This window comes from Streptomyces sp. NPDC043908, from assembly GCF_056435525.1.
Map to the genome: position 1 here is coordinate 229,346 of NZ_JBWKEI010000008.1, position 54,979 is coordinate 284,324.

The 54,979-nt window shown below is 71.2% G+C and carries 56 protein-coding genes, 2 tRNA genes and 1 riboswitch (1 of these 59 only partly in view); of the genes, 23 read left to right on the forward strand and 35 right to left on the reverse strand.

From position 1 onward, the window contains the following. Window positions 1-238: 238 nt before the first annotated feature. Window positions 239-1,747 carry an MFS transporter gene (locus AC069K_RS19580; protein ID WP_478617836.1) on the forward strand — a complete coding sequence of 503 codons (1,509 nt, stop codon included), beginning with the start codon at window positions 239-241 and terminating at the stop codon, window positions 1,745-1,747. A 199-nt stretch (window positions 1,748-1,946) separates the two neighbouring features. Here AC069K_RS19580 and AC069K_RS19585 read toward each other — a convergent pair whose 3' ends face one another. From AC069K_RS19585 to AC069K_RS19595, 3 genes are all read right to left on the reverse strand, one after another. Continuing rightward, window positions 1,947-2,543, reverse strand: coding sequence for a lytic polysaccharide monooxygenase auxiliary activity family 9 protein (locus tag AC069K_RS19585; RefSeq protein WP_365111761.1), 597 nt, complete (start codon window positions 2,541-2,543; stop codon window positions 1,947-1,949). Between the two features lie 144 nt (window positions 2,544-2,687). Then, window positions 2,688-3,854, reverse strand: coding sequence for an SPFH domain-containing protein (locus AC069K_RS19590; protein WP_478617839.1), 1,167 nt, complete (start codon window positions 3,852-3,854; stop codon window positions 2,688-2,690). 11 nt (window positions 3,855-3,865) lie between these two features. Beyond that, window positions 3,866-5,341, reverse strand: a complete 1,476-nt coding sequence (locus AC069K_RS19595) for a peptidoglycan-binding protein (RefSeq protein ID WP_478617842.1) — start codon at window positions 5,339-5,341, stop codon at window positions 3,866-3,868. A gap of 193 nt (window positions 5,342-5,534) precedes the next feature. Between AC069K_RS19595 and AC069K_RS19600 the strand changes: the two genes are divergently transcribed. The 3 genes from AC069K_RS19600 to glxA all read left to right on the forward strand — a co-directional run bounded on the left by AC069K_RS19600 (window position 5,535) and on the right by glxA (window position 10,003). Beyond that, a tRNA-Lys gene (locus AC069K_RS19600) sits at window positions 5,535-5,608 on the forward strand. 502 nt (window positions 5,609-6,110) lie between these two features. Continuing rightward, window positions 6,111-8,063, forward strand: a complete 1,953-nt coding sequence (locus AC069K_RS19605) for a glycosyltransferase family 2 protein (RefSeq protein ID WP_365111752.1) — start codon at window positions 6,111-6,113, stop codon at window positions 8,061-8,063. Further along, window positions 8,060-10,003 carry a radical copper oxidase GlxA gene (gene glxA / locus AC069K_RS19610; RefSeq protein WP_478617845.1) on the forward strand — a complete coding sequence of 648 codons (1,944 nt, stop codon included), beginning with the start codon at window positions 8,060-8,062 and terminating at the stop codon, window positions 10,001-10,003. Before AC069K_RS19605 ends, glxA begins: the two co-directional genes overlap by 4 nt. Window positions 10,004-10,637: 634 nt before the next feature. Here glxA and AC069K_RS19615 read toward each other — a convergent pair. From AC069K_RS19615 to AC069K_RS19640, 6 genes are all read right to left on the reverse strand, one after another. Continuing rightward, complete coding sequence (locus AC069K_RS19615; RefSeq protein WP_365109074.1) at window positions 10,638-11,657, reverse strand: glycoside hydrolase family 6 protein; 1,020 nt, start codon at window positions 11,655-11,657, stop codon at window positions 10,638-10,640. A gap of 362 nt (window positions 11,658-12,019) precedes the next feature. Next, a complete protein-coding gene (locus tag AC069K_RS19620; protein ID WP_365109077.1) occupies window positions 12,020-12,703 on the reverse strand; it encodes a class F sortase in 684 nt (227 codons plus the stop codon). Between the two features lie 13 nt (window positions 12,704-12,716). Next, window positions 12,717-13,346, reverse strand: coding sequence for a hypothetical protein (locus AC069K_RS19625; RefSeq protein ID WP_365109080.1), 630 nt, complete (start codon window positions 13,344-13,346; stop codon window positions 12,717-12,719). Window positions 13,347-13,448: 102 nt separating this feature from the next. Further along, complete coding sequence (locus tag AC069K_RS19630) at window positions 13,449-14,228, reverse strand: HAD-IIA family hydrolase (RefSeq protein WP_365109083.1); 780 nt, start codon at window positions 14,226-14,228, stop codon at window positions 13,449-13,451. 180 nt (window positions 14,229-14,408) lie between these two features. Beyond that, window positions 14,409-15,152 (reverse strand): hypothetical protein, encoded by a 744-nt coding sequence (locus AC069K_RS19635; RefSeq protein ID WP_478617852.1) that lies wholly within the window; start codon window positions 15,150-15,152, stop codon window positions 14,409-14,411. 279 nt (window positions 15,153-15,431) lie between these two features. Beyond that, window positions 15,432-16,559 carry an ROK family transcriptional regulator gene (locus tag AC069K_RS19640; RefSeq protein WP_478617855.1) on the reverse strand — a complete coding sequence of 376 codons (1,128 nt, stop codon included), beginning with the start codon at window positions 16,557-16,559 and terminating at the stop codon, window positions 15,432-15,434. A gap of 56 nt (window positions 16,560-16,615) precedes the next feature. Here AC069K_RS19640 and AC069K_RS19645 point away from each other — a divergent pair, with 56 nt between their 5' ends. Continuing rightward, window positions 16,616-17,728: a Gfo/Idh/MocA family oxidoreductase gene (locus AC069K_RS19645; RefSeq protein ID WP_478617858.1), complete on the forward strand. Its 1,113-nt coding sequence runs from the start codon at window positions 16,616-16,618 to the stop codon at window positions 17,726-17,728. Then, window positions 17,725-18,231 (forward strand): heme-degrading domain-containing protein, encoded by a 507-nt coding sequence (locus AC069K_RS19650; RefSeq protein ID WP_478617861.1) that lies wholly within the window; start codon window positions 17,725-17,727, stop codon window positions 18,229-18,231. The genes AC069K_RS19645 and AC069K_RS19650 overlap by 4 nt, the downstream gene beginning before the upstream one ends. A 118-nt stretch (window positions 18,232-18,349) precedes the next feature. Here AC069K_RS19650 and AC069K_RS19655 read toward each other — a convergent pair whose 3' ends face one another. The 4 genes from AC069K_RS19655 to AC069K_RS19670 form a co-directional block, all read right to left on the reverse strand. Further along, window positions 18,350-19,207 carry a fumarylacetoacetate hydrolase family protein gene (locus tag AC069K_RS19655; RefSeq protein WP_365109099.1) on the reverse strand — a complete coding sequence of 286 codons (858 nt, stop codon included), beginning with the start codon at window positions 19,205-19,207 and terminating at the stop codon, window positions 18,350-18,352. Window positions 19,208-19,362: 155 nt separating this feature from the next. Next, a complete protein-coding gene (locus AC069K_RS19660; protein ID WP_478618129.1) occupies window positions 19,363-20,163 on the reverse strand; it encodes a YidC/Oxa1 family membrane protein insertase in 801 nt (266 codons plus the stop codon). Between the two features lie 178 nt (window positions 20,164-20,341). Continuing rightward, the gene (locus tag AC069K_RS19665) at window positions 20,342-20,659 is read right to left on the reverse strand and encodes a DUF6412 domain-containing protein (RefSeq protein ID WP_478617864.1); all 318 of its coding nucleotides are present in this window, start codon (window positions 20,657-20,659) and stop codon (window positions 20,342-20,344) included. A 143-nt stretch (window positions 20,660-20,802) separates the two neighbouring features. Then, window positions 20,803-21,585, reverse strand: coding sequence for a class E sortase (locus AC069K_RS19670; protein WP_478618132.1), 783 nt, complete (start codon window positions 21,583-21,585; stop codon window positions 20,803-20,805). A gap of 200 nt (window positions 21,586-21,785) precedes the next feature. On the opposite strand from AC069K_RS19670, the gene AC069K_RS19675 reads away from it, so the two are divergent. The 4 genes from AC069K_RS19675 to AC069K_RS19690 all read left to right on the forward strand — a co-directional run bounded on the left by AC069K_RS19675 (window position 21,786) and on the right by AC069K_RS19690 (window position 25,191). Further along, the gene (locus tag AC069K_RS19675) at window positions 21,786-22,808 is read left to right on the forward strand and encodes an SEC-C metal-binding domain-containing protein (protein ID WP_478617867.1); all 1,023 of its coding nucleotides are present in this window, start codon (window positions 21,786-21,788) and stop codon (window positions 22,806-22,808) included. Window positions 22,809-22,874: 66 nt separating this feature from the next. After that, entirely contained in the window at window positions 22,875-23,852 is a 978-nt protein-coding gene (locus AC069K_RS19680; protein WP_478617870.1) for a NaeI family type II restriction endonuclease, read from the forward strand. Beyond that, window positions 23,849-24,739 carry an HNH endonuclease gene (locus tag AC069K_RS19685; RefSeq protein ID WP_478617873.1) on the forward strand — a complete coding sequence of 297 codons (891 nt, stop codon included), beginning with the start codon at window positions 23,849-23,851 and terminating at the stop codon, window positions 24,737-24,739. Before AC069K_RS19680 ends, AC069K_RS19685 begins: the two co-directional genes overlap by 4 nt. Window positions 24,740-24,798: 59 nt before the next feature. Continuing rightward, a complete protein-coding gene (locus AC069K_RS19690; protein ID WP_478617876.1) occupies window positions 24,799-25,191 on the forward strand; it encodes a very short patch repair endonuclease in 393 nt (130 codons plus the stop codon). Here the strand turns inward: AC069K_RS19690 and AC069K_RS19695 are convergent. Continuing rightward, entirely contained in the window at window positions 25,188-26,240 is a 1,053-nt protein-coding gene (locus AC069K_RS19695; RefSeq protein ID WP_478617879.1) for a DNA cytosine methyltransferase, read from the reverse strand. The two genes, AC069K_RS19690 and AC069K_RS19695, sit on opposite strands and share 4 nt — an antisense overlap. Before the next feature lie 164 nt (window positions 26,241-26,404). Here AC069K_RS19695 and AC069K_RS19700 point away from each other — a divergent pair, with 164 nt between their 5' ends. Then, window positions 26,405-27,160 carry an HNH endonuclease gene (locus tag AC069K_RS19700; protein WP_478617882.1) on the forward strand — a complete coding sequence of 252 codons (756 nt, stop codon included), beginning with the start codon at window positions 26,405-26,407 and terminating at the stop codon, window positions 27,158-27,160. 22 nt (window positions 27,161-27,182) lie between these two features. Here AC069K_RS19700 and AC069K_RS19705 read toward each other — a convergent pair whose 3' ends face one another. Next, the gene (locus AC069K_RS19705) at window positions 27,183-27,635 is read right to left on the reverse strand and encodes an ATP-binding protein (protein WP_478617885.1); all 453 of its coding nucleotides are present in this window, start codon (window positions 27,633-27,635) and stop codon (window positions 27,183-27,185) included. 266 nt (window positions 27,636-27,901) lie between these two features. On the opposite strand from AC069K_RS19705, the gene AC069K_RS19710 reads away from it, so the two are divergent. Genes AC069K_RS19710 through AC069K_RS19720 form a run of 3 tightly spaced genes read left to right on the forward strand, consistent with a single transcriptional unit; the run spans window position 27,902 to window position 29,279 of the window. Next, window positions 27,902-28,708 carry a helix-turn-helix domain-containing protein gene (locus AC069K_RS19710; protein WP_478617888.1) on the forward strand — a complete coding sequence of 269 codons (807 nt, stop codon included), beginning with the start codon at window positions 27,902-27,904 and terminating at the stop codon, window positions 28,706-28,708. Continuing rightward, on the forward strand, window positions 28,705-28,923 hold the full coding sequence (locus tag AC069K_RS19715; protein ID WP_478617891.1) for a DUF397 domain-containing protein: 219 nt from the start codon (window positions 28,705-28,707) through the stop codon (window positions 28,921-28,923). The genes AC069K_RS19710 and AC069K_RS19715 overlap by 4 nt, the downstream gene beginning before the upstream one ends. A gap of 53 nt (window positions 28,924-28,976) precedes the next feature. Next, a complete protein-coding gene (locus AC069K_RS19720) occupies window positions 28,977-29,279 on the forward strand; it encodes a hypothetical protein (RefSeq protein ID WP_358834053.1) in 303 nt (100 codons plus the stop codon). 272 nt (window positions 29,280-29,551) lie between these two features. Here AC069K_RS19720 and AC069K_RS19725 read toward each other — a convergent pair whose 3' ends face one another. From AC069K_RS19725 to AC069K_RS19745, 5 genes are all read right to left on the reverse strand, one after another. Then, complete coding sequence (locus AC069K_RS19725) at window positions 29,552-30,895, reverse strand: DUF445 domain-containing protein (RefSeq protein WP_478617894.1); 1,344 nt, start codon at window positions 30,893-30,895, stop codon at window positions 29,552-29,554. A 232-nt stretch (window positions 30,896-31,127) separates the two neighbouring features. Beyond that, window positions 31,128-31,763, reverse strand: a complete 636-nt coding sequence (locus tag AC069K_RS19730; protein ID WP_478618135.1) for a DUF1707 SHOCT-like domain-containing protein — start codon at window positions 31,761-31,763, stop codon at window positions 31,128-31,130. Between the two features lie 45 nt (window positions 31,764-31,808). Further along, window positions 31,809-32,774: an ABC transporter ATP-binding protein gene (locus AC069K_RS19735; RefSeq protein WP_478617897.1), complete on the reverse strand. Its 966-nt coding sequence runs from the start codon at window positions 32,772-32,774 to the stop codon at window positions 31,809-31,811. 18 nt (window positions 32,775-32,792) lie between these two features. Then, complete coding sequence (locus tag AC069K_RS19740; RefSeq protein WP_478617900.1) at window positions 32,793-33,680, reverse strand: ABC transporter permease; 888 nt, start codon at window positions 33,678-33,680, stop codon at window positions 32,793-32,795. Further along, window positions 33,673-34,473, reverse strand: coding sequence for an ABC transporter permease (locus AC069K_RS19745; RefSeq protein ID WP_478618138.1), 801 nt, complete (start codon window positions 34,471-34,473; stop codon window positions 33,673-33,675). Before AC069K_RS19745 ends, AC069K_RS19740 begins: the two co-directional genes overlap by 8 nt. A gap of 194 nt (window positions 34,474-34,667) precedes the next feature. Here AC069K_RS19745 and AC069K_RS19750 point away from each other — a divergent pair, with 194 nt between their 5' ends. Continuing rightward, complete coding sequence (locus AC069K_RS19750; protein ID WP_478617904.1) at window positions 34,668-37,223, forward strand: transglycosylase domain-containing protein; 2,556 nt, start codon at window positions 34,668-34,670, stop codon at window positions 37,221-37,223. A 15-nt stretch (window positions 37,224-37,238) separates the two neighbouring features. Here the strand turns inward: AC069K_RS19750 and AC069K_RS19755 are convergent, their stop codons facing one another. From AC069K_RS19755 to AC069K_RS19765, 3 genes are all read right to left on the reverse strand, one after another. After that, the gene (locus tag AC069K_RS19755) at window positions 37,239-37,559 is read right to left on the reverse strand and encodes a DMT family transporter (RefSeq protein ID WP_358834057.1); all 321 of its coding nucleotides are present in this window, start codon (window positions 37,557-37,559) and stop codon (window positions 37,239-37,241) included. A gap of 49 nt (window positions 37,560-37,608) precedes the next feature. Further along, window positions 37,609-37,673: riboswitch (guanidine-III (ykkC-III) riboswitch) on the reverse strand. Between the two features lie 141 nt (window positions 37,674-37,814). Beyond that, window positions 37,815-38,150, reverse strand: coding sequence for a GroES family chaperonin (locus AC069K_RS19760; RefSeq protein ID WP_358834058.1), 336 nt, complete (start codon window positions 38,148-38,150; stop codon window positions 37,815-37,817). 128 nt (window positions 38,151-38,278) lie between these two features. Continuing rightward, window positions 38,279-38,602, reverse strand: a complete 324-nt coding sequence (locus AC069K_RS19765) for a DUF3618 domain-containing protein (RefSeq protein WP_358834059.1) — start codon at window positions 38,600-38,602, stop codon at window positions 38,279-38,281. 164 nt (window positions 38,603-38,766) lie between these two features. On the opposite strand from AC069K_RS19765, the gene bcp reads away from it, so the two are divergent. From bcp to AC069K_RS19785, 4 genes are all read left to right on the forward strand, one after another. Continuing rightward, window positions 38,767-39,234 carry a thioredoxin-dependent thiol peroxidase gene (bcp, locus tag AC069K_RS19770; RefSeq protein ID WP_358834060.1) on the forward strand — a complete coding sequence of 156 codons (468 nt, stop codon included), beginning with the start codon at window positions 38,767-38,769 and terminating at the stop codon, window positions 39,232-39,234. Between the two features lie 135 nt (window positions 39,235-39,369). Next, on the forward strand, window positions 39,370-39,996 hold the full coding sequence (locus AC069K_RS19775; protein ID WP_478617909.1) for an HNH endonuclease: 627 nt from the start codon (window positions 39,370-39,372) through the stop codon (window positions 39,994-39,996). Beyond that, window positions 39,993-40,850 carry an HNH endonuclease gene (locus AC069K_RS19780; protein WP_478617911.1) on the forward strand — a complete coding sequence of 286 codons (858 nt, stop codon included), beginning with the start codon at window positions 39,993-39,995 and terminating at the stop codon, window positions 40,848-40,850. Before AC069K_RS19775 ends, AC069K_RS19780 begins: the two co-directional genes overlap by 4 nt. 7 nt (window positions 40,851-40,857) lie before the next feature. Continuing rightward, window positions 40,858-40,932 (forward strand) — tRNA-Leu (locus AC069K_RS19785). 54 nt (window positions 40,933-40,986) lie between these two features. On the opposite strand, the gene rdgB is transcribed toward AC069K_RS19785, so the two are convergent. From rdgB to AC069K_RS19805, 4 genes are all read right to left on the reverse strand, one after another. Further along, entirely contained in the window at window positions 40,987-41,589 is a 603-nt protein-coding gene (rdgB, locus tag AC069K_RS19790; RefSeq protein WP_358834062.1) for an RdgB/HAM1 family non-canonical purine NTP pyrophosphatase, read from the reverse strand. 37 nt (window positions 41,590-41,626) lie between these two features. Beyond that, window positions 41,627-42,016 (reverse strand): hypothetical protein, encoded by a 390-nt coding sequence (locus AC069K_RS19795; protein WP_478617915.1) that lies wholly within the window; start codon window positions 42,014-42,016, stop codon window positions 41,627-41,629. Window positions 42,017-42,257: 241 nt separating this feature from the next. Beyond that, window positions 42,258-42,995, reverse strand: coding sequence for a ribonuclease PH (rph, locus tag AC069K_RS19800; protein WP_358834064.1), 738 nt, complete (start codon window positions 42,993-42,995; stop codon window positions 42,258-42,260). Window positions 42,996-43,377: 382 nt separating this feature from the next. Further along, window positions 43,378-43,611, reverse strand: a complete 234-nt coding sequence (locus tag AC069K_RS19805) for a PTS sugar transporter subunit IIB (RefSeq protein ID WP_018517946.1) — start codon at window positions 43,609-43,611, stop codon at window positions 43,378-43,380. Between the two features lie 258 nt (window positions 43,612-43,869). Here AC069K_RS19805 and AC069K_RS19810 point away from each other — a divergent pair, with 258 nt between their 5' ends. Next, window positions 43,870-45,192 carry a PTS transporter subunit EIIC gene (locus tag AC069K_RS19810; protein WP_478617920.1) on the forward strand — a complete coding sequence of 441 codons (1,323 nt, stop codon included), beginning with the start codon at window positions 43,870-43,872 and terminating at the stop codon, window positions 45,190-45,192. A 259-nt stretch (window positions 45,193-45,451) separates the two neighbouring features. Beyond that, window positions 45,452-46,714, forward strand: coding sequence for a PTS transporter subunit EIIC (locus tag AC069K_RS19815; RefSeq protein WP_365109148.1), 1,263 nt, complete (start codon window positions 45,452-45,454; stop codon window positions 46,712-46,714). 71 nt (window positions 46,715-46,785) lie between these two features. On the opposite strand, the gene AC069K_RS19820 is transcribed toward AC069K_RS19815, so the two are convergent. Beyond that, window positions 46,786-47,538 carry an MBL fold metallo-hydrolase gene (locus AC069K_RS19820; RefSeq protein WP_478617922.1) on the reverse strand — a complete coding sequence of 251 codons (753 nt, stop codon included), beginning with the start codon at window positions 47,536-47,538 and terminating at the stop codon, window positions 46,786-46,788. A 201-nt stretch (window positions 47,539-47,739) separates the two neighbouring features. On the opposite strand from AC069K_RS19820, the gene AC069K_RS19825 reads away from it, so the two are divergent. After that, window positions 47,740-48,207 carry a type II toxin-antitoxin system PemK/MazF family toxin gene (locus tag AC069K_RS19825; protein ID WP_358837882.1) on the forward strand — a complete coding sequence of 156 codons (468 nt, stop codon included), beginning with the start codon at window positions 47,740-47,742 and terminating at the stop codon, window positions 48,205-48,207. A gap of 573 nt (window positions 48,208-48,780) precedes the next feature. Here AC069K_RS19825 and AC069K_RS19830 read toward each other — a convergent pair. The 7 genes from AC069K_RS19830 to clpS form a co-directional block, all read right to left on the reverse strand. Continuing rightward, window positions 48,781-49,731, reverse strand: coding sequence for a PLP-dependent cysteine synthase family protein (locus AC069K_RS19830; RefSeq protein ID WP_478617927.1), 951 nt, complete (start codon window positions 49,729-49,731; stop codon window positions 48,781-48,783). A gap of 14 nt (window positions 49,732-49,745) precedes the next feature. Then, a complete protein-coding gene (locus tag AC069K_RS19835; RefSeq protein WP_365109159.1) occupies window positions 49,746-50,033 on the reverse strand; it encodes a MoaD/ThiS family protein in 288 nt (95 codons plus the stop codon). A 172-nt stretch (window positions 50,034-50,205) separates the two neighbouring features. Next, window positions 50,206-50,322, reverse strand: a complete 117-nt coding sequence (locus AC069K_RS19840; RefSeq protein ID WP_324616203.1) for a putative leader peptide — start codon at window positions 50,320-50,322, stop codon at window positions 50,206-50,208. 122 nt (window positions 50,323-50,444) lie between these two features. Then, entirely contained in the window at window positions 50,445-50,867 is a 423-nt protein-coding gene (locus AC069K_RS19845; protein ID WP_358835863.1) for a M67 family metallopeptidase, read from the reverse strand. Window positions 50,868-50,954: 87 nt separating this feature from the next. Beyond that, a complete protein-coding gene (locus tag AC069K_RS19850; protein ID WP_478617932.1) occupies window positions 50,955-52,409 on the reverse strand; it encodes an amino acid permease in 1,455 nt (484 codons plus the stop codon). A gap of 350 nt (window positions 52,410-52,759) precedes the next feature. After that, window positions 52,760-53,341, reverse strand: coding sequence for a DUF2017 domain-containing protein (locus AC069K_RS19855; RefSeq protein ID WP_365109165.1), 582 nt, complete (start codon window positions 53,339-53,341; stop codon window positions 52,760-52,762). Then, a complete protein-coding gene (gene clpS / locus AC069K_RS19860; RefSeq protein ID WP_067159503.1) occupies window positions 53,341-53,646 on the reverse strand; it encodes an ATP-dependent Clp protease adapter ClpS in 306 nt (101 codons plus the stop codon). Before clpS ends, AC069K_RS19855 begins: the two co-directional genes overlap by 1 nt. A gap of 171 nt (window positions 53,647-53,817) precedes the next feature. Here clpS and AC069K_RS19865 point away from each other — a divergent pair, with 171 nt between their 5' ends. Next, window positions 53,818-54,979, forward strand: the 5' portion of a protein-coding gene (locus AC069K_RS19865; protein WP_478617936.1) for a nicotinate phosphoribosyltransferase. It continues 167 nt past the right edge of the window; only the first 1,162 of its 1,329 coding nucleotides appear in the window; it begins with the start codon at window positions 53,818-53,820; its stop codon lies off the right edge, out of view.

A 54,979-nucleotide genomic window follows, 5' to 3' on the forward strand; every position in this document is an offset into this window, starting at 1 on the left:
CCCCGCGCCCCTCACGGCAGAACGCCCGGCCCGGTACCGCGATGACCGCGCGTACCGGGCCGGACCCACAGGGGCGCGGGGAACCGCGCGAACGAGCAAGCCCCACCGGCCCGCCGACGAACCACCCGCCCCTCGCGACGGCATGCGCACGGCCCCTCCGGACCCTCCGGAGGGGCCGTACGCATGTCCTATACATTCGTTCTAGACAGCCGTATTAAACGGCCGTACAGTTCCTGTCATGACCCACACACCGAGCACCAACCTCCGCGCGGGCCGCAAGGAATGGACCGCCTTCGTCGTCCTGCTGCTGCCGCTCCTGCTGGTCTCGATGGACGTCTCCGTCCTCTACTTCGCGATCCCCTCCCTCACCCGGGAGCTGGACCCGAGCGCCACGCAGCAGCTGTGGATCTTCGACATCTACGCCTTCGCGCTCGCCGGGCTGCTGATCACGATGGGCTCGCTCGGTGACCGGATCGGCCGCCGCAAGCTGCTGCTGATCGGCGCGGCGGCCTTCGGCGTCGCCTCGGTGGCGGCGGCGTACGCGACCAGCGCCGAGATGCTGATCGCCGCCCGCGCCCTGCTCGGCGTCGGCGGCGCCACCCTGATGCCGTCCACCATGGGGCTGGTCCGCACCCTGTTCCGCGACGACCGCCAGCGCGGCCAGGCGATCGGCATCTGGTCCGGTGCCATGGCGGGCGGGATCGCGCTCGGCTCGGTGATGAGCGGCGTGATGCTGGAGCACTTCTGGTGGGGCTCGGTGTTCCTGATCAACGTGCCCGCGATGCTGCTCCTGCTGGTCCTCGTCCCGGTCCTGGTCCCCGAGTCCAAGGACCCGGCGCCGGGGAGGTTCGACCTGCTGAGCGTGCCCCTGTCGATGGGTGCGGTGCTGCCGGTGGTCTACGGGCTGAAGGAGTTCGCCGCCGAGGGCTTCAGCACCGGGCGGCTGCTGTCGGTGGCCGTGGGCCTGCTGATCGGCTGGGCCTTCGTCCGCCGCCAGCGCACCCGGCGGGACGCGATGATCAGCCGTGAGCTCTTCCGCGACCGGGTCTTCGGGGCCGGGATATCCCTCAACGCCGTCGCCGCCTTCGCGATGATGGGCTCGGCGTACTTCACCACCCAGTACCTCCAGTCGGTGCTCGGCATGGGCACCATGGAGGCCGCCCTGTGGTCGATGGCCCCCTCGCTCGCGGTGGGCGTCGCCGCCCCGACGGCCACGGCGATCGCCGCCAGGGCGGGCAAGGCCCCGGTCATGACGGCCGGGTTCGTGATCGGCGCCGCCGGCTACGGCATCCTCGCCCTCACCGGCACCGACTCCCTGTGGCTGCTGCTGACCGGCGCCGCGGTCCTCGCCAGCGGCATCGTCGCGGTGATGGCGCTCGTCTCCGACATGGCGCTGGCCTCGGCCCCGGCCGAGAAGGCCAGTTCGGCGGCCTCGCTCCTGGAGACCGGCCAGGAGTTCGGCGGGGCGATGGGCATGGCGGTCCTGGGCTCGATCGGCACCGCGGTCTACCGCTCGGACATGCCCGGCTCGGCCCCGGCGACGGCCCGCGAGACCCTGGGCGCGGCGGTCGCGAGCACCGACCACACCCTGGTGGCGACGGCCCGCGAGGCCTTCGTCCACGGGATGCAGTACGCGGCGGTCGGCGGGACGGTACTGCTGCTGGTGGCGGCCGGGGTGACGGCGGCGCTGCTGCGGAACACCAGCGCCGGGGCGCCGGTGGCGCCGGAGAACGAACTGGTGGCGTAACCCCGTATGCGTACGACCGCCGGGCGGGCTCCCTTCGAGCCCGCCCGGCGGTCGTCGCTGTCTCGTCCGGGGGCCGGCGGGGTGCGGCTGATCCGATCCCGCCGGGGGCGGCCGACCCCCGAGGGGCGCGGGGAACGGCGCGAGCCACCCACCACCACCCGCGGACGAACCCCGGGCTCGCCAGAACTGCACGGCCTCGCTAGAACTGCACGTCCGAGCACGCGTAGAACGCGTTGCCCGTGTCCGCGATCGTCCACACCGCGAGGATCATGTGGTGACCGGTCCTGCCCGTGGGGACGGTCCCCTCGTGGGAGAGCGTGGGCGGCGGCTGCTTCCCGTAGAAGGGGACGGTCAGGAACGGCTGGGGATCGAGGGCCGCCCGGGTCAGCTTCTGGGCCGGGTTCCAGCCCTGCCTGGTGAGGTAGTACCGGAAGTCGGTGGTGGCGTGCCGGGCGGTGAACTGCCAGCGGAACGTGTACGACTGACCTGCCGTCAGCCTCGTCGTGGGCCAGCCCGTGCCGCCGCGCGGATCGTCCAGCTCGGCGAACCGGCTGTTGCCGCCCGCGCAGAGCGTGCCGTCGGCGGGACCCCCGGCCGGGAAGCCCTTGGGGCCCTCGACCGACTGGGGCTCCCACTGGATGTCGCCGCAGTTGGACACCGTGCGGTTGGCGCAGAGCTTCTGGCGGCTGAGCGGCTGGTCGGTGTAGCCGTGACTGCCGGCGCTGGAGGTGGCGAACAGGGAGACACCCGCGGCCGCGAGCGCGACCACGGCCGCGCCCAGCTTCTTCTTGCGCATGCTGACGCTCCTGGAGAACGTGGGGGAGTTCTGGGGTCGTGGCACGCGTGCAATCTGGTCTGGACCAACTCACAGGCTATTCCCGCCAGTTGAGCATGTCCAGACCAATCGCACGGCGGCTTCGGCCCCGCCGCTCCCCCGCGCTCAGCCGTCCAGCGCGGCGCCCCCGCCCGTGCAGAACGCCACCGTCAGGTCCTTGACCAGCACCCGGCGCTCGTAGTCGTCCAGCTCGACGAGACCGCGTGAGGTGAGCCGGGCGACCGTGTCGTCGACCGCGTCCACCACCGAACTCAGCACGGCGTCCCGGTGCCGGGCGTCGAGTGCCGCCACCCGCCGGCGCCGCATCGCCGCCGCCACCTCCGGCGCGTACTCGATCCGGACCGGCTGGGCCGCGTACACCTCGATCCCCACCGGCTCCGCCTCCGCCTTCAGCAGCCGGGTGAGCGCGTCCCCGACGGCCTCCGCGTCGCGCAGGGTCGGGGCGTCCTCGTGGAAGGCGTCGGCCGGGAGCCGGGAGAGCACCCGGGCCGTCGCCGCCTCCACCTGGTCGCGCAGGTAGACCACGTGGTCCTTGACGGCCAGCGCCGCCCGCGCGGTGTCCCTGACCCGCCACACCACGAGCACCACGGCCAGGAGCGCGGTGCCGTCCGCGTCGACCGCGGGCATCGGTTCGCTGCGCCAGTGCCGCAGCCGTACGTCGACCCGTCGGCGCAGCAGCATCGGGTTCATCCACACCAGCCCCGTGCGCCGCACGCTCCCCCGGTAGTCGCCGCAGAGCGAGAGCACCCAGGCGGATCCGACCCGGCCGCGTCCGAGCCCGCCGAAGCAGACGGCCGCGAACGCCGCGCCCAGCACCAGGAGCGCCCAGTGCGCCGGGTCCATGGCGGCGTGGCCGCCTCCGTGCGCGGACGGGGGAAGCCGCAGCGCCCGGGTCAGGGCCGCCGGGAGCAGCCCGGCCGACCAGACCAGCGCCGCGCATCCCGCCAGCGCGGCCAGCCCCGCGACGACCGCCACCGCCCCCGGCACCACGGGCCCGGCCCCTTCGACGAGGTCCGGGTCGCCGGGCGGGGCGGGCCGCGAGGGCGGCGGCAGGGGCCGCGCCGCGCGCCGGGCCGCGGGCGCCACCGGCTTCGGCCCCGGCTTCTGCCCCGGCTGCGGCACCACGGGGGTGGGCACGGTGTCGTCCCGGAACAGCAGGTGCACCGGGATCTCGGCCGTGGACCCGCCCCGGATCACCGCGACCCGGCGGGCGCCGGGGCCGGGCCCGGGGGCGCCCTCCCCGGGGGTGGGGGTGTCCGTCGTCTTGCGCATCGATGCCTCCGTCATGCGAACAGCCGCCGCCAGGTCTCGGGGCCGGGGTAGCCGTCGGCCGCGCCGCCGCGCCAGCCCTGGGCGCGCTGGAAGGCCTCGACGTTGCGCCGGTCGGCCTCGCTCCAGCGCGGGCCGGGGCCCGAGGTGTAGTACCGCCCGAACCCCTTGCGCAGCAGTTGCCGCCCGAGCTCGGTCACGTACGGGCTGGTCCGGCCCGGCCGGAAGTGCGCCCGGCCGGGGAAGGCGGGCACCCGCGTCCAGCCCGCCTGGACCGCGCCGGTCGGCGCGGCGGGAGCGCCCGCGGCGGGCGGCGGGGCGGGGGGCGTCTGGGCGGCGGGCGTCTGGGCCGGCGGCTCGGGCTGGGGGGTCGTGGTGGCCGCCGTCTGGGCGTCGGCGGTGCCGCTGGTGCCGGTCGCGGGCGGGATGTCCTTGCCCTCGCCCCGTACCAGCAGGCTCCAGGTCCGGGGGCCGGGCAGCCCGTCGGCGCCGCTGCCGGTCCAGCCCTGGGCGCGCTGGAACGCCTGGGTCGCCAGGCGGTCGGCCGGGCCCCAGACGGGACCGGGGCCCCGGGTGTAGAAGCGCTTGCCGCCGCGCGCGACCAGCATCTCGCCGAGACGGGTGACATGGGCGTTGTCGGCGCCCGGCCCGAACGCCGCCGCCCCGGGGTAGTCCGTCGCGAGCAACGCGGGAACGGGCTGCTCGGCGACGATGGCCCCGCTGTTGCCGGTGCTGATCCCCTTGTACCGGTAGGGCACGTAGCGGGAGGAGTTGGTCGAGTACGCGTACGGGGTGGGCTGTCTGCGGGCGAGCGGGGGCGTCTGCTCGTACGCGACGTAGGAGGTGTGCGTGTAGTCCGTCCAGCCGCCGAAGATCACCACGTGCGAACCCTTGGTGGGGTTCTGCGGGTTGTGGAAGAGCAGGATGTCGCCGGGCTGGAGCTCCTCCTTGGCGATGCGCACCGAGAACTTGCCCAGGCTGCCGGTCCACTCGTTGGTGCCGAGGTTCCAGGCCATCGAGACGAACCCGGAGCAGTCCTGCCGGTACCCGTCCGTCCAGTACTTCTCCATGCTGTACGGGACCTGCGCCGCCACCCACTTCTTGGCGCGGTTGATGATGTCGGCCCGGGTGATCGGCTGGAGCCGGTGCGGTGCCGCCGCCTCGGGCCGCGCGGCGGCGCTCCCGTGCAGGGCGCCCGCCACCCCCTGCTCGGTCACGGGGCCGGTGTCGAGGTCGGCGGCGTCGCCGTCCGAGACGGCCCGGTCGTGACCGGCGCCCGGGACCGGCGGCCCCACGGGGGCGGCGGCCGCGGTCTGGGCGCCGAGGACCACCCCCGCCGCGGTCGCGAGGACCAGCGCGCGGCGGGCGCCGTGGGCGGCCGGGTGGCCTCCCGCGCGCAGCGGCAGCGCGGCCGACCGCCGCCGGTCCGCGCACCCGGGGCAGCCGCACTCGCCCGCCGGCTCGTACTCCTCGAACACCGGCACCGTCATGGGCGTCACCTGCCGCTCTCGGCGATCTCGTGGTCGTTGGCGATCTTCTCTGCGCTTCTGCACGGGCGACAGCTTTCCCACCGTCCGCCTGAACCGCACTATGACGGATCAAAACGGATGAAACGAACATCTCACCGCGTGGCGCCGGTCAGAACCACCCGTCCGAGTCCGGTAGAGTTCTCGGTGTCAGCAGGCGCCGCTAGCTCAGTTGGTTAGAGCAGCTGACTCTTAATCAGCGGGTCCGGGGTTCGAGTCCCTGGCGGCGCACAGACAGCCACAGCCCCCTCACCATCGGTGAGGGGGCTGTGGTCGTTCCGGAGTGCGCCCGCGCCTCCCGCGCCACGCGGCGCATGACGCTCCCACGGGCGCTCCACCCGAAATCCGCACGCCCTGCACAAGCGCCCCGTAAAGCCCGTGTTTGACCGGTAAACACCTCGTTTCACCCTTGCGATCAAGCCGCCGACCGTAGAAACCTGGCTGGGGGCCATCGGTTCCCAAGGGGGTGCGCGCCTCCACGACTTGGAGGCCGCGCGAGGGTTTCGGAGGGGAATGTCCCGGTTGCACCGGCTGCGGGGCGGGGGCCCCGTTCAGGAAGCGGTGCCGATGAAGGCATCATGCAACCGGAAGGGCCTCCTCCTCTATCTTGGATCAAGGGATGCGACCCGCCCCTTGACCGACCATCACCACGTCCGCGGGGTCGAGGGGGACCGACGCGGACGACGGAACAACGACACACGCAACCTGACCCTTGCGTGCGGGGGGATGACTCATGACGTCGACGCCGACCGGCGCCCGGCACCACGACGACCCGTCCCAGACCACTCAGCTCCGGCTTCCGCCGCATCTGCGGCCCGGGGCCGGGCAGCGCCTGAAGAAGTCGCTGCCCCGCTACGACTACGAGCACTACAGCAGACTGGCCGGCCCGCTCACCGAGCCCGACCCGTCCAAGCCGTACCGCGTGCGCTACCGCTCGCTGCTCTCGCAGGAGCCGCACCGGATACGCGCGGCCCTGCTCCTCGGCGCCGCCCCGCTGGTCTCGCTCGGCCTGTTCGCCTGGCTGATGCAGCCCCGGCACTGGACCGAGCGCGACCACGCCTCGCGGTCCCTGCTGGTGCTGGACATCGTCATGCTGGTCTCGATCGGCCTGATCGAGCTGTTCCGGACGATGAACGTGCTCTCCAACGCGCACGCCACGCTGGTCGCACGCGACCCGGTCCCCGTGGTGCCCGAGACCGGCACCAAGGTCGCCTTCCTCACCTCCTTCGTGCCCGGCAAGGAGCCGCTGGAGATGGTGACCAGGACCCTGGAGGCGGCGGTCCGCATCCGCCACCGCGGCCTGATGCACGTCTGGCTCCTCGACGAGGGCGACGACCCGGCGGTCAAGGAAGTCTGCGCGCGCCTGGGCGTGCACCACTTCTCCCGCAAGGGCGTCGCCCGCTGGAACCAGCCCAAGGGCCCGCACCGCGCCAGGACCAAGCACGGCAACTACAACGCCTGGCTGGAGGCGCACGGCGGCGACTACGACTTCTTCGCCTCCGTCGACACCGACCACGTGCCGCTGCCCAACTACCTGGAGCGGATGCTCGGCTACTTCCGCGACCCCGACGTCGGCTTCGTCATCGGCCCGCAGGTCTACGGCAACTACGACACCTTCGTCACCAAGGCCGCCGAGTCCCAGCAGTTCCTCTTCCACGCGCTGATCCAGCGGGCCGGCAACAAGTACGGCGCGCCCATGTTCGTCGGCACCAGCAACGCCGTGCGCATCAGCGCGCTGAAGCAGATCGGCGGGCTGTACGACTCGATCACCGAGGACATGGCGACCGGCTTCGAGATGCACCGCGCCACCAACCCGGCCACCGGCAAGAAGTGGCGCTCGGTCTACACCCCGGACGTGCTGGCCGTCGGCGAGGGCCCCAGCGCCTGGACCGACTTCTTCACCCAGCAGCTGCGCTGGTCCAGAGGGACGTACGAGACGATCCTCAAGCAGTACTGGAAGGGCTTCGGCACCCTGCCGGCCGGCAAGCTCTTCAACTACACCATGATGATCATCTTCTACCCGATGTCGGCCCTGAACTGGATCCTGGCGGCCCTCAGTTGCGCCCTGTTCCTCGGGCTCGGCGCCTCGGGCGTGCAGATCGACCCGGTCATCTGGATGATGCTGTACGGCAACGCCTCGGCGCTCCAGATCGGCCTCTACATCTGGAACCGCCGCCACAACGTCTCGCCGCACGAGCCGGAGGGCTCCGGCGGGATCGCCGGCATGGTGATGTCCGCGCTCTCCGCGCCCATCTACGCCCGCTCGCTGATGGACGCCGTGCTGCGCCGCAAGAGCTCCTTCGTGGTGACCCCCAAGGGCGACTCGTCCAGCCCGGACACCCTCTTCGGCACCTTCCGCATCCACCTCTTCTTCATCGCCCTGTTCGGCGGCTCGCTCATATCCTCGTTCTTCAACGGGCACAGCCACCCCGCGATGATCACCTGGGCCACCCTGGCCATGCTGATCACGGCCGCGCCGATCATCGGCTGGCGCTGGACCGTACGGGCGGAGAAGAAGAAGCGCGGCAGGCGCCGCCGCTCCGGCCCGCCGGCCGCCCCGCACCCGCAGGAACGCCCGCAGTGGGCCCCGGGGACAGCCGCCGCGCCCGGCGCGCCGGGCGCGCACGCGACACCGCCGCCCGCCGACCAGACCGAGCAGATCGCCCTTGGGGGACGTAAGCCATGAGATTCCGTCCGACCCGCCGCGCCCGCCGCTGGGCCATCGGTACGACGGTGGTCCTCGCGCTCGCGGGCGCCAACGGGCCCTGGCTCTACCGATTCTCCTCGGACCAGTACCACGACTACAAGATCAACCAGGCGGGGTACAAGGCGGAGAACGGCCACTGGGACCTGGTCGAGATACCCAAGGAGTTCCGCCTCAACACGATCCACGCGGCGCTGCTGCACACCGGAAAGGTCCTGCTCGTCGCGGGTTCCGGCAACAACGCCAAGAACTTCGACGCGAAGAAGTTCGACACGGTGCTGTGGGACCCCGACAAGAACACCTTCAAGAAGATCCCCACGCCCAACGACCTGTTCTGCACCGGCCACACCCAGCTGGCCGACGGCCGCCTGCTGATCGCGGGCGGCACCAAGCGGTACGAGAAGCTCCAGGGCGACGTCACCAAGGCCGGCGGCCTGATGATCGTCCACAACGAGGACCCGGACAAGCCGATCACGCTGCCGGCCGGCAGCCGGTTCACCGGCAAGACCAACGGCAAGACGTTCGTCTCCAAGGATCCCGTCCTCGTCCAGCGCGCCAAGAAGGTCTTCGACAAGAAGACCGGGAAGTTCCTGCGCACCGAGGCCGGGCTCGGCCGGATCTACGTGGAGGCCGAGGAGTCCGGCACGGAGCACGAGACCGGCACCGAGGACAACTACCGCGTCCAGGGCCTCAAGGGCTCCGACACCCGCAACGTCTACGGCATCGCGCAGAAGCTCGCCCTGGACAAGAAGGACTTCCAGGGGATCAGGGACGCGTACGAGTTCGACCCGGTGGCCGAGCGGTACATCACCGTCGACCCGATGAACGAGGCGCGCTGGTACCCCACGCTGACGACGCTCTCCGACGGCAAGGTGCTGGCCCTGTCGGGCCTGGACGACATCGGGCAGCTGGTGCCGGGCAAGAACGAGGTGTACGACCCGAAGACGAAGAAGTGGACGTACACCAAGGGGATCCGGCAGTTTCCGACCTACCCGGCGGTGTTCCTGCTCCAGAGCGGCAAGCTGTTCTACTCGGGATCCAACGCGGGGTACGGACCGGACGACGTGGGCCGCGACCCCGGCATCTGGGACTTCAGGAGCAACAAGTTCACCAAGATCCCCGGGCTGAGCGACCCACTGGAGATGGAGACGTCCGGGACGGTGCTGTTGCCGCCGGCGCAGGACGAGAAGTACATGGTGATCGGCGGGGGCGGGGTCGGGGAGTCGGCCAAGGCGTCGAAGAAGACCCGCGTCGTGGACCTCAAGGACCCCCACCCGTCCTTCAAGGACGGCCCCTCCCTCTCCGACGGCACCCGCTACCCCGAGGCGTCGGTGCTGCCCGACGACACGATGCTCATCAGCGGCGGCTCCCGGGACTACCGGGGCCGGGGCGGTTCCAACCTCCACCAGGCGCGGATCTACGACGCGAAGACGGGCACGATGCGGCGGGTCGCGGACCCCGAGGTCGGCCGCAACTACCACTCCGGCTCGCTCCTGCTGCCGGACGGCCGCGTCGTCACCTTCGGCGGGGACTCGCTCTTCGCGGACAAGGACGACACGAAGCCGGGGGTGTTCGAGCAGCGGATCGAGATCTACACGCCGCCGTACCTGTACAAGGGCGGCGATTCCGCCCGGCCCGCACTCGGGCCCGGCCCCACGTCCCTGACGCTGGGCGGGAGCGGGGTCTTCCCCACGAAGGACGCGGCCTCGGTGAAGACGGCCCGCCTGATCCGCCCGAGCGCGACGACCCACGTCACGGACATCGACCAGCGGTCGGTGGCGCTGGACGTGGCGAAGACGGGGGACGGGGTACGCGTGACGATCCCGAAGAACCGGAACCTGGTGCCCGCGGGCTGGTACATGCTTTTCGTCACGAACGGGGACGGGGTGCCGTCGCGGGGGGTGTGGGTGGAGGTGCGGTAGGGGGCGGTGCGGGGGTTGCCCGGGCTTTGTCTGCGGGACGGTGGTGGGTTGCCCTCAAGGGGCGGGGGCGGTGCCCGGGCTTTGTCTGCGACCCGGTGGTGGGTTGCTCGCGCAGTTCCCCGCGCCCCTTCAAGGCCGGGGCTTTGTCTGCGGGACGGTGGTGGGTTGCTCGCGCAGTTCCCCGCGCCCCTTCAAGGCCCGGACTTCGACTACCGGCCGGTGGTCGGTTGCTCGCGCAGTTCCCCGCGCCCCTTGAAAGCCCGGTGGTCGGCTGCGGGTTGTGCGTGGCTCGGCGCGCAGTTCCCCGCGCCCCTGGGTGGTCGGTGGCCGGGGACAGCATTCCGGGTGCGGCGGAGTACCTAAGGGGCGCGGGGAACTGCGCGAGCAACCCAGCACGGTCCGCAGACGAAAGAGGGGTTCGGGGCGCAGCCCCGCAGGAGTTCGGGGCGCAGCCCCGGAGGAGGTGGGGGCGCAGCCCCGCAGGAGTTCGGGGCGCAGCCCCGCAGGGGTTCCGGGGCGCAGGGCCCGTACAGGGGCCGGGGCGCAGGGCCCGTACAGGGGCCGGGGCGCAGCCCCCAGGGTTCGGGGCGCAGGCCCGTGCAGGGGGCCGGGGGCTCCCGGGGAGGGGCCTGGGCTACTTCGTGTTGCGGGCCAGGGTCAGGGCGTACTCCGGCCACCACTCCCCCGCCTTGGGCCCCCCCTTGCAGTCCCCGTCCGACTCCCCCGGCCGCTTCGCCCACACATACGCGTCCACCAGCGCGTCCCCCGTCCGCGTCGTGGGCCGCTCGCCCAGGGCCCGGCCGGGCGGGTTGCACCAGGTCTGCTTGGGGTCGCCGCCCCCGTACGGCCCGTTCCCGTTGCGGCTCGTGTCGATCACGAAGTGCTTGCCGGACAGCTTCGCGGACAGCTGGCGGCCGAAGTCCCGGCTCGCCGCCGTCGTCTGGAAGTTGGAGACGTTGACGGCGAAGCCGTCCGCCGCCGCCACCCCCGCCCGCCGCAGCGGCTCGTCCAGCGCGTCCGGCCGCTGCCACCCCGCGTTGCCCGCGTCCACGTACACCTTCACGCCCGGCTGCCGCTTCAGCCGCTCGACCGCCTTCTTCAGCAGGTCGTACCGCTCCTCCGCGAACCGCGCGGGCGTGCAGCCGTCCACCAGGTGCAGCACCGCGTCCGGCTCCAGGACCACCGTGGCGGGCCGGTCCCCGATCCCCGCCGCCACCTTGTCCACCCACGCCCGGTAGGCGTCCCCGTCCGCCGCCCCGCCCTTGGAGAACTGGCCGCAGTCGCGGTGCGGGATGTTGTAGAGGACCAGCAGCGCCGTACGGTCGGCCTTCGCCGCCGCCTCGGTGAAGCCCCGCGCCTCCGACTCGGGGTTCTCCGGGCCGATCCACTCCCCGACCGGCTGCTCCGCGATCTTCGCGATCAGCGCGGCCTTGTCGTCGTCCCCGCTCTCGCGGTACGCGGCGGCCTGCTTCGCCGCGTTGCCGTCCGGATTGACCCAGAACGGATCGGTCGCCTTGGGCTGCTGCGCCACCTCGGGCTTCCCGCTGCCGTCCGGGGACGACGAGGACGACGAGCAGGACGTCAGCAGCAGGGCCGCGCCCACCGCCGCCACCGCCACCCCGGCCGCGCCGGTCCGCGCACCACTGAGCACCATCCACTCCCCCTTGACGTACTTTTCCGGACGCTTCCCCCGATCCATCGTGGCACACCGCCGAGTACGCTCACGAGCCCGATCCCACCGAGCGCGCACGGAAGGCGACTTGGCGTTATCCGGCCCTAGGCCGAAAGCGCACACCGGTTCTACAGTGGTCGTATCGGCCCGTTCCCGGCCCCAGGTCGACGCCGGTCCCACCGCACCTCCCGTGGAGGTGCCGGGCTTCTCCCGCAGCCCGCGCGCCCGCGGTCGAGGACCGGCCCGGCCGGCGGCTCCGGGGGGAGCGAACCGTCGGCCGGGCCAGGTACGGAACGCACGCCGCCCGCTCAGGACTTGGGAACGGCTCAGGCAGAGGCTCAGGCTCAGGACTTGGGGGACGGCGCCGGCGCGCGTACGTCCGTCAGATAGGCCGACACCACCACGTTCGCCGTGTACGTCCGCGCCTTGCGGTCGTAGGTGCCCCCGCAGGTGATCAGCCGCAGCTCCGCGCGTCCCGCCCGGCGCGGCCCGTACACCTTGTGCGCGTCGAACCGGGCCCGCCCGAAGACCTGTACGTCGTCGATGGTGAACTCGGCGACCGACCCGTCGGTCCTGGTCACCTTGACCTTCTGGCCGGGGCGGGTGGCGCTCAGGCCGTAGAAGACTGCGGGTTTGCGCTCGGTGTCGACATGGCCGACGAGCAGCGCCGCGCCGGGCCCGCCGGGCTGGACCCCGGCACCGAACCAGCCGACCGTGCCCGGCCGGTCGTACGGCGGCGGGTCGACCGCGCCCGAGGTGTCGAGGCCGCGCGGCACGACGGGCGCGGTCACCCCTATGGAGGGGATCTCGACGCGCTGCGGCGGCGCCGCGGTGACCGGGTCGTGCGCGGGCGGCAGGGGTACGCCCAGCGGGCGCCCCACGGCGGCCACGTCACCGGTGGTCGGCGCCGAGCTGCCGCCCGGGCCGTCGGTCACCTCGCGGCCCCACAGCCACAGGGCGACCAGCAGGACCGCCCACGCCACGCCGGTCAGCAGCCGCCCGGAGCCGGACGTGTGCTCGCGGGACATGGCCGTGCCCGCCTCAGCCGCCGCCGCGCCGGCGGCGCGTGCTGCGGCCCGCCACGGCGACCGCCGCCACGGCCGCGAGGGCCAGGCCGACCACCGCGTGCAGGGTGCCGGGACCCTGCTCGGTGGCCTGGCTCTGCGCGAGCCGCGCGGTGCCGCCGCCGCCCGCGTGGACGGGGGCGTGCGGGGTGGCGTGGTGGTCGGGGCGCTGGTCCGGGTGGTGGTTGCCGTCGTGACGGCCGTCGTGGTTGCCCTCGTGACGGCCTTCGTGGTTGCCGTCGTGGTGTCCGGAGCCGCCGTGGACCACGGTGACGCGGCCGGTGGCCTGCCCCGAACCGTCCTTGCAGTTCACCCAGATGTCGTAGGAGCGCGCCTGCGCGTCCGTGCGGATACGGGCCTGGGCGACGAGGCCCCCGTCCGCCGCCGGCCTGAAGCGCGCCTGCGAGACGAAGGCCTCCGAGGTCCCGATGGCCTGCCCGTCCTTGCACACGCCGACCCGCAGGTCCACCTCGGCGCCCGGGGCGCTCGTGGACGGTGTCACCGTCAGCGAGCCGTGCGGCGCGGAATCCGCCGCCGCGGCGGACACGGGCATCAGGGCGGTGGCGGCCACCACGGCCGCACAGAGCGTGACCTGTCGAAAACGCATCGTGAACCTCCTGTACGAAGATTCACCCGCCACGCCGCGTTTCGCATCCCGGGCGCACCCGAACGGCTCCGCGCCGCCCGTGGAACAGGGCCCGACCGGCGCCTAGATCAGCTCCACCAGGTCCGCGATCGAGTCCACGGTGGTGGACGGCCGGAACGGGAAGTTCTCCACGTCCTGCGGCCGGGTGAGCCCGGTCAGCACGAGGAACGTCTGCATCCCCGCCTCCAGCCCCGCCAGGACGTCCGTGTCCATCCGGTCGCCGATCATCGCGCTGGTCTCCGAGTGCGCCCCGATCGCGTTCAGCCCGGTCCGCATCATCAGCGGGTTGGGCTTGCCCGCGAAGTACGGCTTCTTGCCGGTCGCCTTCGTGATCAGCGCGGCCACCGCGCCCGTCGCGGGCAGCGGGCCCTCGGCGGACGGACCGGTCTCGTCGGGGTTGGTGCAGATGAACCGCGCCCCGCCGTTGATCAGCCGGATCGCCTTGGTGAGCGCCTCGAAGCTGTACGTACGGGTCTCGCCCAGCACCACGTAGTCCGGCTCGTGGTCGGTCAGGACGTAACCGATGTCGTGCAGCGCGGTGGTGAGCCCGGCCTCGCCGATCACGTACGCCGTGCCACCCGGCCGCTGGTCGTCCAGGAACTTCGCGGTGGCCAGCGCCGAGGTCCAGATGTTCTCCACCGGCACATGCAGGCCCATGCGGGCGAGCCGGGCCTGGAGGTCTCGGGGGGTGTAGATGGAGTTGTTGGTCAGGACCAGGAAGGGCTTGCCGGACTCCTTGAGCGCCTTCAGGAAGGCGTCCGCACCCGGGATCGGGATGCCCTCGTGGATGAGGACTCCGTCCATGTCGGTGAGCCAGGATTCGATCGGCTTGCGCTCGGCCATGGGGCGGACTCTCCTGCGGTGTGCGATGGGGTGAGCTGGGCGGGGCCGGGTGCACCGCGCTGTGCCGTCCGACAGCGCCCAGCCTAGTCAGGAACCGGCGGGTTTCACCTGGCCGATCACCGGCAACCCCGCCCGCCCGCCGCGCCGGGCGGCCGGCCGCGGGGCAGGACCGTCCCCGCGTCAGCGCCGCCGCAGCCGCCACGCCCCCGCGGCCAGCGCCCCGCCCCCGAGCAGCAGAGCGGCGGCCGCGCCCCCGGAGGGGAGCCGGAACCCCGTACGCGCCAGCTCCGGCGGCCCCGCGAGCAGCGGCATCTCCGGCTCCACCGGTCCGATGCCGAACCGGTAGCCCCCGGACTCCCCGACCCACTCCCCGTCGTCCCCGCGCCGCTGCACCACCGCCGCGTTCGCGGTGACCTCGTTGGGCCGGGTGTCGGCGGTGAACCCGAGCCGGACCTTCACGGTCACGGTCTCCCCCGCGCCGATCGCGAACCCGGGGAACCCGTCGTCGAACACCCCGATGTGCTCGTCCGCGTCCGTCCGCTCGAAGGGGACGGGGTGCGCGCGGCCCGCCGACGTGTCGAAGAACTCCAGCTTGGCCTGGGAGTCCTTGAGCGTCCGGTCCCGGTCGACGAGGACGACCACCGGGTGGATGTTGCGGCAGGTGTGCGCGGTGGTGTTGGTGAGGTCCACGTACCAGAGCTGGGCGCCCCCGCCGGGGACGTACTCCGCCGGCCCTCCGTGGATCCGGGTGTCCACGGGGAAGTCGGCCCCGGCCCGGTCCCCGCAGACGGGCTGGTTGGCGGCGGAGAGCGAGGCGTGCCCCTGCCGCCCCCGCGGTTCGCGCTCCTCGGCCGCCGCGACCGAGGGCGCGGACAGCGCCGTGGCCGCGGTGACGGAGAGGGCGAGGGCGTTGCGCAGTCGCATGGGGGACCTCTGCTGCTCGCGGGCGTACGTGCTCAGGGACCCTGCCACGGGTCCGCGGCGGCCCGGACCAGCCACGCCCGCCGACCCCGCGAAACCGACCCGATCAGCCCAATATCGGACTGTACGATCAGCGGCGCTGTTGACGATCAGCAGCCCTGTTGACGGCGTGGTCCCGGGCGCTTGCCCCGTGCTCCCTGACCGGCGACGGCGACGGCGACGGCGACGGCGACGGCGACGGCGACGGCCGGGAACGCCCGGTACCGCCGCACCGTTGCGGTACTAGGGCTGGTCGGGCCGTTCCCCGCGCCCCTTCACGGACACGGGCGTCTCCGCCCCGTGCCCGAACACCGGCCCCAGGATCAGCCGCGCCGCGCCCTCCGCCACCGCGTGGGGGCCTCCGGGGGCCACCGACACCGGGACCGCGCGCGCGTCGCCGCCCCGGCGGGCCCGCTCCTCCAGGACCGCCTTCACCCCCCGGACGAAGCCGTCCCGCGCGCCCATGACCGTACGCCCGCCGAGCAGGACGCGGTCAATGTCCAGCAGGCCGACGAGGTTGGCCGCGCCGACGCCCAGGAAGCGGGCGGCGGCGGCGATGTCGCCGCGGGCCACCGACGACAGGCACAGCGCCTCGATGCAGCCGCGCGCGCCGCAGTCGCAGGCGGGGCCGCCGAGCAGGATCGTCTGGTGGCCGAACTCGCCCGCGCCGGTCCGTGCGCCACGCAGCAGCGTGCCACCGAGGACGAGGCCCGCGCCCAGGCCCGTACCGAGGTGGAGGTAGGCGAAGGAGTCGGCGGGGCCGCGCAGGGCGAGGCCGAGGGCGGCGGCGTTGGTGTCCTTGTCGAGGACGACCGGCAGGCCCAGGCGCGCGGCGAGCGCGTCGCGCAGCGGGAAGCCGTTCCACTGGGGGAAGCCGGTGACGCGGTGGAGCACCCCGGTGTGGTGGTCGAGGGGGCCGGGGCTGGCCACGCCGACGCCGAGTATCGGGCGGCCCCCGATCAGCGCGGCGGCCTCGTCCGCCGCGGCCCCGACCACGGTGTCGTGGCCCGCGCCGAGGTCGAGCGGCACGGTCCGCACGCCCACCAGCGTGCCGGCCAGGTCGACCAGGACCGCGGTGAGTTCGTCGCGGTCGAGGTGCAGCCCTATCGCGTGCCCGGCGGAGGGCACCAGCTTGAGCACCGTGCGCGGCTTGCCGCCGGTGGAGGCGCGGCGGCCCGCCTCGGTCGCCGTCCCCTCCGCCCGCAGCCGCGCGGTGATCTTGCTGACGGCCTGCGGGGTGAGGCCGGTCCGCTCGGCGAGCTCCAGTCTGCTGATGCCGGCCTCCCCGGCCGTACGCAGCAGATCGAGCACCAGCGCGGCGTTGTGGCTGCGCAGGGCCGGCAGGTTGGCTCCCGAGTTGCTCCTGTTCACGCCTCCATTGTCTCCTGCGCTTGCACTTTGGCAACAGCGTTGCTTAAGTGGGTGCCATGAACGCTCGTACGGACACTGACCTCCGCGTCGGACTCGTCGGCTACGGCCTGGCGGGCTCCGTCTTCCACGCCCCGCTGATCGCCGCGACCGAGGGGCTGACCCTCGACACGGTCGTCACGTCCAGCCCGGAGCGCCGGGCGCAGGCCCGCGCCGAACACGGCGACGGGCTGCGGTTCGCGGCCTCCCCGGACGAGCTGCTCGACGCCGGTCTCGATCTGATCGTGATCGCCTCCCCCAACAAGACGCACGTGCCGATCGCCACCGCCGCCCTCAAGGCCGGCATCCCGGTCGTCGTCGACAAGCCCCTCGCGGGCACGGCCGCCGAGGCGCGGGAACTCGCGGCGCTCGCCCAGGAGCGCGGCCTGCTGCTCTCGGTCTTCCAGAACCGCCGCTGGGACAACGACTTCCTGACCCTGCGCTCCCTGCTCGCCGCCGGTGAACTCGGCGAGGTCCAGCGCTTCGAGTCCCGCTTCGAGCGCTGGCGCCCGCAGCCCAAGGGCGGCTGGCGCGAGTCGGGCGACCCGGCGGAGATCGGCGGCCTGCTGTACGACCTGGGCAGCCACCTCGTCGACCAGGCCCTGGTCCTGTTCGGCCCGGCGCTGCGGGTGTACGCCGAGGCCGACGTCCGCCGTCCGGGCGCCCAGGCCGACGACGACACCTTCATCGCGATCACCCACGCGGGCGGGGTGCGCTCGCACCTCTATGTGAGCGCCACGACCGCCCAGCTCGGCCCCCGCTTCCGGGTGCTCGGCTCCGCCGCGGGGTACGTCAAGTACGGCCTCGACCCCCAGGAGTCGGCCCTGCGCGAGGGCCTGCGGCCCGGCACCGGCGAGCCGTGGGGCCTGGAGCCCGAGGAGATGTGGGGCCGCGTCGGCTCCGGGGTCCCCGCCCGGGCTTTCGGCGCCGAGTCCCGGCGGGGCCGGGACGGCGAGCGCCCCGTCCCGACCCTGCCGGGCGACTACCCCGCGTACTACACGGCGATCGCCAACGCTCTGCGCGAGGGCGGCGAACCGCCGGTCACCGCGCAGGAGGCCGCGGCGGCCCTGGACGTCCTGGAGGCGGCGCGCCGGTCGGCGCGCGAGGGCGTGACGGTGGAGGTGGCGCTGTGACGGCCCCGGCGACCTCCCCGTCCTTCACGCCGTCCTTCACGGTCCCCGAACTGGAGGCGCAGGAGGCCGAGCTGGAGCTCCCGCGGTTCACGTACGAGGACGCGTGGGCGCTCGGCTCGCTGCTGCGGGAGCTGGCGGTGGCCCGCCGCGCTCCGGTGACGATCGACATCCACCGGGGCGCCCAGCAGCTCTTCCGCTGCGCCCTGCCGGGCTCGACCCCGGACAACGACGCCTGGGTCGACCGCAAGCGCCGCGTCACCGAGCGGTACGCGGCCGCCTCGTACCTGGTCGGCGCCCGCTTCCGCGCCAAGGACACGACGTTCGAGGCGTCCTCGCGCCTGGACCCCGACACGTACGCGGCCCACGGCGGCTCGTTCCCGCTGCGGGTCACGGGCGCGGGCGTCATCGGCACGGTGACGGTCTCGGGCCTGCCGCAGGTGGAGGACCATGCGCTGGTGGTGGAGGGGTTGCGGCGGTTCAAGGACGAGCGGGGTCGGGGCTGACCGGGGGGGTGCGGGGACCTGGCACCGAGCGAGCGGGCACGGTCCGCCGCCGTGAGCGGCGGGGGCCCCACCGGGCCCCGCCGCCCTCCCGGCCGCGGGCCGTGTCCGCGGGCCGCGCCTACGCGTCCTTCAGCTCCTGGCGCTGCCGCCCCAGCCCCTCGACTTCCAGTTCCACGACGTCCCCCGCCCGCAGATACGGCTTGGGCTCCGGCTGCCCCATGGCGACGCCCGCCGGGGTCCCGGTGTTGATGATGTCGCCGGGGTACAGGGTCATGAACCGGCTCACGTACCGGACGACCTCCGCGACCGGGAAGATCTGGTCCGCCGTGGAGCCGTTCTGCCTGAGCTCGCCGTTGACCCACAGCCGCAGCGACAGCGCCTGCGGGTCCGGCACCTCGTCCCGGGTGACCAGCCAGGGCCCCAGCGGGTTGAACGTCTCGCAGTTCTTGCCCTTGTCCCAGGTGCCGCCGCGCTCGATCTGGAACTCGCGCTCGGACACGTCGTGCGACACCGCGTACCCCGCGACGTACGCCAGCGGGTCCTCGTCGTCGGCCACATAGCGGGCCGTGCGCCCGATGACGATCGCGAGCTCGACCTCCCAGTCGGTCTTCACCGAGCGGCGCGGCACCAGGACCGTGTCGTACGCCCCGACCACCGTGTCCGCCGCCTTGAGGAAGACGACCGGCTCGGCCGGGATCGCCGCCCCGGTCTCGGCCGCGTGGTCGTGGTAGTTCAGCCCGATGCACACGACCTTGCCGATCCGGGCGACCGGCGGGCCGACGCGCTGCCCGGCCGCGTCGAGCGCGGGCAGCACACCGGTGTCGGCCGCGGCCCGTATTCGGTCCAGGGCGAACTCGTCGGCGAGCAGGTCGCCGTCGATGTCCGCCACGAGCCCGGACAGGTCCCGCAGCGTCCCGTCGGCGGCGAGCAGCGCGGGGCGCTCACTGCCCGACGTCCCTACGCGCAGCAGCTTCATGGTCTGTCTCCCTAGGTCGAGCCTGGCCCGGCCGATGGGTGGCGGCCATCGGAAGGATCGTTCGATCCTCCAAGGTCGAGGTCCACTCGGCAAGACCCCGTTCACACACTGGACCGTTACGCGCCGGTAACCGCAGGATGCTCCTCCGGGGCGGGCTAGGAGGCTTCTGATGCCTCGGGCGTCTTCGGCGCCTTCGCTGCCTTCGGTGCCTTCGGCGCCTTCGGTGCCGTCAGTGCCTTCGCCGTATCCCGGTACAGATACGCCCGCTCGAGCGCCGACCACGTCGTGCTGGTCACCACGTACAGCGCGGCGGCCAGCGGCACGACCGCCACCGTGATCAGCGTGCCGAACGACATCAGCGGCATGAGCTTCGTCATCACTCCCAGCCCCGGCAGGCCCTCCTGCTGGTCGGCCGGGACCAGCGGCTGGGTGGCGAGCTGCCGCTTCGTACGGCTGTAGGTGAAGGTGGCGACCCCCGCGACGAAGACGAACAGGCCGAGGTAGACGAGCCCCTGGCCGCCCACGGGCCCGCCGTGCCCGAGGGCGTCCGCCCAGTGGCCGCGCAGCGGGGCGGACAGCAGGGTGTGGTCGAGCAGCGCGGTGTGGCCGGAGTGGGAGAAGAGCTGGTAGAGGAGGAAGAACGCGGGCAGTTGGAGCAGGCTCGGCAGACACCCGGAGAACGGCGACACCTTCTCCGCCGCGTGCAGCTCCGCGACCGCCTTGCGCAGCCGCTCGGGGTCCTTGCCATGCTTCTTGCGCAGCTCGGCCAGGCGCGGCTGGAGCTTGGCGCGGGCCTGCTGCCCCCGGGCGGCCTGCCGGGACAGGGGATGCACGGCGAGCCGGACGAGCAGGGTGAACAGCACGATCGCGGCGGCGGCCGCGGAGCCGTGGAAGACCGGCTGGACGAGGTCGGCGAGGCGCTCGACCAGACTGGCGAATACGTCGAACACGGACATGCCGAACATGGACATGGGGAAAGCCTCCGGAGTCACGTCTGGGGGCGCGCGGACGCGAGGAGTGCGTAGGCGCGCGGGACAAGACGGCGTGACGGCCGGGCGGAGGGCGGAAGGAAAGCAGGAGCGCACCCCGAGGAACCCCGGAAAGGGAAGGGGACAGGGGGGAAGGAGCGCAGCCCTACGCGGCGGCCGTCAGGGCGAGGCCGCCGGGAGCCCGGGGCCGAGGCCGCCCGGAGGCGTCCGGATCGCGCTGCGGCAGGAAGGCGGTGCGCCGCTCCCGGTCCCGTATCGCGGTACGTATACGCGTACGCGGCACGGTGGGCACGGCTTGGGAGGCGAGCAGCGCGCAGACGGCGAGGGCGGAGCCGGCCGCGGCGGTGGCGGCGAGGGCGACGGCGCCCGAGAGCATGGCGCCGTTGGCGAGGAGCAGCTCGGCGAGGAGGAAGAGAAGCAGGGCGAGGGCGCAGCGCACGGACGCCATGCGGTTGCCGCTCATGCTTCCCCCCACCCGTACACACACGCGTACACGCGCTCGCACGCACGCATCCCCACGCATCCGAATGCCAGAACGCGCCCTCACACCAGGAACGCCTGTCCGACTCCTGACTCTTCTCACGTTATACACGACGGCTCGGACAATCAGCGCGGTCGCGTGGAGGCGAGCTTGCCCCACACGACGAGCCGGTACCGGGAGGTGAACTCCGGGGTGCAGGTGGTGAGGGTGACGTAGTACCCGCGCTCGCCGTACCCGTAGGCGGTACGGACGGCACTGCGCGGCACGGGCGCGATCACTCCGCCGTCCCGTGCGGAGGTCTCGGGGAGGATCTTGTCCACCAGGTAGGTGAAGACGGCCTCCCGGGTCTCGACGACGATCCGGTCCCCGGCCCGCAGCCGCTCGAGGTGGCGGAAGGGTTCGCCATGGGTGTTGCGGTGCCCGGCGAGCGCGAGGTTCCCGGCCCGGCCGGGCTGCGCGGTCCCGGCGTAGTGCCCGACGTACCCCTTGTCGAGGACGCCGTGCTTGCTGATCCCCTCGGCGATGGGGGCGGTGACGCGGAGGGAGGGGAGGCGGAGGACGGCGTAGGGGCGGTCGGGGCGGGGGCGGGCCGAGGGGCCGAGCCCGGGGGCGGGGGCGGAAGGCTCCGAGGAGCCCGGGGCCGGAGGAGCGGCGGACGCGACGACCCCGAGGGGCGCGGCCCCGACGCGCGCCCCCTCCCCCGCCCCGGGGTCCGGCCCCTTCCACTCCTGTTCCAGGGACCGCACGGTCTGCCGGGCCTCGTGCCGGGCCGCGCGATTGGTCCACCACAGCTGGTAAGCGACGAGCAGGAGGAGGACGAGCCCGAGCGTGACGACGGCTTCGGCACCGCCCCAGAGGACGCGCCCGAGGGGGCGGAGGCGGGACGGGGTACGGGTACGAACACGGATGCGCGTACGAGTATGGGGGGAGGACGCTCGCACACGGCGTACGAACCGGCGGGTGGCGCGCACGGGGGCGGCCCGCCACCGCGAGCGCCCCTGAACGACCACGGGTATCCGCACGCGCGCACCATAAGGGCTGCCCCGTCAACTCACCAGGGCCGGAACACCCCTCCGCTTGGACCCCGCACAGCAGTACGGTGTCCCTCATGCGCCCCGACACTCCTGCCGATCACACGGATCACACCGCCGAAGCCGAGCGTCTGCTGCGCACCGCAGCGCAGTACCCCGAGGACCACGAGCCCCTCCTGCTCCAGGCAGCAGCCCATCTGGAGCTGTCCGGCGACCGCGAGCGGGCCACGACGCTCTACGACCGCCTACTGGCCGCCGACCCCGAGCAACCGGCGTTGATCAAGGCCTTCAAGGCGGCGAACCTCTGGGAGTACGGCCACGAGGCCGAGGCGCGGGCGATCATCGAGGGCGTGCGCGGCTCGGCGCCCCGGGACCCGGCCGCGTGGGAGATCGTGGCGGGGACGCTGGAGACGCACGACGAGCTGGACGCGGCGCACGCGACCCTGACGACGGCGCTCACGCTCCTGCTCCCCGCCGACGACCCGACGGCGGACATCCCGTACCCCACCCAGTCCCTGCTGACGGCCCGCCACCGCGTACGCCGGCTGCTCGCCCTGGACCACGACGCCTGGGACGAGCTGGCGGACCGCCTGCACCGCGCCGAGATCACCCTGGACGAACTCCACGACCCCAAGCGCCTGTGGTCGCTGGGCTCGGACGACCCGGCGGAGCTGAAGGCGGAACTGGCCCGGCTGCGTACGGAGTTGGGCACGGCCCGGGCGGCCCTGTCGCGCCCGTTCCCGGTGGCGGTCCTGCACTGGCCGGCCCCCGAGCTGGACGAACTGCTGGCGGCCTATCCCGACTTGGCGACGGAATATCCGACGTACGACGCCCACCTCCTGGACATCGAGGCGTCCCTGCGCGAACTGTCGGCGACGGGCACGGCGAACCTGGGCATCGTCAAGGGCACAGTCCCGTCCTACGAGGCCTTCGCGGCATCAGAATCCTCCTCCCCTTCCAACGCGGACCTCCTCCCCCAGTACGCCACAACCCTGGCGGCCCGAGGCCGAGCGGCGGAGTGGCCGCCGCGGCGGGGGGAGGGTTGCTGGTGCGGGTCCGGGCGGGGGTATGGGGAGTGTCATGGGGCCGCCGAGGTGTGACCAGCCGATTACAGGCGCGCTGTAGTCTCGCCGGACTGACGCCAATTCCCGAAAGGGGACAGCTCTTTGCTTCCCTTCGACGTGAGCGCTGCTACCAAGATCCCCTCACAGGTCGTGTTGCAGGGAGATCCGGAACTGGCCGCGGTCTACGACAGCCTGCGTCGGGCAGATCCCGCAGGACAGCGCTTTGCGACTGTCCTGCGGGACACCATCGACCAGTTGCTCAATGGTGAAGTAACGGGACGGTACGACTGGAAGACGCTCTTCAAGACCGAGAAGACGCATGCCGGCACGGTCGTTGAGATCAACCTCCAGCGAGAGTTCACCTTCCGTGACGGCGTCGAGATGGACTACCGGATCGCGGGAACTGACGTTGACTGCAAGTACTCACAGGCTTTCGGCGGTTGGATGATCCCGCCTGAGGCCATGGGCCATCTGTGTCTTCTGGTCTGGGCGGACGACTACAAGAGCCGCTGGAGCGCTGGCCTTCTCCGGATAGCCCCGGAGTGGCTGAACAAGGGCAACAACCGGGATTTGAAGCTGACTGTGAAGGCCGAACACCGCAACAAGATCCTTTGGTTGTGGCATGAGGCAGAGCTCCCGGAGAATGTACTTCTGCACCTCGCCCCTGCTGTCCGGGACGCGATCCTCTCGTCCCGCTCCGGCCAGCAGTGCGTCAACGAGCTTTTCCGACGGGTCCTGAACCGGAGGATCGGACGCGGAGTCGTACGGACCGTCGCCCAGCAGAGCGACTACATGGCGCGGGTGCGGGAAGCGAAGGGGCGCGCCCGTACGGTCCTCAGAGAGGAAGGCATTCTCATCCCTGGCCACTACAGCAGCCACCAGGCCATCGCCAGGGCTCTGGGGGCCCAGGTCCCGCAGCGAGGGGAACTGGTGAGCTTTCGCGTGGCTTCAGCCCGGCCGCACCACGAGGGCCGGCCCTCAGTGACGCTCGGCGGCCGCGCATGGGTGCTGGCCGATGACGATGACCCCGTCGAGACCGCCCCATTGCTGCCGAAGCATACGATTACCGAACAGTCTTGACGCTGAGCATACGCCGCCGTCCGAACCAGCCGTCCGAACCAGATGAACACCCAGAGCTGATCATGTCCGTGAATACCGAACGCCCGCTCCCCGAACCAGACTCACCGGAAATCTTCGCGCTACTCCCCCTGGAGAGCGTCCGGAGGCTGTACGGGTTCCTCTATGCACGACGGGACTCACCGCCGACCACCGAAGAGATCCACTCCTTCATCGCCGGCCAGTTCGGCGAGTCACAGTCGGAAGCCATGCGACGGCTCCGCTCACTCCGGGACTGCTTTATCGTCCACCGCTACCGTGACGGAAGACTGCACCGTTACGAGCTGAAGGGATGGAAGCCCGTCCCCGCCGACGGGATCCGCCAGAGTATAAAGGGGCCTGTCAGGGCTCGGGTTCTCGCACCCCAGCGATGCGCTCAGTGCGGAGCCACCCCTCTGGACGACGGCGTGAAGCTGGTCGTGGATCACAAAATCCCGGTGGCCTGGGGCGGTGGCAATGAGCTGGAGAACCTGCAACCGCTGTGCGAACAGTGCAACGCAGAGAAGAGGGACTTCTACGCAACATACGATCCGTACGCCGAGCAAATCCGTGTGGCGGTTCAGCACGATGAACCTCATGGCAGGATCGGCGAGCTCCTGAAGGCACTGGACGGACACTGGGTGCCTGCCGAGCTCATTGGTGTAGTGGCGTCGATGAGTCAGCACCAGGACGACTGGCAGCGCCGGCTCCGGGAATTGCGGAACCTTGGCTGGGCATACGAGAACCGCGTCCTCCGCCCCAAAGGAGGTCGCTCCATTTCCGAGTACCGCCTGATCCACTGGGAACCGTGGCCTGAAGGCCCGATCGCCGCGGCCGCCAAACATAAGCAGAGTAAGCACCAGCCGGAATGAGTGAGGACTGGACTCCCCCCGAAGGGTCATGGGCATCCTCTGCGGCCCGTCGCCGCAATATGCAGGCCATCCGCAGCCGCGACACCAAGCCGGAACGGCTGATCCGCAGCCTTCTGCATGCCAGGGGGCTGCGCTACCGGGTAGCGGCCAAGCCGCTACCCGGTCTCCGCCGAACCGCGGACGTCGTCTTCCGCCCAGCGAAACTGGCCGTGTTCGTCGACGGCTGCTACTGGCACGGGTGCCCCGAACACTATGTGCCCCCGAAGACCAACCCGGGCTACTGGTCGGACAAGGTAGCCCGGAACATGGCGCGTGACCGGGATACCGACCGACAGCTCAAGGAAGCAGGCTGGACCGTCCTTCGGTTCTGGGAGCACGAATCAGCAGAGGACTGTGCACTCAGGATTGCCGCGACGGTGAGCCGTCTCAAGGCGGAAGGCAAATCCGCCTAAATGCCGTTCATCTCCGCAGCTTCAAACGCTGCGTAGATCTGCTCCCCCACCGCCTGCGCTACTGGCGGAGGAAACGCATTTCCGACCTGGCGGTAAGCGGCCGTCTTCTTGCCAGTGAACTTCCAGTCGGCGGGAAACCCCTGGATGAGGGCGGCCTGCGTCACGGTGAGCTTGGGGCCCGCCTTGGCAAAGAGGTCCCGCTCCTTGTCCTTGAGGTCTTCGGGGTCATTCGCAACGCCCAGGCCACATACGCCCAAGTCGGCCCAGGCTCGCTTTGCGCGCGTAGGGCCGAGATCAGCACCGCCGTGCTTCTTGGAGCCGCCCACGAGGGTCGGCGCAACACCCTCCTGCGCCTTCTCGTACCAGTTCTTGAACGCATTCTCGGCTCTGGGGTCGTCAGCTACCGCGTCGAACCGGGCTCGCATGGTGTCGTGCAGTGCCTCCCCTACCGAAAGCTCCGGGCGGGGCTCGGGCTTCGTGTGCTCGAAGTACCGGGCGTACTCCGGCTTCATCGCCACGAGGATGGCCCGGGGACGCAGCTGGGGGACGCCGTACTTCTTGGCCTCCAGCACCTCCCAGTAGCACTGTTCGTAGCCCAGGGACTCCAGTTGCTTGATGATCTCGTCGCGATAGCTGGCGAACTTCTGGTCTACCAGGCCACGTACGTTTTCGATCATCACGGCTTTGGGGGCGAGCTGCTCGACCAGGTCAAGCATCGTCGGGAAGAGATCACGCTCGTCATCCCGGCCGAGCTGCTTGCCCGCTGCCGAGAAAGGAGGGCACGGGACGCCGCCGGCCAGCAGGTCAAGCTCTCCGGGCTCCAGACCGAGCTCACTGGGGTCAAACTTTTTCAGATCCTGGTGGATGACCTTGCAGCCGGCCCACTCGGGGTCTTCGCTGGTGTTGGCCTTCAGCGTGCTGCACGCGTCCTTGTCGATCTCGATCAGAGCGACGTGCTTGAAGCCTGCATGATGTAGACCAACGGCCTGACCTCCGGCGCCTGCACAGATCTCCACGGACTTGTACTTGAGATCGTTGGTGCGGATCATGCCCCCTCCTTCCGATCAAACGACGGCGACGACCACTCTGCGTGGTGCACCATCACAGAGGGTGACAGAACCCACTGACAACGGGACTCCACCAATTTTGCAGCACGCCACTCCGTTCTCTGCACACGCCCCCTACCCCACCGAACACTCATACGATATGGCTCATGCTTCGTAGCCCTGCGTGGACCCGGGATGAGCTGGTACTGGCCTGCGCGCTCGTCGTGAAGAACGGCTGGCGCGAACTCCGGGAAGGAGACCCCGCCGTACAGGAGCTGTCGGACCTCCTGCGCTCCCTTCCTCTGCATCAGGGGGTGGCCAAGGAGCTTCCCGAGTACCGCTCGGTGGGCAGTGTGAGCCGTAAGACGACCGACCTGGCCACCAATCACCCTGAGTACACAGGCAAGCGCACGAAGGGCGGGAGACTCGACAAAGAGATCATCCGAGCCTTCATCGAGCACGAGGCAGACATGCTCGAAGCGGCTCAGGGCATCGAAGAAGGCATCGGCTCCGGTGCGCTGGTCCGCATCCCAGAGCAGCCGGGCGAGGTCGCCGAGGATGGCACTACGGCCGCCGAAGGCCGTCTCCTGGCTCGCTGGGCCATCTACCGGGAGCGGAGCCCCAAGCTCCGTCAGCGCAAGATCGCCCAGGCCCAGCGGCTCGGCCAGCCCTTGCAGTGCGAAATCTGCGGCTTCCACTTCGAGCGGGCGTACGGGGCGCTCGGCAAGGGCTACATCGAAGTGCACCACACCCTGCCTCTCCACATCTCGGGACCTCGCGAGACACGTCTAGAGGATCTGGCGTTCCTGTGTTCCAACTGCCACCGCATGTGCCACACGAGCCATCGCGGCGCATCATGGCGCACCCCCGATGCCGTACGGGCGGAAATCGCGAAAGCAGCGGGACAGGAGAGCACCGAGTAGCCTTCCGCCGGCTGTGCAGACATCAGGCCGCCTCGGCCTCGAAATGCATCTGCGCGCGGTCCAGGAAGTCGTCGGGATCCCGCCCCTGTGCGGTCAGCCAGTGCAGCACGTCCGTGATGAGGTCAGTCGCCGCTTCCTCAAGCGCGGCCCCGCTGCGGGCCGCCGGTCGCCGGTACTGCTCCAGCAGGGCCACAGCTCTCTGGACCCGGCGGCAGTGGGGCGCGAGGTCCAGTGCGAGTTCACACCAGACCGACTTACCGGCGGCCGAGAGGACTGTCCCCCAGTCCACAGCCATCGAAGCCAGCAGGTGCAGTCCGCGACCGCACTCAGCATCACAGGCTGCCGACGTCTGCGCCGGCACTGCATGGCTCTTGTCGTGGAGCTCGATTCGCAGCCGGTCACCCGCCGCCTCAAGGACGAGCGCCGCGGGGGAACCTTCGCCTACGTGCTTGACGACATTGGTGGCCAGCTCCAAACCACGAGCTGGACCTCATCGAGTAAGGCAGCGAGCCCCCACAGCCGGAGCTGAGTCCGCACCACTCTCCCGAATACACACAGTTCCGACGAGCCGGCCTCAACCGGCAGGACACAGCGGAGCGAGAAGTGGTCACCGTCGTTGGCGGAATGGCGAGACTCCCTCCCGCGCCAGAGCAGCATTCCGCCTGCCGCATCCGTACGGCTGCGCTGCGTGGCGTTCCGGTTACTAGACGGGCCGCTACACGCCGACGCCAGCTCGCAGCGATGCTGCGCAAGCTACGGTCCCGCAAGGGGCTGACGCTAGAGGAGTCCGGCAGGCTGGTCGGGGTCTCCAGGGCGACCGTCAGCCGGTACGAGACGCAGTCCGGCCCGGTGAGGTGGATTGTCGTCGATGCCCTGTGCCGCGCGTACGGCGCAAGTGAAGCGGAGCATGCCGCCGTCGTCAGCCTGGCCAAGGACGCCAAACAGCAGGGCTGGTGGAGCTCGTTCGCGGACTCGATCCCCGAGACCATGAACCTTCTGCTCACGCTTGAGGATGAAGCCGTCCGGGAGGATCACTTCTCCTGCGTGTACGTGCCCGGGCTCCTCCAGACCCGCGCCTACACCAGTGCGATCCAGCAGGCCAACGAACTGTGCCGCGCACCCGAAGACATCGAACGGCTCGTGGATATCAGGATGAGGCACCAGGAGATCCTGAGCCGGCCGGAGCCGCCTCATCTGTGGGCCATCCTCGATGAGTCCGTCATCCGGCGCGTTGTCGGCTCTCCCCGCGTCATGCGTGAGCAGCTGAGCCACCTGCTTGAAGCGGACTCCTCCCGTCACATCACCCTCCAGGTGCTGCCGTTCGCCAAGGGTGCACACACGGCAGCACTCGGCAGCTTTGTCATCATCGGGGGCCAGGAACCCTCCCTGGACGTCGTCTACGTAGACCTCCACGTCGGCTCGCTGATCATGGAAAAGGACGCGGAACTAGCGCGCTACAGACTTGTGTTCGACTATCTCCGGGCACAAGCGTTGGACATGGCCGCCTCATCGGCCTTGATCGAGCGTGTACGCGAGGAGTTGCAGTGACAGCGGAGACCGCCCCCGCCCCTGTTCAACACATCTGGTTCAAGTCGTCGTACAGCGGCGGCAACGAGAGCGAGTGCGTGGAGGCAGCCTTCATGGCATCCGGCACAGGGATACGTGACTCCAAAAGCCCTGCGGGTCCACACCTCCGGTTCGCCGCCCCCGCCTGGCACGCCTTCACCACCGCCCTCCGGCAGGACCGGCTGCCCCGGGCCTGAAGCCCCCCGTTAGCCTCGGAGGGGACAGACCACAGAGGCGCAGGAGGCACAACATGGCCAAGGTTCCGGCAGCAGTGATCGCCGCGGGTGGGCTTGTGGGTGGGTATGCCACCGCTCGGTTCACCAAGAAGCGGCCCCTCGGTGGGGTGGCGCTCGCCGCCGCGGGGGCCCTCGCCGCGCGGGAGTGGAAGCAGGCCGCCGGGACCAAGGCCGCCGTCGGGCTCACCACGGCCTACGTCGCCGCGTTCGCCGGGTCGCACCCGCTCGCCAAGAAGGTCGGCGCCTGGCCGTCCGTGTTCGCGGTGGCCGGTGGGGTTGCTGCCGCCTCCTGGGCCGTGACCCGCAAGGCCGGATAGCGCCGCCCGGGAAATTGTCCCGCCGCATCCGGGAACCGTATGAACGCCCCGGACGACTCGTACGTACGTAAAGGTGCACACTGCGACTCCCCGCAGGATGAACCCCTCGGGCGCGTGGCCACGCAGAGCAGGGACAGGACTGCGGTCACGCGCCCGGCAGGGGAGCCCCCCGCCGGTGGAGCCGGACCGTGCCGGACAGGGCGCCGGATTCCCAGGTGTCGGATTCCGGGGTCGCCCGGGCACCCGCCCCGCGCCCCGCGCCCCGAAAACCCCTACCCCCCGACCCCCCGCGCCACCGCAAAGATCACCACTCCCGCCAGCGCCCCCACCACCGTCCCGTTGATCCGGATGAACTGGAGGTCGCGGCCGATGTGGGCCTCGATCTTCTTCGAGGTGTCCGCCGCGTCCCAGGAGCGGACCGTGTCCGTGATCAGGGACGTGATCTCCGTGCGGTACGTGGAGACCACGTACGCCGCCGCGTCCTGGACCCAGCCGTCCACCTTCGCCTGGAGGCGGGTGTCCGTGGAGAGGCGGGCGCCCAGGGACAGCAGGGACGCCCTCGCCCGCAGGCGCAGCTCGCTGCGTTCGTCCTCCGCCGCCGCGATGATCATCGAGCGGACCGATGACCACGCCGAGGCGATCACGTCCTGGACCTCGGGGCGGGCCAGGACGTCGGACTTCAGGCGCTCCACCTTCGCGCGCGTGTCCGTGTCCGACTGGAGGTCGGAGGCGAAGTCCGCCAGGAAGCGGTCCAGGGCCCCGCGCGCCGGGTGGCCCGGCATGTCGCGCATCTCGGTGACGAAGCGGAGCAGCTCCTTGTAGACGCGCTCGCCGACCTTCTTGTCCACGAAGCGGGGGGTCCAGCCGGGGGCGCCGCCCTGGACCGCCTCCATCACCGAGTCCCCGTGCAGCACCAGCCAGTCGTGCGCCCGCGCGCACACCAGGTCCACCACCCGGCGGTGCCCCCCGTCCGCGACCACCTTCTCCAGGGTCTTGCCGATGCCCGGCGCGATCTCCGCCGCGTCCGCCCGGCGCGTGATCGCCTCGCCCACCACCGCCTGGACGTCCGAGTCCCGCAGGACCGTGAGCGCGCCGCGCAGGGCCGTGGCCAGCTCGGACGTGACCCGGTCCGCGTGGGAGGGATCCGCCAGCCAGGTGCCCATCCGGGCGCCTATGCCCAGCGCCCCCAGCCTCGTGCGCACGACCTCCGGGGAGAGGAAGTTCTCCCCCACGAACGCGCCCAGCGACACGCCCAGCTGGTCCTTCTTGTTCGGGATGATCGCCGTGTGCGGGATCGGCACGCCCAGGGGGTGGCGGAACAGCGCCGTCACCGCGAACCAGTCCGCCAGCGCGCCCACCATCCCGGCCTCCGCCGCCGCCGCGACGTACGCCGCCCAGGGGCCCGCGCCCGAGCGGCCCGCCCAGGTCGCCAGGGCGAAGACCACCGCCACCAGGAGCAGCAGGCCCGTCGCCGTGGCCTTCATCCGGCGCACGCCCCGGCGTTTCTCCTCGTCCGCCGCCGTGTACGAGAACGCGGACGTCAGGCCGGTGGCAGGCGGGGGCGACGCGTCCGGTCCCTCCCGGTCGCCCGCCCTGGTCGCTCCACTACGTTCCATTGCTCCGCCCGTCCACGCTGACCACCGCCCGCGCACGCGTCTCCCCGTACGCCATCGTCCCTACCTGAGTGACTCCCGGGGCACATGTCGAGTTCCCGCACGTCGCGTTCTCATTCGAAGGGGTGATCCGGAGAAGGACCCGGAGGGGGGCCGGCGGGGGACCCGGAGGGGGGATCCGGAGAGGGGACCCCTCAGTAGGGCTGGGGCCGGGGCCGGGGAGCGGCCGGGTGCGTCAGCGCAGTTCCTTGCGCCGGTCGTCGCCGCGCCCCCGCTTCCCCGCCTTCCGCGGCTTCCGCTTCACGTCGATGCCGCCCATCAGGGCGAACCCCGTCACCGTCACCGTCGGGGAGCCCGGGGTGCCCTCGCCCGTCGCCCTGTCGCCGAAGCCGCCCATCAGGCCGAAGCCGCGCACCCGCACCGTCAGCTCGGGCGGGACCGTCACCCCCATCCCGCCCATCAGCGTGAAGCAGCGGATCACCGTCTGCGCGGACTCGAAGCGTGCCTCGCGCAGGTCGATCTCGCCGCCGCCCCACATCGCGAACGCGGTGAACGTGCGGCCCACCGTCCACGTACCCCGGCGTCCGAACCCGCCCCACAGCGCGAAGGCGCCCCGCGAGGTGGCCGCGCCGCCGATCCGCGCGGGCCAGTCGACGTCCCCGGAGGAGGCGGAGGCGGCCGGAACGGGGGCCGCGGGGCGGACGCCGGGCGCCGGCAGGTCCCGTACCAGCGGCGCCAACTCCCCGTGCGTACGCGCCTTGTACGCCGCCTCCAGGCGCTCCTCGAACTCCTCCATGTCGAGCCGCCCCTCGGCCACCGCGTCCCGCAGCGCCTCGGCCACCCGCTCGCGCTCCGCGTCCGATGCCCGCATCTCGGGAAGGCCCGCCCCCGATGGTTCACTCGTCATACCGTCAGCCTAATGAAGGCCCCGGTCGGCGTACATGCGGGCGATCACCGACTCGATGTCCGGCTCCCGCACCGACAGGTCCACCAGCGGATACCGCGCCGCGATCCCGGCCACCAGCGGAGCCGCCGACGCCCTGGCCGGGAACGCCAGCCACTGCCGGGGCCCCTCGACCCTCACCACGCGCGCGCCGTCGACCTCGATCGGCGGGAGTTCGCGCGCCAGGTCGACCACCAGGGTGCGTTCGCTTCCCCCGACCTCGTGCAGCCCGGCCGGCGTGCCGTCGTACACCAGACGGCCGTGGTCGATGACCATCACGCGCGCGCAGAGCTGCTCGATGTCGGTCAGGTCGTGGGTCGTGAGGAGGACGGTGGTGCCGCGTTCGGTGTTCAGGTCCTTGAGGAAGGCGCGCACCTTCGCCTTGCTCACCACGTCCAGGCCGATGGTCGGCTCGTCCAGGTAGAGCACCTCGGGGTCGTGCAGCAGGGCCGCCGCGATGTCGCCGCGCATCCGCTGGCCCAGCGACAGCTGGCGTACGGGCACGTCCAGCAGCGGCCCGAGGTCGAGGAGTTCGACGCAGCGGGCCAGGTTTTCGCGGAAGCGGTCGTCGGGGACGCGGTACATGCGGTGGGCCAGGTGGTAGGAGTCGATCAGCGGCAGGTCCCACCAGAGGGTGGTGCGCTGGCCGAAGACCACGCCGATGCGGCGGGCGAGGCGGGTGCGTTCGCGGGCGGGGTCCAGGCCCGCCACCCGCACCCGGCCGCCGCTCGGCGTCAGGATGCCGGTGAGCATCTTGACGGTGGTGGACTTGCCGGCGCCGTTGGGGCCGATGTAGCCGACCATCGCGCCGCGCGGCACCGCGAAGGTGATGCCGTCGACCGCCCTGACCTGCCCGCGCTCGCGCCGCAGCCGCCGCCCGCTCCTGCGCCGGACCTCGAAGACCTTCTCGACCCCGTCGAGTTCGATCACATCGCTCATCGCCGTTCCCGCCTCCTGTCAGCTTCCCGTGCTCCGGTACGCCCGCAGGCCCGCCCGCCACGCCACCCCCGCCAGCGCGCAGCAGCCCACCGCCACCAGCGGCGGCGCGAACGCCAGCCACCCGGGGAGGTCCAGCGGGTAGGGCCGCCCCAGCACGTACAGCGCGGGCAGCCAGTTCACGAAGGCCAGCGGGACCACGAACGTCACCCCGCGCACCAGGTCCTTGGCGAAGAGCGTCGGCGGATACTGGAGCAGCTGGTTCCCGCCGTACGTGAAGGAGTTCTGCACCTCGGAGGCGTCCTGCGCGACGAACTGGAACGCCCCGCCCGCCACGAACACCGAGGCGAAGACGGTGGCGCCGCTCAGCAGCATCAGCGGGATCAGCAGGGCCCGCAGCGGCGTCCAGTGGATGTCGAGCGTCAGCAGCGCGTAGCCGAGGACGAGGAGGCCCTGGGTGATCCGGCCCAGGCGGCGCAGCGCGAACCGGTCGGCGGCGACCTGGGCGAGCACCGGCGCCGGCCGGACGAGGAGGGTGTCGAGGGTGCCGTCGCGCACCCGGCGGCCGAGCCGGTCCATCGACCCCATGACGAGGTCCGCGAGCCCGAACGCGGCGCCCGACGCGCCGTACAGGAACGCCACTTCCGGCAGCGTGTAACCGCCCAGCGCGTCGATGTGCGAGAACATCAGCAGGATCGCCACGAAGTCGAGCGCCGTCGCCGCGAAGTTGCCGAACGCCGTCATCAGGAAGGACGCCCGGTAGGCGAGGGTGGAGCGGATCCACATGCCCGCGATCAGCCGGTAGGCGCGCACGCCCTCCGCGACGGCGCGCAGCCGCCCGGCGGGCGCGCCCCTCTCCTGCGTCTCCCCCGTCTCCCCGGGCACCGCGTCGATCGCCGTCTCAGCCACCCTGGACCACCACCCTCCTGGTCGCCGCCCCCTGGAGCAGCCGCCCGGCGCCGAGCAGCAGCGCCGCCCAGCCCAGCTGGAACGTGTACGCCCGGACCAGGCCCCAGCCCGTGTGGTGGCCGAGCAGGACGTCGGCCGGGATCTGGAGCAGCGACGACCAGGGCAGCGCGCGCGCCACCTCGCCGAGGGCGCCGGGGAAGACGTTGAGCGGCAGCAGCATCCCGGAGAAGAAGGTGCCGCCCAGCCAGGCGATCTGCGCCACGCCCGCCCCGTCGAGCAACCAGAACGCCGAGAGCGCCACCAGGTAGCGGATCGAGAAGCTGACGACGACACCGAGCACGACGGCGACCAGGAACGCCAGCCACGTCCCGGGGCCGGCGGGCAGCGCCAGGTCGAAGGCGAGCGCGCCGAACGCCAGCGGCACCGCGCCGCGCCCCAGGAAGTGGAAGGCGGCCCGGCCCAGGTCGCCCGCGAGCCACCACAGTTGGAGGTCGGCGGGGCGGTAGAGGTCGATCGCGATGTCACCCGTACGGATGCGTTCGACAAGTTCGTCCTCGAAGCCGCCGCCCATCATGGCGACCGTCATGATGAGGGCCTGTCCGAGCCACACATACGTCAGTGCCTCGGCCTGGTCGTAACCGCCCAGACGAGGGCGGACGTTCCATAGAGCCATATAGGTGTACGCCATGATCACGCCGAAGACGGTGTTGGTGAACACCCCTGCCGCCGTGGCGATCCGGTACGTCGTATGGCGTCGGAACCCACCTGCGGCCACGGCCAGGTAGAGCCGCACCACGCCACCTCCCCGTCCGGTCCGTGTATGAAGGGGCCACGCCCGAGCGCACCCGAAGGCGTCGCGGCCGGGCGGTCCAAAGCGCCCGACCCTAGTGCCGTCCGGTGATCGTGCGCGACGGCTTTTCCGGATCCGGGCGTGCAATATGGGCGTACACCGCGAATCACCCGATACAGCGCAGTGGCGAGAGAGACATGAGCGACGACGAGCAGCCGCCCCGGCCCCCTCACCAGGGCTGGGCCCCCCGGGACCCCAGCGCCACGGGCCCCGGCGCCGCCGAGGGCCCGGACACCGCCACGCCGAGGGACACCGGGCCCGGCGAGGGCGCGCGCGGCGTGGAGGGTGGAGACGGCCAGGGGGGCAAGGGCGGCCAGGGCGGCAAGGGCGGCGGAAAACGCCCCCGGCGGACCGGCTGGCGGCGGTTCGTGCCCCGCTGGCGCTGGGTCCTCGGCACCCTCCTGTTCATCGCCCTGCTGCTCATCGGCGGATTCATCGCCGGCTACGAACTCGTCCACATCCCGCCCGCCAACGCCACCGCGACCGCGCAGTCCAACGTCTTCCTGTACGCCGACGGCACCCAGCTCGCCCGGGACGGCGAGATCAACCGCGAGAACGTCCGGCTCGCCCAGATCCCGCTCACCGTCCAGCGCACCGTCCTCGCCGCCGAGGACCGCGACTTCTACTCCGAACGGGCCGTCGACCCCAAGGCCATGGTCCGCGCCGCCTGGAACACCCTCACCGGCAAGGGCAAGCAGTCCGGCTCCACGATCACCCAGCAGTACGTGAAGAACTACTACCTGGGGCAGGAGCAGACGATCAGCCGCAAGGTGAAGGAGTTCTTCATCGCGATCAAGCTGAACCGCGAGGTCAGCAAGGCGGACATCCTGGAGGGTTACCTCAACACCAGCTACTTCGGCCGCAACGCCTACGGCATCCAGGCCGCCGCCCAGGCCTACTACGGCAAGGACGTCGAGAAGGTCACCACCGCCGAGGGCGCCTATCTGGCCTCCCTGCTCAACGCCCCCAGCGCCTACGACGTCGTGGCCCACCCGGAGAACAAGGGCAGGGCCTTGGCGCGCTGGAACTACGTCCTGGACGGCATGGTCAAGAAGAAGTGGATGACACCCGCCGCGCGGGCCGCCGCCACCTTCCCCGTACCGGGCAAGGCACGGCCGACCGCCGGTATGGCCGGGCAGCGCGGCTACGTGGTCGAGGCCGTGAAGGACTATCTGACCACCAACGAGATCATCGACGAGAACACCCTGGCCAAGGGCGGCTACCGGATCACCACCACGCTCCAGAGGGCCAAACAGGACGCGTTCGTCGCCGCCGTCGCCGACAAGGTGATGTCCCGGGTCGGCTCCGAACGCGCGGTGGACCGCAACGTCCGCGTCGGCGGCGCCTCCATCGACCCCGAAAGCGGCAAGGTGCTCGCGATGTACGGGGGCGTCGACTACACCAAGCAGTACGTCAACAACGCGACCCGGCGCGACTACCAGGTCGGCTCGACCTTCAAGCCGTTCGTCTTCACCTCGGCCGTCGAGAACGCCTCCAAGACGCAGGACGGGCGCGCGATCACCCCGAACACCGTCTACGACGGCACCAACAAGCGGTTCGTCCAGGGCTGGTCGGGCCCCGCGTACAACCCCGCCAACGAGGACGACAAGTCCTACGGACAGCTCACCGTCCGGTCCGCCACCGACCTCTCCGTCAACGCCGTGTACGCGCAGATGGCCGTGGACGTCGGCCCCAAGAGCGTGCGGCAGACCGCCATCGACCTGGGCCTGCCCTCCACCACCCCCGACATGCCCAACGGGCCCTCCATCGCGCTGGGCACCGCCACCGCCTCCGTCCTGGACATGGCCGAGGCGTACGCGACGCTCGCCAACCACGGCAAGCACGGCGCGTACACGATGGTCGAGTCCGTCACCAAGGACGGCGAGAAGGTGGAGCTGCCCACCCAGGACGCCAAGCAGGCCGTACCGCGCGAGGCCGCCGACACCACCACCTCGATCCTCCAGAGCGTCGTGGAGGGCGGCACGGGTACGGCCGCGCAGGCCTCCGGCCGTACCGCCGCGGGCAAGACCGGCACCGCCGAGGACGACAAGGCGGCCTGGTTCGCGGGCTACACGCCCGATCTGGCCACCGTGGTCGCCGTGATGGGCCAGGACCCCGACACGGCCGCCCAGAAGCCGCTGTACGGCGCCCTGGGCCTCTCCCGGATGAACGGCGGCGGACCGCCCGCCGAGGTGTGGGCCCAGTACACGGCACGCGCGCTCAAGGGCACCGAGCCCCAGGACTTCGACCTCCAGATCCAGGAGGGCGCCTCCGTACCGCCGCCCGCCGAGACCCCGCTGCCCGACCCGAACACCCCCAACCCGCCCGGCCGCAGCGAGGGCCAGGACCAGGGCCGCACGCAGGGGCAGACCGAGGGCGGGACGACCGACGGCGGCACGAACGGCGGCGACACCGCCACGGGCGGCACGACGGGCGGGACGACCGGCGGCACCACCGGGGCCACCACCGACGGCGGCGCCACCACCAACGGCGGCACCACCGGCGGCCCGACCAACGGCGGGACCACCACCGGGGGCACCACCGACGGCGGCACCACCGGCGCCACGGACGGCGGGCCCACCACCGGAGGGACGACCGCGGCCACGGAAGGCGGCGTCACGACGGGCGAGACGACCAACGGGACGACGGCCGGAGGCGCCGACCGTCCACGCCGCCGGCCGCGCGCGCAGTGACCCGCGGGGAGGGCGCTAGTGGCCGGAGGTGGCCTTGAGACCGACCACGGCCACCAGCAGCAGACAGACGAAGAAGATCCGGGCCGCGGTCGCGGGCTCACCGAGCACCACCATGCCGAGCACCGCCGCACCGGCCGCGCCGATGCCCACCCACACGCCGTAGGCGGTACCGATCGGCAGGGACTTCGCGGCCTGCGCGAGCAGCAGCATCGAGGCGACGATCCCCGCGCCGGTGAGCAGACTGGGCCACAGCCGGGTGAACCCGTCCGTGTACTTCATCCCGATCGACCAGCCCACTTCGAGCAGACCGGCGACGACGAGCAGGACCCAGGCCATGAGGAACACCTCCGAGAGACGTACGCGCGCGTACGGGACGTACACGCGGGGTGCGTCGTCTTGTCCTGACCCGGTACGACGCGTCTCGTCGGGGTGCCTCCACGGTAGCAAAGGGGCGGCTGAGGCGGAGGGCACGACAAAGGGCATGGCAAAGGGCACGGCGAAGGGCATGGCAAAGGGCTGGTGACGGCGGTCACCAGCCCTTCCGCTCACGCGGCCGCACCGCCCCGGACAGGCGCGGGTGCGGCCCCGGCCTCAGAGATACAGCCCGGTCGAGTCCTCGGACACCCGCTCCGAGGCGACGGCGTGCAGATCGCGCTCCCGCATCAGTACGTAGGCGATACCGCGCACCTCGACCTCGGCGCGGTCCTCGGGGTCGTACAGCACCCGGTCGCCCGCCTCGACGGTCCGCACGTTCTGACCGACGGCGACCACCTCGGCCCAGGCCAGCCGCTTGCCGACGGCGGCGGTCGCCGGGATGAGGATGCCGCCGCCGGAGCGCCGTTCGCCCTCGGGTGTGTCGGACCGGACCAGCACGCGGTCGTGGAGCATCCGGATGGGCAGCTTGTCGTCGTGGGTGTTCTCGCTCACGGACCCGAACCTACCTGTCCCCGCCCCCGGCGTATGCCGAAGGGCCGCGGAAGACGGACCGGATCGCGGGGAACGATCGCGGGGAGGGAACCGAGAGGGGAGCCGCCGACAGGGGACCCGGGGGGCCGTCAGCCGCGCCGCTTGCGGGTGGACGACAGGGCGAGCAGTCCCACCAGCCCCACGGCCAGCAGCGCGACCGGCACGATGCGCTCGATGCGGGGCGCGCCGTCCTCGTTCACGAACTGGGCCTTCACGTCCGAGACGGTCCGGTTGACCGCGACGAAGGCCCGGCCGGCCGTCCGGTCCACGGCCGAGGCGACCCGCGCCTTGGCGTCACCGGCGATCGTCGACGGGTGCAGCCGCACGCCGATCTCGTCGAGAGTGACCGCGAGCTGGTCCCGGCGACGCCTGATGTCCGCCTCGATCTGCGCAGGGGTCCTGGCTTCCGACACTGCGCCGCCTCCGTCTGTTCGGTCGGGGTATTCGGGGTATGGGGTTGTCCTTCGTCGACAGTCTGTCAGCTCCACCGCCGATGCACTGTCACAGGCCCCCATTAGGCTCTCCCGGAGTAGGCCTGCCCCGTTCCCTTACCCCGTTCCTTCCGGAGGAAGATCCCATGAGCGAGCGACTCGTCCCCGGCGACACCGCCCCCGCCTTCACCCTGCCCGACGCGGACGGCAACGAGGTCTCGCTCGCGGACCACAAGGGCCGCAAGGTCATCGTGTACTTCTACCCGGCCGCCCTCACCCCCGGCTGCACCAAGCAGGCCTGCGACTTCACGGACAACCTGGAGCTGCTGGCCGGCGCCGGTTACGACGTGATCGGCGTCTCCCCCGACAAGCCGGAGAAGCTGGCGAAGTTCCGCGACCAGGAGTCCCTGAAGGTCACCCTGGTCGGCGACCCGTCGAAGGAGGTCCTGGAGGCGTACGGGGCGTTCGGCGAGAAGAAGCTGTACGGCAAGACGGTGACCGGCGTCATCCGCTCCACGGTGGTCGTGGACGAGGAGGGCAAGGTCGAGCGCGCGCTGTACAACGTGAAGGCGACGGGGCATGTCGCGAAGATCATCAAGGACCTGGGGATCTGAGCTCCCGCCCCCCGTAACGGCCCGCACCGCGCGGTATGCGGGGCGGGCCGTTCCGCATTTCGGGCGTGACTGTCCGATTAGCGGTTCGTTGGTCCGTGCGAGGCCGCGAACAGGTGGCCGGGGCGGAGGGGGCTCATGACGACCAGGTACACCAGCGAGCTGCTGCGGGAGGCGGCTCGCGAGACGCGGCACATCGACGACGCGGTGCGGTGGTGCGGCGGCGTACCGACCCCGGGCAGCAGACGGTATCTCCGTCGCAAGATGGCGGAGGCCGGAATAGACATCGCGCATCTGGCCACGAACCAGGTCCGCCATACCGAAGCGCGCCTACGGGCGGCTGTGGCCGTCTCGACCTGCTTCAAGGACGTCGTACGCCATCTGGGGATCAGCCAGGTCGGAGGCAACCAGACCCACATCAGCCGCCGGGTGGCGGTCCTGGGCATCGACACGTCCCACTTCACCTCTGCCCGCCCGGGCCGGGCCAAGGGGGCTCTCGGCGCGCCACTCCGTCTGCGCGATCCACAGGACGGGAGGATTCCCGGAGAGCGGCTCCGCCGCGAGTTGATCAGAACCGGGACAGCCGAAAGATGCGCGATGTGCGGGACCGGGCCGGAGTGGAACGGCAAGCCGCTCAGACTGGAAGTGGACCACGCCAATGGTGACTGGTGGGACAACCGCCCAGGAAACCTCAGGCTCCTGTGCCCCAACTGCCATGCCGTGACGGACACGTATCGTGGCCGCCGGCGAAGGGCGCGGACATGAGCACCCCCCGGTACACCCCCGACCTCCTCAGGCGGACCGCAGCCGACTCGGCCAGTCTCGTGGACATGCTGCGCCGACTCGACGCACCGATCGGGGCCGGGCCACTGCGCTACCTGCGTCACAGGCTCGAGCACTACGGAATCGACGTGTCCCACTTCGCCGATGATCCGCTCCCTCCCCGGAGGAAGCGCAGTTACTCCCGCGAGCTGCTCGAAGAGGCGGCGGCCCACTCGCACAGCATCCGCGAGATATGCGAGTACCTGGGATATCCGCCCAGAGACAGCCCGTACTCCCTCATCAGACAGCGGCTCGACCGTTTCGGCATCGACACCGCCCACTTCACCAGCGGTCGGCGGTACAGCGCGGGTGTCCTCCCCCGCGAACCGCTCGTGTCACTCGTGGCCGAGTCCACCAGCATGGCCGGCGTGCTGAGAGCGCTCGGCCTCGACGACAACGGTGCTACCCGCACCCGCCTGAGACGCAGTCTGGACGCGCACGGCATCTCCACCGAACACTTCACCGGGCAGGGCCACTTCCTCGGCCAGGTCTCCCCGTACCGGAAGTCGGCCGCAGACACCCTGGTGCGCCGGGAAGCGGGTTCCAGCCGTACCGGAACCGCCCTTCTGCGGCGCGCCCTCGATGAACTCGGGGTTCCTCGCGTGTGCGCCGAATGCGGCACCGGCGACACGTGGCAGGGGCGCCGCCTCGTCCTGGAAATCGACCACGTCAGTGGCGACCGTCTGGACAACCGCCGCGAGAACCTCAGGTACCTGTGCCCCTCCTGCCACAGCCAGACGAGCACCTTCTCCAACCGGTCTCGCCGCACGGGCGCGCCACACCGCCCAGTAGAGTAGGCGCGTTGGGCCCGTACCCCAGCTGGCCAGAGGGCGCCGGTTTAGGTCCGGTGTGTCGTGGGTTCGAGTCCCACCGGGCCCACGCGCAAAGGGCGTGGCACATCGGTGTCACGCCCTTTGGCATACGGCGGGGCTCTCAGCCCAGCAGTTCCCGTACCGCCGGTACCAGCGCGCGGAACGCCTTGCCGCGGTGGCTGATCGCGTTCTTCTCCTCGGGCGTCAGTTCCGCGCAGGTGCGGGTCTCGCCCTCGGGCTGGAGGATCGGGTCGTAGCCGAAGCCGTTCGTGCCCGAGGGCTCGTGGCGGAGGGTGCCCAGGAGGCGGCCCTCGACCACGCGCTCGGTGCCGTCGGGAAGGGCCAGGGCCGCCGCGCAGGCGAAGTGGGCGCCGCGGTGGGGCTCGGCGATGTCGCCGAGCTGGGCCAGGAGCAGGTCCAGGTTGGCCTTGTCGTCGCCGTGGGTGCCGGACCAGCGGGCGGAGAAGATGCCGGGAGCGCCGTTCAGTACGTCCACGCAGAGGCCCGAGTCGTCGGCGACCGCGGGCAGGCCCGTGGCCCGCGCGAGCGCGTGGGCCTTCAGGAGCGCGTTCTCGGCGAAGGTGACGCCGGTCTCCTTGACGTCGGGGATCTCCGGATACGCGTCGGCGCCGACCAGTTCGTGGGGCAGTCCGGCGTCCGCGAGGATCGCGCGGAGCTCGGTGATTTTGCCGGCGTTGCGGGTGGCGAGGATCAGGCGGGTCATGCCCCCAGTATCGCCGGGCGCGCCCGGCGCCCCGACGTCACGGGGTGCAGACCTTGCCGACTTCCTTGGCCGCGTCCTTGACGGGGCTGATGTCCGGCGTGTTGTCGCCGTTCTTGATCGCCGAACGTACGTTGCCGACCGCCTTGTTGAGGTTGTCGACCGCCTTGGAGAGGTCGGCGTTGTCCGTCTTGTTCTTCAGCGACGACAGGTTGGTGTCGATGTCGTTGAGGGCCTGGTCCGCCTGGGCCGGGTTGTCTGCGGCGTTGGACACCGCGCGGCCCAGGTCGTCGACGCTGGTGGCGATCGCGTCGGCCGTCTGGACGCAGTCCAGCGCCTTGCCGACCGCGCTGCATCCGACGGCGGCGGGCAGGGCGAGGGCCGCGGTGGCGGCGGTGAGTGCGAGGGCGCGGCGGCGGCTTCTGCGCATGGACGGGTCCTCCCCGGGTGTACGGACGGGCGTACGGTTCGGCCCGTACGCCCGTGTGGGTAGGGACGCGGGGAGTGGTCCGCACGGTTGCCTCGGCCCTGTGTGACGGGTGCCTCGGCACTGTGTGACGGTTGTGCCCTGGCCCCGCCTATGCCCGTGTCGGGGGGCGTGGGGAGCGGCCTTCGTGGTTGCCTTGCCCCGTACGCCCGTACGGGGCCGTGCCGCCCTCGCGGTCGCCTCGTTACGCGTCGAGCGTGCGGCCCAGTGCCTCCACCTGGAGCGCGGCCAGGTCGGCGCAGCCGCCGGTGGCGAGGTCGAGGAGCGCGTTGAGCTCCTTGCGGTCGAACGGCTCGGCCTCGGCGGTGCCCTGGACCTCGACGAAGCGGCCGTCGCCGGTGCAGACGACGTTCATGTCGGTCTCGGCGCGCACGTCCTCCTCGTAGCAGAGGTCGAGGAGCGGGGTGCCGTCGACGATGCCGACGGAGACGGCGGCGACGGTGCCGGTGAGCGGCTGGCGGTTGGCCTTGACCAGCTTCTTGGTCTGGGCCCAGCCGATGGCGTCGGCGAGTGCCACGTACGCGCCGGTGATGGCGGCGGTGCGGGTGCCGCCGTCGGCCTGGAGGACGTCGCAGTCGAGGACGATGGTGTTCTCGCCGAGCGCCTTGTAGTCGATGACGGCGCGCAGGCTGCGGCCGATGAGGCGGGAGATCTCGTGGGTGCGTCCGCCGATCTTGCCGCGGACGGACTCGCGGTCGCCGCGGGTGTTGGTGGAGCGCGGCAGCATCGAGTACTCCGCGGTCACCCAGCCCTCGCCGCTGCCCTTGCGCCAGCGGGGGACGCCTTCGGTGACGGAGGCGGTGCAGAAGACTTTGGTGTCGCCGAAGGAGATGAGGACGGAGCCCTCGGCGTGCTTGCTCCATCCGCGTTCGATGGTGACGGGGCGGAGCTGGTCGGGGGTGCGGCCGTCGATACGAGACATGCCACGAGCGTAGCCCGTGGGCGTCTCGGTCCTGGGGGCGTGCCCCCCGGCCCCCCTTCCGGGGCTTCGCCCCGCGGCCCCTTCGGGGCTTCGCCCCCCCGGATTTCGTTCGTCTGCGGGTGGTCGACGGCTGGTCGCGCCGTTCCCCGCGCCCCTTGTCGGCCGGGTGTTTGTCTGCGGGTCGTGGTGGGCTGGTCGCGCAGTTCCCCGCGCCCCTTAGGGGGCGCGTCTTCGTCTCCGGGGTGGTGGGGGTTGCTCGCGCAGTTCCCCGCGCCCCTTCTGGGGCGCGGCGGGTTGCGCCGGGCGCCCGCCGGTGGCTGGGGCGGGCACGGGAAAGGGGCCCTTCCCGTTTGGGGAGGGCCCCTTTGCCGGGGTGTTCAGGTCACATCATGTCTTCGATGTCCGCCGCGATCGGGTCGGCGTCCGTGCCGATGACGACCTGGATCGCGGTGCCCATCTTGACGACGCCGTGGGCGCCGGCGGCCTTCAGCGCGGCCTCGTCCACCTTGCTCGGGTCGATGACCTCGGTGCGGAGGCGGGTGATGCAGCCCTCGACCTCTTCGATGTTCTCGATACCGCCGAGCCCGGCGACGATCTTCTCAGCCTTGCTGGCCATGTCTGTCTCCCTGTTCTTTCAAAGAACGCTGTGGCGGCGCACCACAGATCTGTCCGACCGCGGTTCCGCTTTGTCACCGTAACGCACGTTTGGCCCAGTTACGCGAGCGAGCATCCGCGCGCTGGCCAAGGATGGCGATCACCGGTACCGCGCCCGTGCGGCCAGGATCCGGACGATACCGCAACTGGTCTACACCAGTGTGCAACGCACCCCGGAACTGGCTTGTTCCGACGGGACGGACGGGACGGAGGGCCGCCGATGAGCGCGGACAGCACGGCAGCGGACCGGCCGGACCGGTCGGGCCGGTCGGGCCGGCCGAAGTGGTGGAACGGGGCGTTCCAGAACCTCCAGAAGATGGGGCGCAGCCTCCAGCTCCCGATCGCCGTCCTGCCCGCGGCCGGCATCCTCAACCGGCTCGGCCAGCCGGACGTCTTCGGCGAGGACGGCCTCGGCTGGACCGACGTCGCCAAGGTCATGGCCGGCGCGGGCGGCGCGCTGCTCGACGCCAACATCGGCCTGCCGCTGCTGTTCTGCATCGGCGTCGCCATCGGCATGGCCAAGAAGGCGGACGGCTCCACCGCGCTCGCCGCCGTGGCCGGCTTCCTCGTCTACTACAACGTGCTGCATCAGTTCCCCAAGGACTGCGCCGCGGGCGCGAAGGTCATCTCGGCGGGGTGCCAGGCCAACGACGGGACCGTGGCGGCCTTCACGTACCAGAACCCGGGGGTCTTCGGCGGCATCGTCATGGGCCTGCTCGCCGCCTGGTTCTGGCAGCGCTACCACCGGGTGAAGCTGGTCGACTGGCTCGGCTTCTTCAACGGCCGCCGGCTCGTCCCCATCATCATGTCGTTCGTCGCCATCGCGTTCGCGGCGATCTGCCTGTGGGTCTGGCCGCCGATCGGTGACGGCCTGGAGAACTTCAGCGACTGGCTGGTGGGTCTCGGCGCCTGGGGCGCGGGCATCTTCGGCATCGCCAACCGGGCGCTGCTCGTGATCGGGCTGCACCAGTTCCTCAACGTGCCCATCTGGTTCCAGTTCGGCAGCTTCACCAAGCCGGACGGGACCGTGGTCCACGGCGACATCAGCATGTTCCTGGCGGGCGACAAGGACGCGGGCCAGTTCACCACCGGCTTCTTCCCCATCATGATGTTCGCGCTCCCCGCCGCCGCCCTGGCGATCACCCACTGCGCCAAGCCGCACCGCCGCAAGCAGGTGGGCGGTCTGATGCTGTCGGTCGGCCTGACGTCGTTCGTCACCGGCATCACCGAGCCGATCGAGTACTCGTTCCTCTTCATCGCGCCGCTGCTGTACGTGATCCACGCGGTGCTCACGGGCGTCTCGATGGCGGTGAGCTGGGCGCTGGGCGTCAAGGACGGCTTCAGCTTCTCGGCCGGGCTCATCGACTACGTCATCAACTGGAACCTGGCGACCAAGCCGTGGCTGATCATTCCGATCGGGCTGGTCTTCGCGGCCGTCTATTACGCGATCTTCCGGTTCGCGATCACCAAGTTCGACCTCCCCACCCCCGGGCGCGAACCGGAGGAGCTGGAAGAGGAGATCGAGCGGGAGAACACGAAGTAATAACGGCGGGATAACCAAGCGGTGATACGGCCAAGGCCTCGGACCCCAGGGTCCGGGGCCTTTGTCCGTCATGCCGGAATGTATGGCTCAGCACACAGAAATTGCAGGTTCCTTATCTAACCCTCACCGTGCTACAACTGGTCTACACCACTCAATGGTGTAGACCACGCGGGCTTCACCGCGTTCCCCCCTGAGACGCCGCCGTCCCCCCGTATTTTCCCATGTCCCCGGGCGGCGCCTTGCCAACTGGAGGAAGTTGATGAGTACGGATACCGCTACGGCGGCGCCCGCGAAGAAGCGGGGTGCCGGCCTGTTCCAGGGTCTGCAGAAGGTCGGCCGCAGTCTGCAGCTGCCGATCGCCGTACTGCCGGCCGCGGGCATTCTGCTCCGCCTCGGCGCACCCGATGTCTTCGGCAAGGAAGGTCTCGGCTGGGGCAAGGTCGCCACGGTCTTCTCGACCGCCGGTGACGCCGTGTTCGGCAACCTGCCGCTGCTGTTCTGCGTCGGCATCGCGATCGGCTTCGCCAAGAAGGCCGACGGCTCGACCGCGCTCGCCGCGCTGGTCGGCTTCCTGGTCTACAAGAACGTGCTCACCGCGTTCCCGGTGACCGACGCCGTGATCAACACCACCGCCAACAAGGGGGTGGACGTCGCCGCGACGTACAACGACCCCAAGGTCTTCGGCGGCATCATCATGGGTCTGCTGTCCGCCGTCATCTGGCAGCGGTTCCACCGCACCAAGCTGGTGGACTGGCTCGGCTTCTTCAACGGCCGCCGTCTCGTCCCGATCATCATGGCCTTCGTCGGTCTGCTCATGGGCGTCTTCTTCGGCCTGGTCTGGGAGCCCATCGGTGACGTGATCACCAACTTCGGCGAGTGGATGACCGGCCTCGGCGCCGTCGGCGCGGGCATCTTCGGTGTCGTCAACCGCGCGCTGCTGCCGATCGGCATGCACCAGTTCGTGAACACGGTCGCCTGGCAGGAGATCGGCGACTTCAAGGACTCCTCCGGCACCCTGTGGCACGGAGACCTGCCGCGCTTCTTCCACGGCGACCCGACCGCCGGCCAGTTCATGTCCGGCTTCTTCCCGATCATGATGTTCGCGCTGCCTGCCGCCGCCCTGGCGATCACGCACTGCGCCCGCCCCGAGCGCCGCAAGGCCGTCGGCGGCATGATGATCTCGCTCGCGCTGACCTCGTTCGTCACCGGCATCACCGAGCCGATCGAGTTCGCGTTCATGTTCATCGCGCCGGTCCTGTACGTGATCCACGCGGTCCTGACCGCCGTCTCGATGGCCGTCACCTGGGCGCTGGGCGTGCACCACGGCTTCAGCTTCTCGGCCGGTGCGATCGACTACATCCTGAACTGGAACCTCGCGACCAAGCCCTGGCTGATCATCCCGATCGGCCTGGTCTTCGCGGCGATCTACTACTTCGTCTTCCGCTTCGCGATCGTCAAGTTCAACCTCACCACCCCGGGCCGTGAGCCCGAGGAAGAGGTCGAGGACCTGACGAAGGCGTAAGCCGTACGGCTGGTACGAGAAGGGCCCCCGGAACCGAGCGGTTCCGGGGGCCCTTCTCGTACGTGCGCCGCTCAGATCTCGTATACCGCACCCGGCACCGCGAGCTCCACCGGTCCCTCGTACGTGTCACGGGCGTCCACCAGGTTGACTTCGCCGTCCGTCCACGGGGGAATGTGGGTCAGGACCAGGCGGCCCGCGCGGGCGCGGGCGGCGTGTTCGCCGGCCTCGCGGCCGTTGAGGTGGAGGGCGGGGATGTCCTCCTTGCCGTGCGTGAAGGACGCCTCGCACAGGAACAGGTCGGTGCCCTCGGCCAGCTCGTGGAGCGCCTCGCAGACGCCGGTGTCGCCGGAGTACGTGAGGGACGCGCCGCCGTGCTCGATGCGGATGCCGTACGCCTCGACCGGGTGGCAGACCCGCTCCGTACGGACCGAGAAGGGGCCGATGTCGAACGAGCCGGACTTCAGGGTGTGGAAGTCGAAGACCTCGCTCATGGAGGAGCTGGAGGGCGTGTCGGCGTACGCCGTGGTCAGACGCTGCTCGGCGCCCTCCGGCGCGTACACCGGCAGGGGGGCGCAGCGTCCGCCCTCGTGCCGGTAGTAGCGCGCGACGAAGTAGCCGCACATGTCGATGCAGTGGTCGGCGTGGAGGTGGCTGAGGAAGATCGCGTCGAGGTCGTAGAGACCGATGTGGCGCTGCAGCTCGCCCAGGGCGCCGTTGCCCATGTCGAGGAGCAGCCGGAAGCCGTCGGCCTCGACGAGGTAGCTCGAACAGGCCGATTCCGCGGACGGGAACGACCCGGAGCAGCCGACGACGGTGAGCTTCATGGAGCGTGAACCTCCGGGAGCGGCAAGGGATACGGGGAAGGCGGCGGGAGGTCGTGCGGTGCGTCGAGCGTAAGGCGCCACACTGCCGGTCGCTCCTCAGTGGCGGGCCGTTGTGGGGGAACTCACCTGCGCTGTCACCGGTTCGGGCGGAGTGCGGACGGAGCGCGCGCGGGGGGTGGGCCGCCGGGTAACGTCTGCGCTATGGACACGTCCTGGTGGCTCGCGGTGATCGCCGTGGTGGTGGTCGCGCTGGGGGCCGCGGTGGTGGACGGGCGGGGGCGCGCTCGGCCGCCCGCGCGGCCCGGGGGGCGCGTTCGGCCGCCCGGGCGGCCCGCCGGTCCGCGGCGCGCGCCCAAGCGGCGGCCGCGGCCGGGGGAGATCTGGTGGGCGGAGGTGCCCTACGAGGACGGGCCCGGGTCGAAGGACCGGCCCTGCCTCGTGCTGTCGGTACGGGGGGACCGCGTGCTCGTCGCGAAGATCACCAGCAAGTTCCACGAGGAGCGGGCCGGGGTGATTCCGCTGGCGCCGGGGGCGGTGGGGGATGCGCGGGGGCGGCCGAGCTTTCTGGAGACGGATGAGCTTCGGGAGGTGGGGGTGTGGGAGTTTCGGCGGTGGGTGGGGGTGGTGGATCCTGCGGTGTGGGATCAGGTGCGGTATCTGGCGGGCTAGGGGGTTTGGCCCCACCCCGCCCCTTCCCTAAACCCTCCGGGGGTGGGCGCGGGTGAGGGTGGTTTCCCGGGGGCTGCGCCCCCGGACCCGGACGCGGGGGCTCCGCCCCCTGCACCGCGTGGGCACGGGGTGGGTGGGTCAGCGGGGCTCCGCCCCTGCACCCCGTCGCGGGGCCTGCGGCGCCCGCGGCTCGCTTTCGTGATGACCTGCGGGCCCGGTGGGGGCTGGTCGCGCAGTTCCCCGCGCCCCTGAAGGAACGGGGCCTTCGGCCCCTGTTCCCCCCGTCTCTGTTGCCGCCGACTCTGTTCCCGCGCCGCCGAAGGGACGGGGCCTGCGGGCCCTGTTCCCCTGTCTCGCTGCCCGCACCGCCGAAAGGACGGTGCCTTCGGCTCCTGTCCCCCGCACCTCCGTCCCCCGCACTGCTGAACGCCGGAGGCCCCGGCCCACCCAGGGGCGCGAGGAACTGCGCGAGCAACCCACCGCGGCCCGCGGACAAACACCGGCCTCCTCAGGGGCGCGGGGAACTGCGCGAGCAGCCCACCACGGCCCGCAGACGACCGCCCGCCCCCGCCGCTACGCCCAGAGCTGCCCCTGAAGCGTCTCGATCGCCTCTTCCGTCGTCTCCGCCGTGTACACCCCGGTCGACAGGTACTTCCAGCCCCCGTCCGCCACCACGAACACGATGTCCGCCGTCGCGCCCGCCTTGACCGCCTTCCGGCCCACGCCGATCGCCGCGTGCAGCGCCGCCCCGGTGGAGACGCCCGCGAAGATGCCCTCCTCCTTGAGGAGTTCGCGGGTGCGGGTCACCGCGTCCGCCGAGCCGACCGAGAAGCGGCTGGTCAGGACCGAGGCGTCGTAAAGCTCGGGGACGAAGCCCTCGTCGAGGTTGCGCAGGCCGTAGACCAGGTCGTCGTAGCGCGGCTCGGCGGCGACGATCTGGACGCCGGGGACGCGCTCGCGCAGATAGCGGCCCACGCCCATCAGCGTGCCCGTCGTCCCCAGGCCCGCCACGAAGTGGGTGATCGAGGGGAGGTCGGCCAGGATCTCCGGGCCGGTCGTGGCGTAGTGCGCGCCCGCGTTGTCGGGGTTGCCGTACTGGTACAGCATCACCCACGTCGGGTTCTGGGCCGCCAGCTCCTTGGCGACCCGTACCGCCGTGTTGGAGCCGCCCGCCGCGGGCGACGGGACGATCTCCGCGCCCCACATCTTCAGCAGGTCGCGGCGCTCCTGGGAGGTGTTCTCGGGCATGACGCACACGATGCGGTAGCCCTTGAGCTTCGCCGCCATGGCCAGCGAGATGCCGGTGTTGCCGCTGGTCGGCTCCAGGATGGTGCAGCCGGGCGTCAACCGGCCCGCCTTCTCGGCCTGTTCGATCATGTGGAGCGCGGGGCGGTCCTTGACCGAGCCGGTCGGGTTGCGGTCCTCCAGCTTCGCCCAGACGCGGACGTCGTCCGAGGGCGACAGCCGGGGCAGGCGGACCAGCGGGGTGTTGCCGACCGCGGCGAGCGCGGAGTCGTAGCGCATGACGGCGATCAGCCTCAGACCATGCCGCCGGCCACGGCCGGCAGGATCGTGACGCTGTCGCCGTCCGACAGCTCGGTGGAGATGCCCGCGAGGAAGCGGACGTCCTCGTCGTTGAGGTAGACGTTCACGAAGCGGCGCAGCTCGCCGCCGGTGGTCTCGTCGACGAGGCGCTCGCGGATGCCGGTGTGGCGGGTCTCCAGGTCGGCGAAGAGCTCGCCGATGGTCGCCCCGCTGCCTTCGACCGCCTTCGCGCCGTCGGTGTAGGTGCGGAGGATGGTCGGGATGCGGACCTCGATGGCCATGGCGTGGGGCTCCTGTCAGGAGTCGGGAGGGGGAGGAAGGAACGAAAGGAAGGAACGAAAGGAAGGAAACGAAGGAAACGACCGAAGGCACTTGGCAGGGGCGCGCCTCGGCGCGCCTGCTGCGGGTGGTGCGGAGGGTACGCGCGGGCGTACGCGGTGGTGCGGGTGCGGCTCAGACGGCGGTGGGGCGCGGACACATCGCGCTCGCCAGGCGGCACAGGTCGACGTGCAGGCGCGCCACCAGCAGCGGGCTGCTCGGCTTCTCTTCGCTCACGTCGTGGGGAACCATGCGGTCATCGTATCGATTCCCGGTCCGCTTTCCGGAGTGTGATCTCAGATGGTGGGCGCCCTCTGCTCAGGATGCGGGCGGCAGGGCGCGGCAGGAGTCCGCCGCGCGCCCCCTCGGCCGGTTCAGTACGCCTGGACGACCTGGACCTCTTCCTCCTCGATGACCCCGTCCACGATCCGGTAGGAGCGGAACTGGAAGTCCCCGAGGCCGTCGGTGTCCGCCGTGGAGACCAGGACGTAGTGGGCGCCGGGCTCGTTGGCGTACGTCACGTCGGTGCGCGAGGGGTAGGCCTCGGTCGCCGTGTGCGAGTGGTAGATGATCACCGGCTCCTCGTCCCGGTCGTCCATCTCGCGGTACAGCTTCAGCAGGTCCTGCGAGTCGAACTCGTAGAACGTGGGCGAGCGCGCCGCGTTGAGCATTGGGACGAACCGCTCGGGGCGGCCGGTGCCGGCCGGGCCGGCGACCACGCCGCACGCCTCGTCGGGGTGGTCGGCGCGGGCGTGCGCGACGATCTGGTCGTGGAGGGCCTGGGTCAGGGTCAGCATGAGCGCAAGGATAAGCAGACGGGCCGTTCCGTACCGGGGAGTGGTACGGAACGGCCCGCATGCTGAGATCTTCCGCCGGGTGGGGCGTCAGGAGCGCTTGGCGAACGCCTTGTTCTCGGGGTTGCGCGCCTTGAGGACCAGGTACGAGACGCCCAGGATCAGGCCCCACAGGGGGGCGCAGTACAGGGAGACCCGCGAGTCCTTGTCGATGCCCATCATCACGATGACCATGAGGATGAACAGCAGCGCGAACCAGCTGGTGAAGGGGGCGCCGGGGGCGCGGAAGGTGGACTGCGGGAGCTCGCCGCGGTCGGCCTTGGCGCGGTAGCGGATCTGGCAGACCAGGATCATGATCCAGGCCCACATGCCGGAGATGGTGGCGAAGGAGACGACGTAGTCGAAGGCCTTGCCGGGCGCCTTGTAGTTGATCCAGACGCCCACCAGCATCAGCGCGGCCGAGACCGAGGTGCCGATCAGCGGGGTGCCACTCTTGGTCAGCCGGGTGAAGAGCTTCGGGCCCTGGCCGTTGAGCGCGAGGTCGCGCAGCATGCGGCCGGTGGAGTACATGCCCGAGTTGCAGGAGGACAGGGCGGCCGTCAGGACGACGAAGTTGACGACCGCGGCGCCGACGCCGAGGCCCATCTTCTCGAAGGCCGCGACGAAGGGGCTGACGCCCGGCTGGAACTCGTGCCACGGGACGACCGAGAGGATCATGATGAGGGCGCCGATGTAGAAGACGGCGATGCGCCACGGCACGGTGTTGATGGCCTTGGGCAGGGTCTTCTCGGGGTCCTTGGACTCGCCCGCGGTCACACCGACCAGCTCGACGGCGAGGAAGGCGAACATCACGATCTGGAGGGTCATCAGCGTGCCGCCGATGCCCTTGGGGAAGAAGCCGCGGTCGTTCCAGAGGTTGGCGACGGTGGCGGTGTCGGCGGCGTCGGAGAAGCCGACGGTGAGGATGCCGGCGCAGATGAGGATCATGCCGACGATGGCCGTCACCTTGACCATCGAGAACCAGAACTCCAGCTCGCCGAAGAGCTTCACCGAGATCAGGTTCACCGCGTACAGGATGAGCGTGAAGACCAGCGCGTACAGCCACTGCGGGACGTCGTTGTGCGTCCAGAAGGCCATGTACTGGGCGGCCGCGGTGACCTCGGTGATGCCGGTGACGACCCAGAAGAGCCAGTACGTCCAGCCGGTCACGAAGCCCCAGAACGGGCCGACGAACTCACGGGCGTACTCCGAGAAGGAGCCCGAGACGGGGCGGTACATGAGCAGCTCGCCCAGGGCCCGCATGATGAAGAAGATGACCAGGCCCGCGATGGCATAGGCCAGGATGAGGCTGGGGCCGGCCTTCGAGATGGCCTTGCCCGCGCCGAGGAAGAGGCCGGTGCCGATGGCTCCGCCGATGGCGATCATCTGGATCTGGCGGGCGCCGAGGCCCCGCTGGTATCCCTCGCCCTCGGCCGCGCCGTGGGCGGTTCCCAGGGCCTCATTGCCGGAGCGGTCGTCCTGCTTGTCGACCTGCGCTGAGGTCATGGTGGTGCGCCTTTCTCCATGCTGACCCGCCCGCTTCGGTCGTCGAAGCAGCGGACCAGGTCCTGATCCCCCCGGATGTGGATGGAGTGCCACCGGCGGTCAGCCGGCCGAAGCGCCCCCGGGGACATGGGTGGCGTCCCCGGGTGGTCGTGAAGATTTATCACGTCTTTACGGGTGATCGGCCGGGGTCACTGTGGCGCACACCACAAGGAGAACCGGACAAAGTGCACAAGGGGCGGCAAACCCTACCGATGTGGTAATCGGATCGTTATGCGGATTTGAGCGTCCGCTGAGCGAACAGAAGGAAAACGGCCGCCCCGGCTGCCCGGGCGGCCGTTCACCGGCGGGTCTCAGGCCATCAGCGTCTCGACGAGCGTCTCCTGAAGGCCGCCGAGCCAGAGGTAGGCCATCACCATCGGCTTGCGCGGGTCCTCGTCCGGCAGCCGGTACAGCTCACCGCTCTCGTCCTCGTCGGTGACCTCCAGCCGGGTCCCGATGGTCAGCCGCAGGTCGTTGAGCGCGCCCAGCCAGCGCCGGGAGTCCTCCTCGGACAGCTTCAGGACCGCGCCGCCGTCGCCCCCCGGGGCGAGCGCGTCCAGGGTGCGCACCACCGCGAGCGCGTCCTCGCGCTTGCGGGCGCGCAGGTCGTTCTCGGTGAAGCGCCGGAACTCGGCCGCCGAGGCGCGCAGTTCGTCGCTCTCGCCGCTGTCGTACGCGTCGGGGAAGAGGCGGGCGAGCGCGGGGTCGGCGGGCGGCTCGCTGGGGCCCTCGGCGAAGAGCGCGGCCAGCGGGTCCTCGCCGTCCATCGGCTCGTCACCGGGGCCGATCAGCTCCAGGAGCTGGACGGACAGGGAGCGCAGGATGGCGATCTCGACCTCGTCGAGCGCGACGGCCGCGCCGCCGCCGGGCAGCGCCTCGAAGTAGCCGGCCATCAGCCGCGGTCCTGGGTGAGGGTGGCCCACAGCCCGTACCCGTGCATCGCCTGCACGTCGCGCTCCATCTCCTCGCGGCTGCCGCTGGAGACCACGGCCCGCCCCTTGTGGTGCACGTCGAGCATCAGCTTGCGGGCCTTGTCCTTGGGGTAGCCGAAGTAGCTCTGGAAGACGTACTGGACGTAGCTCATCAGGTTGACGGGGTCGTTGTGGACGAGCGTCACCCACGGCACATCGGGTTCGGGGACGGCGAAGGTCTCTTCCGCCGATTCGGGCCGTTCGATCTCTACAGGAGCCACACTCACTTACCCCATGCTGCCACTGAGGGACCGCGGTCGCACAAACGGGCCCCCGAAATCGTCAGACTGACGCAAAGAGGGGTAGCATCCGGCCATGGCTGCCACTCACCGGGGAACCGCCCCCGGATCCCGGCCGACCCGGCCGACAGCCGGAACGGAAAGGCGAGGTAACCGGTTGTGAACGCTGCGGACCTTGGGCTGCCGGTGGACGTGCCGTCGACCGCGCTCTTCACCGACCAGTACGAGCTGACCATGCTCCAGGCGGCCCTGCGCGCCGGGACGGCCGAGAGGCGGTCGGTCTTCGAGGTCTTCACCCGCCGGCTGCCGGACGGGCGCCGCTACGGCGTGGTGGGCGGCACCGGCCGCGTCCTGGACGCGGTGGAGAACTTCCGCTTCGACGCGGGCGTCCTGGGCTTCCTGCGCGAGCGGGCGATCGTCGACGAGCCGACCTTGGAGTGGCTGGCCTCCTACCGCTTCTCGGGTGACATCTGGGGCTATCCGGAGGGCGAGGTCTACTTCCCGGGCTCCCCCGTCCTGCGGGTGGAGGGCTCCTTCGCGGAGTGCGTGCTCCTGGAGACCGTGATCCTGTCGATCCTCAATCACGACTCGGCGATCGCCGCCGCCGCCTCCCGGATGTCCGCCGCCGCCGCGGGCCGCCCGCTGATCGAGATGGGCGCCCGGCGCACCCACGAGCTGGCCGCGGTCGCCTCGGCGCGGGCCGCGTACGTGGGCGGCTTCGCCACCACCTCGGACCTGGCGGCCGGGTTCCGTTACGGCATTCCGACCGTCGGCACCAGTGCGCACGCCTTCACGCTGCTGCACGACAGCGAGCGGGACGCCTTCCGGGCCCAGGTGGACTCGCTGGGCCGGGGCACCACCCTGCTGGTGGACACCTACGACGTGGCCGAGGCGGTCCGTACCGCCGTGGAGATCGCCGGGCCCGAGCTGGGCGCGGTGCGGATCGACTCCGGCGACCTGCTGCTCGTCGCCCACCGGGTGCGCCAGCAGCTCGACGAGCTGGGCGCCACCGGCACGAAGATCGTGGTCACCTCCGACCTCGACGAGTACGCCATCGCCTCGCTCGCGGCCGCGCCCGTGGACGCGTACGGCGTCGGCACCCAGCTCGTCACCGGCAGCGGGCACCCCACCTGCTCCATGGTCTACAAGCTGGTCGCCCGCGCCCACAGCGCGGACCCGAAGGCGCCGCTGGTGCCGGTGGCGAAGAAGTCGATGGGCGGCAAGTCCTCGATCGGGGGACGCAAGTGGGCGGCCCGGCGCACCGACGCGGAGGGGATCGCGGAGGCCGAGGTGGTCGGCACCGGGCCGGTGCCGCCCGGGC

Coding starts and splice junctions, on each gene's coding strand:
- AC069K_RS19690 (WP_478617876.1), top strand. CDS start 24,799: ATGCAGGCCATCCGCAGCCGCGACACCAAGCCGGAACGGCTGATCCGC.
- AC069K_RS19850 (WP_478617932.1), bottom strand. CDS start 52,409: ATGACCTCAGCGCAGGTCGACAAGCAGGACGACCGCTCCGGCAATGAG.
- AC069K_RS19635 (WP_478617852.1), bottom strand. CDS start 15,152: ATGCGACTGCGCAACGCCCTCGCCCTCTCCGTCACCGCGGCCACGGCG.
- AC069K_RS19585 (WP_365111761.1), bottom strand. CDS start 2,543: ATGCGCAAGAAGAAGCTGGGCGCGGCCGTGGTCGCGCTCGCGGCCGCG.
- AC069K_RS19750 (WP_478617904.1), top strand. CDS start 34,668: ATGAGCGACGACGAGCAGCCGCCCCGGCCCCCTCACCAGGGCTGGGCC.
- AC069K_RS19830 (WP_478617927.1), bottom strand. CDS start 49,731: ATGCGCTACGACTCCGCGCTCGCCGCGGTCGGCAACACCCCGCTGGTC.
- AC069K_RS19855 (WP_365109165.1), bottom strand. CDS start 53,341: ATGGCCGGCTACTTCGAGGCGCTGCCCGGCGGCGGCGCGGCCGTCGCG.
- AC069K_RS19695 (WP_478617879.1), bottom strand. CDS start 26,240: ATGATCCGCACCAACGATCTCAAGTACAAGTCCGTGGAGATCTGTGCA.
- AC069K_RS19820 (WP_478617922.1), bottom strand. CDS start 47,538: ATGAAGCTCACCGTCGTCGGCTGCTCCGGGTCGTTCCCGTCCGCGGAA.
- bcp (WP_358834060.1), top strand. CDS start 38,767: ATGAGCGAGCGACTCGTCCCCGGCGACACCGCCCCCGCCTTCACCCTG.
- AC069K_RS19780 (WP_478617911.1), top strand. CDS start 39,993: ATGAGCACCCCCCGGTACACCCCCGACCTCCTCAGGCGGACCGCAGCC.
- AC069K_RS19795 (WP_478617915.1), bottom strand. CDS start 42,016: ATGCGCAGAAGCCGCCGCCGCGCCCTCGCACTCACCGCCGCCACCGCG.
- AC069K_RS19660 (WP_478618129.1), bottom strand. CDS start 20,163: ATGTCCGTGTTCGACGTATTCGCCAGTCTGGTCGAGCGCCTCGCCGAC.
- AC069K_RS19615 (WP_365109074.1), bottom strand. CDS start 11,657: ATGGTGCTCAGTGGTGCGCGGACCGGCGCGGCCGGGGTGGCGGTGGCG.
- AC069K_RS19655 (WP_365109099.1), bottom strand. CDS start 19,207: ATGAAGCTGCTGCGCGTAGGGACGTCGGGCAGTGAGCGCCCCGCGCTG.
- AC069K_RS19815 (WP_365109148.1), top strand. CDS start 45,452: ATGAGTACGGATACCGCTACGGCGGCGCCCGCGAAGAAGCGGGGTGCC.
- AC069K_RS19845 (WP_358835863.1), bottom strand. CDS start 50,867: ATGCTGACCCTGACCCAGGCCCTCCACGACCAGATCGTCGCGCACGCC.
- AC069K_RS19805 (WP_018517946.1), bottom strand. CDS start 43,611: ATGGCCAGCAAGGCTGAGAAGATCGTCGCCGGGCTCGGCGGTATCGAG.
- AC069K_RS19645 (WP_478617858.1), top strand. CDS start 16,616: ATGAACGCTCGTACGGACACTGACCTCCGCGTCGGACTCGTCGGCTAC.
- AC069K_RS19810 (WP_478617920.1), top strand. CDS start 43,870: ATGAGCGCGGACAGCACGGCAGCGGACCGGCCGGACCGGTCGGGCCGG.
- AC069K_RS19595 (WP_478617842.1), bottom strand. CDS start 5,341: ATGACGGTGCCGGTGTTCGAGGAGTACGAGCCGGCGGGCGAGTGCGGC.
- AC069K_RS19580 (WP_478617836.1), top strand. CDS start 239: ATGACCCACACACCGAGCACCAACCTCCGCGCGGGCCGCAAGGAATGG.
- AC069K_RS19775 (WP_478617909.1), top strand. CDS start 39,370: ATGACGACCAGGTACACCAGCGAGCTGCTGCGGGAGGCGGCTCGCGAG.
- AC069K_RS19735 (WP_478617897.1), bottom strand. CDS start 32,774: ATGAGCGATGTGATCGAACTCGACGGGGTCGAGAAGGTCTTCGAGGTC.
- AC069K_RS19710 (WP_478617888.1), top strand. CDS start 27,902: ATGCTGCGCAAGCTACGGTCCCGCAAGGGGCTGACGCTAGAGGAGTCC.
- AC069K_RS19590 (WP_478617839.1), bottom strand. CDS start 3,854: ATGCGCAAGACGACGGACACCCCCACCCCCGGGGAGGGCGCCCCCGGG.
- AC069K_RS19625 (WP_365109080.1), bottom strand. CDS start 13,346: ATGCGTTTTCGACAGGTCACGCTCTGTGCGGCCGTGGTGGCCGCCACC.
- rph (WP_358834064.1), bottom strand. CDS start 42,995: ATGTCTCGTATCGACGGCCGCACCCCCGACCAGCTCCGCCCCGTCACC.
- AC069K_RS19700 (WP_478617882.1), top strand. CDS start 26,405: ATGCTTCGTAGCCCTGCGTGGACCCGGGATGAGCTGGTACTGGCCTGC.
- AC069K_RS19605 (WP_365111752.1), top strand. CDS start 6,111: ATGACGTCGACGCCGACCGGCGCCCGGCACCACGACGACCCGTCCCAG.
- rdgB (WP_358834062.1), bottom strand. CDS start 41,589: ATGACCCGCCTGATCCTCGCCACCCGCAACGCCGGCAAAATCACCGAG.
- AC069K_RS19665 (WP_478617864.1), bottom strand. CDS start 20,659: ATGAGCGGCAACCGCATGGCGTCCGTGCGCTGCGCCCTCGCCCTGCTT.
- AC069K_RS19730 (WP_478618135.1), bottom strand. CDS start 31,763: ATGCGGGCATCGGACGCGGAGCGCGAGCGGGTGGCCGAGGCGCTGCGG.
- AC069K_RS19675 (WP_478617867.1), top strand. CDS start 21,786: ATGCGCCCCGACACTCCTGCCGATCACACGGATCACACCGCCGAAGCC.
- glxA (WP_478617845.1), top strand. CDS start 8,060: ATGAGATTCCGTCCGACCCGCCGCGCCCGCCGCTGGGCCATCGGTACG.
- AC069K_RS19825 (WP_358837882.1), top strand. CDS start 47,740: ATGGACACGTCCTGGTGGCTCGCGGTGATCGCCGTGGTGGTGGTCGCG.
- AC069K_RS19620 (WP_365109077.1), bottom strand. CDS start 12,703: ATGTCCCGCGAGCACACGTCCGGCTCCGGGCGGCTGCTGACCGGCGTG.
- AC069K_RS19835 (WP_365109159.1), bottom strand. CDS start 50,033: ATGGCCATCGAGGTCCGCATCCCGACCATCCTCCGCACCTACACCGAC.
- AC069K_RS19755 (WP_358834057.1), bottom strand. CDS start 37,559: ATGGCCTGGGTCCTGCTCGTCGTCGCCGGTCTGCTCGAAGTGGGCTGG.
- AC069K_RS19720 (WP_358834053.1), top strand. CDS start 28,977: ATGGCCAAGGTTCCGGCAGCAGTGATCGCCGCGGGTGGGCTTGTGGGT.
- AC069K_RS19725 (WP_478617894.1), bottom strand. CDS start 30,895: ATGGAACGTAGTGGAGCGACCAGGGCGGGCGACCGGGAGGGACCGGAC.
- AC069K_RS19840 (WP_324616203.1), bottom strand. CDS start 50,322: ATGGTTCCCCACGACGTGAGCGAAGAGAAGCCGAGCAGCCCGCTGCTG.
- AC069K_RS19630 (WP_365109083.1), bottom strand. CDS start 14,228: ATGGCCGAGCGCAAGCCGATCGAATCCTGGCTCACCGACATGGACGGA.